The 56,091-nt window shown below is 51.4% G+C and carries 60 protein-coding genes and 2 pseudogenes (1 of these 62 cut by a window edge); 18 read left to right on the top strand and 44 right to left on the bottom strand.

All coding sequences use genetic code 11. The features are described from left to right. The 3 genes from DFR42_RS24025 to DFR42_RS24015 form a co-directional block, all read left to right on the top strand. On the top strand, positions 1-1,243 hold the 3' portion of the coding sequence (locus DFR42_RS24025; protein ID WP_110257588.1) for a xanthine dehydrogenase family protein molybdopterin-binding subunit. 1,004 nt of this gene lie to the left of the window's left edge; 1,243 of the gene's 2,247 nt are visible here — the last part of the coding sequence; the start codon falls outside the window, past its left edge; it ends in the stop codon at positions 1,241-1,243. Positions 1,244-1,401: 158 nt separating this feature from the next. After that, positions 1,402-1,860, top strand: a complete 459-nt coding sequence (locus tag DFR42_RS24020) for a cache domain-containing protein (protein WP_110257587.1) — start codon at positions 1,402-1,404, stop codon at positions 1,858-1,860. Positions 1,861-1,924: 64 nt separating this feature from the next. Then, positions 1,925-2,362, top strand: a complete 438-nt coding sequence (locus DFR42_RS24015; protein WP_110257586.1) for a DUF3052 family protein — start codon at positions 1,925-1,927, stop codon at positions 2,360-2,362. 203 nt (positions 2,363-2,565) lie between these two features. On the opposite strand, the gene DFR42_RS24010 is transcribed toward DFR42_RS24015, so the two are convergent. The 3 genes from DFR42_RS24010 to DFR42_RS24000 all read right to left on the bottom strand — a co-directional run bounded on the left by DFR42_RS24010 (position 2,566) and on the right by DFR42_RS24000 (position 5,156). Then, a complete protein-coding gene (locus DFR42_RS24010) occupies positions 2,566-3,675 on the bottom strand; it encodes a carbonic anhydrase (protein ID WP_110257585.1) in 1,110 nt (369 codons plus the stop codon). 133 nt (positions 3,676-3,808) lie between these two features. Next, positions 3,809-4,111, bottom strand: a complete 303-nt coding sequence (locus DFR42_RS24005) for a DUF1330 domain-containing protein (RefSeq protein ID WP_170133660.1) — start codon at positions 4,109-4,111, stop codon at positions 3,809-3,811. Between the two features lie 22 nt (positions 4,112-4,133). Continuing rightward, positions 4,134-5,156, bottom strand: coding sequence for an NAD(P)H-dependent flavin oxidoreductase (locus tag DFR42_RS24000; protein WP_110257583.1), 1,023 nt, complete (start codon positions 5,154-5,156; stop codon positions 4,134-4,136). Positions 5,157-5,250: 94 nt separating this feature from the next. Here DFR42_RS24000 and DFR42_RS23995 point away from each other — a divergent pair, with 94 nt between their 5' ends. Beyond that, positions 5,251-6,105 (top strand): enoyl-CoA hydratase-related protein, encoded by an 855-nt coding sequence (locus DFR42_RS23995; protein WP_110257582.1) that lies wholly within the window; start codon positions 5,251-5,253, stop codon positions 6,103-6,105. Between the two features lie 676 nt (positions 6,106-6,781). Here DFR42_RS23995 and DFR42_RS23990 read toward each other — a convergent pair. Next, on the bottom strand, positions 6,782-7,741 hold the full coding sequence (locus DFR42_RS23990) for a GlxA family transcriptional regulator (protein WP_110257581.1): 960 nt from the start codon (positions 7,739-7,741) through the stop codon (positions 6,782-6,784). Positions 7,742-7,885: 144 nt separating this feature from the next. Here DFR42_RS23990 and DFR42_RS23985 point away from each other — a divergent pair, with 144 nt between their 5' ends. The 3 genes and pseudogenes from DFR42_RS23985 to DFR42_RS23975 all read left to right on the top strand — a co-directional run bounded on the left by DFR42_RS23985 (position 7,886) and on the right by DFR42_RS23975 (position 8,996). Then, complete coding sequence (locus tag DFR42_RS23985; RefSeq protein ID WP_110257580.1) at positions 7,886-8,191, top strand: putative quinol monooxygenase; 306 nt, start codon at positions 7,886-7,888, stop codon at positions 8,189-8,191. A 27-nt stretch (positions 8,192-8,218) separates the two neighbouring features. Beyond that, complete coding sequence (locus DFR42_RS23980) at positions 8,219-8,665, top strand: thioesterase family protein (protein ID WP_110257579.1); 447 nt, start codon at positions 8,219-8,221, stop codon at positions 8,663-8,665. 10 nt (positions 8,666-8,675) lie between these two features. After that, positions 8,676-8,996, top strand: a pseudogene (locus DFR42_RS23975) (DUF488 domain-containing protein). Here the strand turns inward: DFR42_RS23975 and DFR42_RS23970 are convergent. From DFR42_RS23970 to DFR42_RS23920, 11 genes are all read right to left on the bottom strand, one after another. Next, positions 8,993-9,559: a sigma-70 family RNA polymerase sigma factor gene (locus DFR42_RS23970; RefSeq protein WP_110257578.1), complete on the bottom strand. Its 567-nt coding sequence runs from the start codon at positions 9,557-9,559 to the stop codon at positions 8,993-8,995. The pseudogene DFR42_RS23975 and the gene DFR42_RS23970 overlap by 4 nt on opposite strands. Further along, positions 9,547-10,053 (bottom strand): ArsI/CadI family heavy metal resistance metalloenzyme, encoded by a 507-nt coding sequence (locus DFR42_RS23965; protein ID WP_110257577.1) that lies wholly within the window; start codon positions 10,051-10,053, stop codon positions 9,547-9,549. Before DFR42_RS23965 ends, DFR42_RS23970 begins: the two co-directional genes overlap by 13 nt. 112 nt (positions 10,054-10,165) lie before the next feature. Next, positions 10,166-10,690 (bottom strand): GNAT family N-acetyltransferase, encoded by a 525-nt coding sequence (locus DFR42_RS23960; protein ID WP_110257576.1) that lies wholly within the window; start codon positions 10,688-10,690, stop codon positions 10,166-10,168. 3 nt (positions 10,691-10,693) lie between these two features. After that, positions 10,694-11,071 (bottom strand): VOC family protein, encoded by a 378-nt coding sequence (locus DFR42_RS23955; protein ID WP_110257575.1) that lies wholly within the window; start codon positions 11,069-11,071, stop codon positions 10,694-10,696. 204 nt (positions 11,072-11,275) lie between these two features. Further along, complete coding sequence (locus tag DFR42_RS23950) at positions 11,276-11,650, bottom strand: DUF3916 domain-containing protein (RefSeq protein WP_110257574.1); 375 nt, start codon at positions 11,648-11,650, stop codon at positions 11,276-11,278. A 9-nt stretch (positions 11,651-11,659) separates the two neighbouring features. Further along, on the bottom strand, positions 11,660-12,568 hold the full coding sequence (locus DFR42_RS23945; RefSeq protein ID WP_110257573.1) for an MBL fold metallo-hydrolase: 909 nt from the start codon (positions 12,566-12,568) through the stop codon (positions 11,660-11,662). After that, on the bottom strand, positions 12,565-13,203 hold the full coding sequence (locus tag DFR42_RS23940; protein WP_110257572.1) for a 2-hydroxychromene-2-carboxylate isomerase: 639 nt from the start codon (positions 13,201-13,203) through the stop codon (positions 12,565-12,567). Before DFR42_RS23940 ends, DFR42_RS23945 begins: the two co-directional genes overlap by 4 nt. 25 nt (positions 13,204-13,228) lie before the next feature. Next, the gene (locus DFR42_RS23935; RefSeq protein WP_245937068.1) at positions 13,229-13,444 is read right to left on the bottom strand and encodes a DUF1289 domain-containing protein; all 216 of its coding nucleotides are present in this window, start codon (positions 13,442-13,444) and stop codon (positions 13,229-13,231) included. Beyond that, positions 13,441-13,932: a YbaK/EbsC family protein gene (locus DFR42_RS23930; protein ID WP_110257571.1), complete on the bottom strand. Its 492-nt coding sequence runs from the start codon at positions 13,930-13,932 to the stop codon at positions 13,441-13,443. The genes DFR42_RS23935 and DFR42_RS23930 overlap by 4 nt, the downstream gene beginning before the upstream one ends. Positions 13,933-14,077: 145 nt before the next feature. Beyond that, positions 14,078-14,404 carry a hypothetical protein gene (locus DFR42_RS23925; protein ID WP_110257570.1) on the bottom strand — a complete coding sequence of 109 codons (327 nt, stop codon included), beginning with the start codon at positions 14,402-14,404 and terminating at the stop codon, positions 14,078-14,080. A 100-nt stretch (positions 14,405-14,504) separates the two neighbouring features. Continuing rightward, complete coding sequence (locus DFR42_RS23920; protein ID WP_110257569.1) at positions 14,505-15,767, bottom strand: TIGR03862 family flavoprotein; 1,263 nt, start codon at positions 15,765-15,767, stop codon at positions 14,505-14,507. Between the two features lie 108 nt (positions 15,768-15,875). Here DFR42_RS23920 and DFR42_RS23915 point away from each other — a divergent pair, with 108 nt between their 5' ends. Then, positions 15,876-17,045 carry a GGDEF domain-containing protein gene (locus tag DFR42_RS23915; RefSeq protein ID WP_110257568.1) on the top strand — a complete coding sequence of 390 codons (1,170 nt, stop codon included), beginning with the start codon at positions 15,876-15,878 and terminating at the stop codon, positions 17,043-17,045. A gap of 287 nt (positions 17,046-17,332) precedes the next feature. On the opposite strand, the gene DFR42_RS23910 is transcribed toward DFR42_RS23915, so the two are convergent. The 6 genes from DFR42_RS23910 to DFR42_RS23885 all read right to left on the bottom strand — a co-directional run bounded on the left by DFR42_RS23910 (position 17,333) and on the right by DFR42_RS23885 (position 24,140). Next, a complete protein-coding gene (locus DFR42_RS23910) occupies positions 17,333-18,439 on the bottom strand; it encodes a substrate-binding domain-containing protein (RefSeq protein WP_110257567.1) in 1,107 nt (368 codons plus the stop codon). A gap of 329 nt (positions 18,440-18,768) precedes the next feature. Then, positions 18,769-19,572 carry a head GIN domain-containing protein gene (locus tag DFR42_RS23905; protein WP_110257566.1) on the bottom strand — a complete coding sequence of 268 codons (804 nt, stop codon included), beginning with the start codon at positions 19,570-19,572 and terminating at the stop codon, positions 18,769-18,771. A gap of 52 nt (positions 19,573-19,624) precedes the next feature. Beyond that, positions 19,625-20,491, bottom strand: coding sequence for a DUF1700 domain-containing protein (locus tag DFR42_RS23900; RefSeq protein WP_170133659.1), 867 nt, complete (start codon positions 20,489-20,491; stop codon positions 19,625-19,627). Positions 20,492-20,691: 200 nt separating this feature from the next. Continuing rightward, positions 20,692-22,248 carry a glycerol-3-phosphate dehydrogenase gene (gene glpD / locus DFR42_RS23895; RefSeq protein WP_110257564.1) on the bottom strand — a complete coding sequence of 519 codons (1,557 nt, stop codon included), beginning with the start codon at positions 22,246-22,248 and terminating at the stop codon, positions 20,692-20,694. After that, positions 22,245-23,378 (bottom strand): SMP-30/gluconolactonase/LRE family protein, encoded by a 1,134-nt coding sequence (locus DFR42_RS23890; RefSeq protein ID WP_110257563.1) that lies wholly within the window; start codon positions 23,376-23,378, stop codon positions 22,245-22,247. Before DFR42_RS23890 ends, glpD begins: the two co-directional genes overlap by 4 nt. A 144-nt stretch (positions 23,379-23,522) precedes the next feature. After that, positions 23,523-24,140, bottom strand: a complete 618-nt coding sequence (locus DFR42_RS23885; RefSeq protein WP_245937067.1) for a hypothetical protein — start codon at positions 24,138-24,140, stop codon at positions 23,523-23,525. A gap of 286 nt (positions 24,141-24,426) precedes the next feature. Between DFR42_RS23885 and DFR42_RS23875 the strand changes: the two genes are divergently transcribed. Beyond that, positions 24,427-25,083, top strand: a complete 657-nt coding sequence (locus DFR42_RS23875; RefSeq protein ID WP_110257561.1) for a thiol:disulfide interchange protein DsbA/DsbL — start codon at positions 24,427-24,429, stop codon at positions 25,081-25,083. Between the two features lie 98 nt (positions 25,084-25,181). Here DFR42_RS23875 and DFR42_RS23870 read toward each other — a convergent pair whose 3' ends face one another. From DFR42_RS23870 to DFR42_RS23840, 7 genes are all read right to left on the bottom strand, one after another. Next, positions 25,182-25,580 carry a YccF domain-containing protein gene (locus tag DFR42_RS23870; protein ID WP_110257560.1) on the bottom strand — a complete coding sequence of 133 codons (399 nt, stop codon included), beginning with the start codon at positions 25,578-25,580 and terminating at the stop codon, positions 25,182-25,184. Between the two features lie 95 nt (positions 25,581-25,675). Continuing rightward, entirely contained in the window at positions 25,676-26,899 is a 1,224-nt protein-coding gene (locus DFR42_RS23865; protein WP_245937066.1) for an ABC transporter permease, read from the bottom strand. Beyond that, the gene (locus DFR42_RS23860; protein ID WP_110257559.1) at positions 26,896-27,651 is read right to left on the bottom strand and encodes an ABC transporter ATP-binding protein; all 756 of its coding nucleotides are present in this window, start codon (positions 27,649-27,651) and stop codon (positions 26,896-26,898) included. The genes DFR42_RS23865 and DFR42_RS23860 overlap by 4 nt, the downstream gene beginning before the upstream one ends. Next, positions 27,651-28,889: an efflux RND transporter periplasmic adaptor subunit gene (locus DFR42_RS23855; RefSeq protein WP_110257558.1), complete on the bottom strand. Its 1,239-nt coding sequence runs from the start codon at positions 28,887-28,889 to the stop codon at positions 27,651-27,653. Before DFR42_RS23855 ends, DFR42_RS23860 begins: the two co-directional genes overlap by 1 nt. A 43-nt stretch (positions 28,890-28,932) precedes the next feature. Further along, positions 28,933-30,486, bottom strand: coding sequence for a hypothetical protein (locus DFR42_RS23850; protein WP_110257557.1), 1,554 nt, complete (start codon positions 30,484-30,486; stop codon positions 28,933-28,935). Next, complete coding sequence (locus DFR42_RS23845; RefSeq protein ID WP_110257556.1) at positions 30,486-31,220, bottom strand: ABC transporter ATP-binding protein; 735 nt, start codon at positions 31,218-31,220, stop codon at positions 30,486-30,488. Before DFR42_RS23845 ends, DFR42_RS23850 begins: the two co-directional genes overlap by 1 nt. A gap of 128 nt (positions 31,221-31,348) precedes the next feature. Then, positions 31,349-31,861, bottom strand: a complete 513-nt coding sequence (locus tag DFR42_RS23840; RefSeq protein ID WP_245937065.1) for a DUF1269 domain-containing protein — start codon at positions 31,859-31,861, stop codon at positions 31,349-31,351. 348 nt (positions 31,862-32,209) lie between these two features. Here DFR42_RS23840 and DFR42_RS23835 point away from each other — a divergent pair, with 348 nt between their 5' ends. Further along, entirely contained in the window at positions 32,210-32,962 is a 753-nt protein-coding gene (locus tag DFR42_RS23835) for a substrate-binding periplasmic protein (protein WP_170133658.1), read from the top strand. A gap of 53 nt (positions 32,963-33,015) precedes the next feature. Here DFR42_RS23835 and DFR42_RS23830 read toward each other — a convergent pair. Beyond that, positions 33,016-33,407, bottom strand: a pseudogene (locus DFR42_RS23830) (VOC family protein). 98 nt (positions 33,408-33,505) lie between these two features. After that, positions 33,506-35,656 (bottom strand): S9 family peptidase, encoded by a 2,151-nt coding sequence (locus DFR42_RS23825; RefSeq protein ID WP_245937064.1) that lies wholly within the window; start codon positions 35,654-35,656, stop codon positions 33,506-33,508. A gap of 297 nt (positions 35,657-35,953) precedes the next feature. On the opposite strand from DFR42_RS23825, the gene gshA reads away from it, so the two are divergent. The 3 genes from gshA (at position 35,954) to DFR42_RS23810 (ending at position 41,572) form a co-directional block, all read left to right on the top strand. Continuing rightward, positions 35,954-37,582 carry a glutamate--cysteine ligase gene (gshA, locus tag DFR42_RS23820; protein WP_110257639.1) on the top strand — a complete coding sequence of 543 codons (1,629 nt, stop codon included), beginning with the start codon at positions 35,954-35,956 and terminating at the stop codon, positions 37,580-37,582. Between the two features lie 333 nt (positions 37,583-37,915). Next, complete coding sequence (locus DFR42_RS23815; RefSeq protein WP_110257554.1) at positions 37,916-40,903, top strand: tetratricopeptide repeat protein; 2,988 nt, start codon at positions 37,916-37,918, stop codon at positions 40,901-40,903. A gap of 60 nt (positions 40,904-40,963) precedes the next feature. Further along, positions 40,964-41,572 (top strand): TMEM175 family protein, encoded by a 609-nt coding sequence (locus tag DFR42_RS23810; protein WP_110257553.1) that lies wholly within the window; start codon positions 40,964-40,966, stop codon positions 41,570-41,572. 24 nt (positions 41,573-41,596) lie between these two features. Here the strand turns inward: DFR42_RS23810 and DFR42_RS23805 are convergent, their stop codons facing one another. The 13 genes from DFR42_RS23805 to DFR42_RS23750 form a co-directional block, all read right to left on the bottom strand. After that, positions 41,597-41,821, bottom strand: coding sequence for a hypothetical protein (locus tag DFR42_RS23805; protein ID WP_110257552.1), 225 nt, complete (start codon positions 41,819-41,821; stop codon positions 41,597-41,599). A gap of 170 nt (positions 41,822-41,991) precedes the next feature. Beyond that, complete coding sequence (locus DFR42_RS23800) at positions 41,992-42,783, bottom strand: TIGR00266 family protein (RefSeq protein WP_110257551.1); 792 nt, start codon at positions 42,781-42,783, stop codon at positions 41,992-41,994. Between the two features lie 140 nt (positions 42,784-42,923). Continuing rightward, entirely contained in the window at positions 42,924-43,472 is a 549-nt protein-coding gene (locus DFR42_RS23795) for a cysteine hydrolase family protein (RefSeq protein WP_110257550.1), read from the bottom strand. Between the two features lie 2 nt (positions 43,473-43,474). Then, the gene (locus DFR42_RS23790; protein WP_110257549.1) at positions 43,475-44,203 is read right to left on the bottom strand and encodes a metallophosphoesterase family protein; all 729 of its coding nucleotides are present in this window, start codon (positions 44,201-44,203) and stop codon (positions 43,475-43,477) included. A gap of 32 nt (positions 44,204-44,235) precedes the next feature. Continuing rightward, positions 44,236-44,763 carry a GNAT family N-acetyltransferase gene (locus DFR42_RS23785; protein ID WP_110257548.1) on the bottom strand — a complete coding sequence of 176 codons (528 nt, stop codon included), beginning with the start codon at positions 44,761-44,763 and terminating at the stop codon, positions 44,236-44,238. 35 nt (positions 44,764-44,798) lie between these two features. Next, positions 44,799-45,356 carry a helix-turn-helix domain-containing protein gene (locus tag DFR42_RS23780; RefSeq protein ID WP_110257547.1) on the bottom strand — a complete coding sequence of 186 codons (558 nt, stop codon included), beginning with the start codon at positions 45,354-45,356 and terminating at the stop codon, positions 44,799-44,801. An 80-nt stretch (positions 45,357-45,436) separates the two neighbouring features. Further along, the gene (locus tag DFR42_RS23775; protein WP_170133657.1) at positions 45,437-46,612 is read right to left on the bottom strand and encodes an aminotransferase class V-fold PLP-dependent enzyme; all 1,176 of its coding nucleotides are present in this window, start codon (positions 46,610-46,612) and stop codon (positions 45,437-45,439) included. Positions 46,613-46,722: 110 nt separating this feature from the next. Further along, complete coding sequence (locus DFR42_RS23770) at positions 46,723-47,886, bottom strand: hypothetical protein (RefSeq protein ID WP_146218954.1); 1,164 nt, start codon at positions 47,884-47,886, stop codon at positions 46,723-46,725. Between the two features lie 57 nt (positions 47,887-47,943). Next, positions 47,944-48,522 (bottom strand): DUF6151 family protein, encoded by a 579-nt coding sequence (locus tag DFR42_RS23765; RefSeq protein ID WP_211324405.1) that lies wholly within the window; start codon positions 48,520-48,522, stop codon positions 47,944-47,946. Between the two features lie 2 nt (positions 48,523-48,524). Further along, the gene (locus DFR42_RS29330) at positions 48,525-49,004 is read right to left on the bottom strand and encodes a group II truncated hemoglobin (RefSeq protein ID WP_170133656.1); all 480 of its coding nucleotides are present in this window, start codon (positions 49,002-49,004) and stop codon (positions 48,525-48,527) included. After that, positions 49,001-49,366, bottom strand: coding sequence for an antibiotic biosynthesis monooxygenase family protein (locus tag DFR42_RS29325; protein ID WP_170133655.1), 366 nt, complete (start codon positions 49,364-49,366; stop codon positions 49,001-49,003). Before DFR42_RS29325 ends, DFR42_RS29330 begins: the two co-directional genes overlap by 4 nt. Before the next feature lie 43 nt (positions 49,367-49,409). Further along, complete coding sequence (locus DFR42_RS23755) at positions 49,410-49,886, bottom strand: anthrone oxygenase family protein (RefSeq protein ID WP_211324404.1); 477 nt, start codon at positions 49,884-49,886, stop codon at positions 49,410-49,412. A 24-nt stretch (positions 49,887-49,910) separates the two neighbouring features. Next, positions 49,911-50,747: an NAD(P)H-binding protein gene (locus DFR42_RS23750; RefSeq protein ID WP_110257637.1), complete on the bottom strand. Its 837-nt coding sequence runs from the start codon at positions 50,745-50,747 to the stop codon at positions 49,911-49,913. Positions 50,748-50,900: 153 nt separating this feature from the next. Here DFR42_RS23750 and DFR42_RS23745 point away from each other — a divergent pair, with 153 nt between their 5' ends. The 3 genes from DFR42_RS23745 to DFR42_RS23735 all read left to right on the top strand — a co-directional run bounded on the left by DFR42_RS23745 (position 50,901) and on the right by DFR42_RS23735 (position 53,741). Continuing rightward, a complete protein-coding gene (locus tag DFR42_RS23745) occupies positions 50,901-51,869 on the top strand; it encodes an AraC family transcriptional regulator (RefSeq protein WP_110257543.1) in 969 nt (322 codons plus the stop codon). A gap of 100 nt (positions 51,870-51,969) precedes the next feature. Then, the gene (locus DFR42_RS23740; RefSeq protein WP_245937063.1) at positions 51,970-53,004 is read left to right on the top strand and encodes a M14 family zinc carboxypeptidase; all 1,035 of its coding nucleotides are present in this window, start codon (positions 51,970-51,972) and stop codon (positions 53,002-53,004) included. Then, complete coding sequence (locus DFR42_RS23735; protein WP_110257542.1) at positions 53,001-53,741, top strand: alpha/beta fold hydrolase; 741 nt, start codon at positions 53,001-53,003, stop codon at positions 53,739-53,741. Before DFR42_RS23740 ends, DFR42_RS23735 begins: the two co-directional genes overlap by 4 nt. A 3-nt stretch (positions 53,742-53,744) precedes the next feature. Here the strand turns inward: DFR42_RS23735 and DFR42_RS23730 are convergent, their stop codons facing one another. After that, on the bottom strand, positions 53,745-54,659 hold the full coding sequence (locus DFR42_RS23730; protein WP_110257541.1) for a LysR family transcriptional regulator: 915 nt from the start codon (positions 54,657-54,659) through the stop codon (positions 53,745-53,747). 128 nt (positions 54,660-54,787) lie between these two features. On the opposite strand from DFR42_RS23730, the gene gstA reads away from it, so the two are divergent. Next, the gene (gene gstA, locus DFR42_RS23725) at positions 54,788-55,393 is read left to right on the top strand and encodes a glutathione transferase GstA (RefSeq protein WP_110257540.1); all 606 of its coding nucleotides are present in this window, start codon (positions 54,788-54,790) and stop codon (positions 55,391-55,393) included. An 85-nt stretch (positions 55,394-55,478) separates the two neighbouring features. Further along, positions 55,479-55,856 (top strand): nuclear transport factor 2 family protein, encoded by a 378-nt coding sequence (locus DFR42_RS23720; RefSeq protein ID WP_110257539.1) that lies wholly within the window; start codon positions 55,479-55,481, stop codon positions 55,854-55,856. Positions 55,857-56,091: the final 235 nt, after the last annotated feature.

The raw sequence follows: 56,091 nt of genomic DNA, 5'->3' as shown, positions 1-56,091 counted from the left end.
GAAGCAGGGAGCGTTGAAGTTCAATGATGATGTCTCGAAAATAGCGACAGCACCACATAAGCTGAATGCCGAATTTGTCTTCCCCTATCTTGCCCATACCCCTATGGAACCGCTGAATTGCACGGTTGCCATCAAAGGCGACAAGGCAGAATTGTGGATGGGCACGCAAATGCCAGGACTCGATGGTTTCGCCGCTGCCAAGACCCTGGGCCTGAAGCCGGAAAATATCGCCGTGCATACCCAGTATGCAGGTGGCGGTTTCGGTCGCCGCGCGATTGCTACCAGTGATTATGTGGTGGAAGCCTGCAATGTTGCCAAGGCAGCACAAACAGCGGGGCTGGATGCACCGGTACGCACGCTGTGGAGCCGTGAGGATGATGTCAAGGGTGGTTACTACCGCCCCATGCATTTGCACAAGGCAGAGATAGGGTTTGATGCCCAGGGCAATATCCTGGGCTGGGATCATGTCATCGTCGGCCAGTCCATCGTTGGTGGCACGCCGTTTGAATCCATGATGGTCAAAGATGGTGTGGATATCACGGCAGTTGAAGGCATGAAAGAACCGTATGAAATGCCTATGCGCCTGTCTGTCCATCATCCCAAGATCAATGTGCCGGTCTTGTGGTGGCGCAGCGTGGGTTCTACCCACACCGCCTTTGTCATGGAAACCCTGATCGATGAAATTGCCCAGACCACCAAGCAAGACCCGGTGGCTTACCGCCTGAAACTCATGGGTGACAAACATCCACGGCATAAAGCGGCATTGCAACTGGCAGTGGAAAAATCTGGCTATGGCAAAAAGAAATTGCCAGCAGGACGTGCCTATGGTGTAGCTGTGCATGAATCATTTTCGTCTGTCGTTGCTTACGTGGTTGAGGCATCCATGAAAAATGGCCAGCCCAAACTGCATAAGGTGACTGCGGGTGTGCATTGCAACCTGGCTGTCAACCCAAAAAGCGTGGAGGCCCAGGTACAGGGGGCGGCATTGATGGGTCTGTCGATGTGCCTGCCGGGTGCAGCGATCACACTCAAGGATGGTGTGGTTGAGCAAAGCAATTTCGGTGACTTTGTCGTGCCACGTATTACCGATATGCCACAAGTAGCAGTGCACATCGTCCCCAGTGCAGATGCACCTACTGGCATGGGTGAGCCCGGCTTGCCAGCGCTGGCACCCGCTTTTGCGAATGCCATCGCCAGGGTCAGTGGCAAGCGTTGGCGTGAACTGCCTTATAAGAACGCATAAGCCCGCATAAGCCCGCATAAGCAAAGCTAATTTTTGTTACTTGTATGCAAGTTTGATAGTAATGAAGCGCAGATAGTTGTATGTTGAGGGATATCAGATTCCTGGAGTTTGATGAACTACCGGAATTTGGTATCCCACAACAATAAAGGAGACTTATCATGCGTAGTTTCATTAAATTCCTGGCACTGATGTTCTTCAGTGTTTTTGTCAGTCACAGCGTATTGGCAGCAGATCATGGTACAACTCAGGAAGCTGAAGCCATGGTGAAAAAAGCCATCCCCTATATCAAAACCAAGGGCAATGAAGCTGCCTATAGTGAATTCAATAATGCCACTGGCAGCTTCATAGACCGTGACATGTATATTTTTGTGCTGGATTTGAATGGCAAAGTATTGGCACATGGTGCCAATGCCAAATTGATAGGCAAAAATCTCAGCACACTGAAAGATGTAGACGAGAAGCCTTTTATTGAAGAATTGCTGGCCATCGCCAAGAGCAAGGGTAAGGGCTGGATAGACTACAAATGGCCTAATCCGACTACCAAAGTAATAGAACTGAAATCCACTTATTTTGAAAAAAATGGGGATGTCATCGTGGCATGCGGCATCTATAAATAAATCAGATTGATTGAGGTCCCGGCAGCATCTGCCAGCCAGATGCTGTTCTTAATTCTCTTTTACGATGAACTCTGTTTCCACCGGATACTCAGGCACGCCGTTGCCCAAAAAACTGGGCATACAGACTGGCAGCCATGTCTGTGTCAGAAAAGCGCCGGACAATTATCTGGATTTGCTCAAGGATTTGCCGGCAGATGTCGTCTTTGAAAAAAAACTGAGCACTGCAACAGATATCGTCCATCTGTTCACTGACAAAAAAACTATCCTCGTCAAGGAATTGCTGGCTTATAAAAGCAGCTTGAGGAGTGATGCGGCAATCTGGGTATCCTGGCCCAAGAAAGCCTCGAAGCGACCTACCGATATCACTGAAGACACGATCAGGGAAGTTGCCCTGCCCATGGGTTATGTCGACATCAAGGTCTGCGCCGTCAGCGAAATATGGTCAGGTTTGAAACTGGTGGTGCGTAAAGAACTGAGGCCGGACTGGCCGGCCTCAAGATAGGACTTCCGAAAAATCGCCCCAGCTGCGTTGCAGCCTCAGCATTTAACAAGATTCGGTACTAAAGTACTGTCTTCTCGCTGCGGTGAAGTCGGAGATTGCAGACAACATGTTGTCTGCCGACGAAACGAACCACCCTTGCAAGGGTGGTTTCCTGAAGCGATAGCCTTGCTGGGACAATTTTGCGTAAGTCCTACTATTGCCGTTTAATTCGATTCCTTGATCAGACGTCCGGAATTTTTTTGTATGGGTCGTGCATTCATGGGATACAGGCGGCTGAATATCGCTAACTGATCTGGTGAAATTTCTACCGGCTCCTTCATAACCAGCCATAGCACGCCTTCGCTGCAAGGTGGTGTCGTCAGTGAACCCATATAGGTATAGTAATCACGTTTGACTGGCAGTATGTCGGTTATGTCCATAGTGGTCAGGGCCTGTACCGGATCATTCTTTTCCAGCGGCAGATTATTCCAGACATGCTGCACCAGGCTATGCGACTTGCCGCGCTCTATCAACACGGCCACCACGGCCAGTTTGCCATCCGCATCCTTGTGGACCAGATGGGCTACCATTTCAAAGCTCTTGCCATTGACCCGTTCTTCAGATGGTTTATGGAAATGGAATTGCAACAGCTCATAATTGTGACCGAGCACATTGATATAGTTACCCGCCCCCATATTCACCTGTATGGTATGGCCATTGTCGATGACGGAGAAGCGGCTGGGCTTGTAATCAAAAACTATCGGGTCAAGGTCTACCTTGATGCCATCACGGATATCGATAGGGGACTGTCTTTCGCCTATATCGCATTTGGCATTGGCTACATTGAGTTTGCCCCAGTTCAAAGGGCCGCCTTCGCCTTTATAGCTCCAGTGGATGTCGGCATGGCTGACGGCCAGCCCGCCTGCAGCTGCAGCACTATTGGTGCCATGATCATTTTTGGGTTTGGCTACTTCTGGCCTGCGCACGGGCGGGGCATAGGATGGCCTCACTACTGGCCTGGGCGCACTGCGCGCTGCGGCGTCCTCCTTGTCCTTGCGAATGACGCTGAGGCGCTCGGCGATGCGCGCTGCCAGCTCATCGGCCGCCAGTGCCTCCTTGGCACGGATAGCGGCTTCTTTGGCAGACTCCTTGTTTTCCTTGCTCTCCTTGGAAGAGGACTTGCGTTCTTCCTTGGCTGATGCTGAGGCTGAAGCAGAACTGGAGGCTTCTTCCTTGGCGGATGCCGGTTTGATGGGTTTGGACGGCGGTGGGTCGTTCGCCTGAGCGGACAGGGCCAACAGCATGGGTAGCAGCAAGGCGAGAGAGCGGCGCATAGTGGAATGAATTTAGGATACAGTTTGCAGAGAGATACCTTAGTTACACCTTAGTTACGGCAAGTCTCTTTGCAAACTTGAATCCTGAAAGCAATTTGTGGTTTTTTCGCCCTCAGCTTGATGCTATCCGGGCTTACACGCCTTCAACGATGAACAAGCGGCCTATGGAATTGGCATGGCGGATTTCCATGGCCTTCGCATATTCGACCGAGTCATACCATTGCTGCGCCTGCTGCAGGCTGGGAAATTCAACCAGCACTGAACGCCAGCCTTCATTATGGGCATCATCCCTGCCCTCTTTTTGCACGCGTGTACCACCGCGTACCAGGAATTGCCCGCCATACTGGGCTACGCTGGCTGTCGCCAGTGGCCGGTATTCGGCATAAGCATCAGCATTGGTGACCTGGATTTCTGCAACGACATAAGCTTTACTCATGATAGTCCTGACAATTAATTGATCATAAAGATAATACGCGTGCTTTAGCGGCAGCATATTCCGATTTAAGACGCGCCACCACTTCTGCCACGGTCAGCACATCATCCATCAGGCCCACACCCTGGCCAGCACCCCAGATATCACGCCAGGCCTTGGCCTTGCTGCCGCCACCAGAGCCAAAATTCATCGCGCTCTTGTCAGCCACAGGCAGATTGTCCGGGTCCAGCCCGGCAGCGATGATGGATTTCTTGAGGTAATTGCCATGCACGCCTGTGAACAGATTGGTGTAGACAATATCCGCCGCTGCAGAATCAAGGATGGCCTGGCGATAGGCTTCATCGACATTCGATTCAACGGTAGCCAGCCAGCGTGAGCCTATATAGGCAAAGTCAGCTCCCATAGCCTGTGCCGCCAGTACGGCGTCACCCGTTGCAATGGAACCTGACAGGGCAATCGGTCCATCAAAGAAACGCCTTACTTCACCGACCAGAGCAAATGGTGACAAACCGCCTGCATGGCCGCCAGCACCTGCTGCCACCAGTATCAAACCATCGACTCCGGCTTCCAGTGCTTTTTGTGCATGGCGTATGGAAATCACATCATGCATGACGATGCCGCCATAACTGTGTATCGCATCCAGCATTTCTGGCGGAGGTGCACGCAGCGAAGAAATAATGATGGGTATCTGATGCTTGACGCAGACCTCGACATCATGCGCCAGCCTGTCATTCGATTGATGGACGATCTGGTTGACGGCAATCGGGCCAATTACAGCGTCGGGATGGGCTTCCTGGTGCGCTGCCAGCTCGGCCTGCAATTCTGTCAGCCAGACATCCAGCAATTCAGCAGGCCTGGCATTCAGGGCAGGGAAAGAGCCTACTATGCCCGCCTTGCATTGCGCTGCCACCAGTTTGGGGCCACTGGCAATGAACAGGGGTGAACCTATGACGGGCAGGCTAAGATGTTGCAAAGCGGATGGCAGGCGGGAAATAGCTTGTGAAGCAGAATGTGATGCAGAATGCAGTACAGGTGAATCTTGAGTCATAGTTGATATCCTCTAAGCTGAAGCACAGACAACAGATTTCTTGCATATATCCAGTATGATTTTACCGTGCAAATAAAAATCCTGTGGAGACACCATGACTTATCAATGCTTTGACTTCAGCATCAGCAATAAAATCGCCCACCTGCGCCTGAACCGCCCTGCGACGCTGAACACCATGCAGCCCGTGTTTTTCCGCGAGCTGACAGAGATTTTGCAAAACCTGCAAAACCAGGCAAATGCCCGCGTGCTCATCATCTCTTCTACCGGTAAACATTTCACCGCTGGCATGGCGCTTGATGTCTTTGCCGGTGGCGGCATCACGCTGGACGATGCCAGCGCCGTTGGCCGCGCCAATATCGCCTTGGCGCTAAAAGACATGCATCACGCATTCAATCTTATCGAGTCTCTGCGCATGCCTGTCATCACTGCCATCCACGGCGGCTGCATAGGTGGCGGCGTCGATATGATCTGCGCCAGCGACATACGCCTGGCCAGCAGCGATGCTTTTTTCTGCATACAGGAAATCAACATAGGCATGACCGCCGACCTGGGCACTTTGCAGCGCCTGCCCAAACTCATCCCCGAAGGCATAGTCCACGAGATGGCCTACACCGGCCGCCGCCTGCCTGCACAACGCGCACTGGCAGTTGGCCTGCTCAACGAGGTATTCGATACCCAGGAAGCCATGCTGGCAGCCGCACTGCAAATGGCCACAGAAATCGCCGAAAAACCCCCGGTCGCGATCTGGGGCAGCAAACAAGCCATCCACTACGCCCGCGACCACAGCACCCACGACGCCCTGCAACAAATGGGCTGGTTGCAATCCGGCATCTGGCAAAGCAGTAATTTGATGGAGGCTTTCATGGCGAAGCAGCAAGGCAGGACTACCGAGTATGCGGATCTGGCGCCTGTTAGTTCGTTTTCTGAGGCGGATTATCGTTTGAAGTAGGGGTGTAGTTTGAAATACACTCAAACCACGTCAATCATTTCAAAAAAATTTTGAAATGATTGAAACAAAGCACAATAAGTATTTACGTTAATTCCAGGTTCAATGTTGGGCTGATGAAGCGTAGCCCAACCTACGCAAACAGACACGTGTGTTGCTTTTGACGTTGGTGTTGGTGTTGGTGTTGCTTTTGACTTTTGCTGTTCCCATGTGTAGCCGCCGTTTGTGCTGTACAGAAAATGGATTAAGAAGAGCCGCTGTCTGAGGTGTAGCAGGGGTTTCGTGGTGCATGCACCACGCCTGCGTAACGGCAATCGCTTGCAAGCGATTGTGCGCCCTGCAAGGGAAGCGAGTTTCGGATCTTCCCATTTTTTGTACTGCACAAACGGGAACCCCTTTAGGGGCGGCTACGCCTGGGTCGCCTTTCTTTGAATTCTTTCTTTGGCGACGCAAAGAAAGAATTTCGGCTGCCGGGCCGAGACCCGGCTTGTGTCCACGAAGGGTAATTTATTTGGTCAAAGTACGACATGTAACAAACGACGCGGCAGACTACGAACGCCGCTGGAGCGCCAGCCCGGTGGATTCCAGCCAAAAGCAAGCTGGAATGACGTAGCGAGGATAGTCCGTAAATCAAAGAACTGTTAGCTCGGCTGCGTGTCGCCGACAAGCCAGCAAGTCCTCACCCTACCCTAATCTCCCGTACCCCCTTCCCCAACCTCCGCCTCAACAAAGTCCGCAAAGTCACCCCATCCGCATACCCCACCAACCCCGCAATCTGCTCCACACTATGGTTGGAAGTCTTCAACAAATGCACAGCTTTTTCTATGCGCAAATCCTGCACATAAGACACCGGCGTCTTGCCCAATACCTCATGAATACGCCGCGCCAGCGTGCGCTTGCTGGTCGCCAGTGCATCTGCTGCATCGTCCAGATTAAAGCCCTGGTCAAGATGGCTGCGCGCCCAGCGGTCGAAGCGTTCCACCATGGGATCAGCATGCGCCAGATGGTCAGAAATGATGTAGGCCGTTTGTGAAGGCCTGCTATCAACCACCAGGTAACTGGCGACCAGATTTGCCAGTTCAGGGTTGCTCTGGCGTATCAGCCACAGCATCATGTCCATATGGCTGAAGGCTGCGCCAGCAGTCAGGAACTGGCCGGATTGTACGATCATGTGGCTGGTGTTGAGGCGTACTGAAGGATAACGCTGGCGAAACAGGGGATTGAGCCACCAGGTGGTAGTCGCATCCCGCTCGTCGAGCACACCGCTTTCTGCCAGCACGAAGGTGCCTATACAGGCCGCGGCGATGCGCACACCATCATCTGCCCAGTCACGCAAGGCAGTACTCGCGTCTTTCACATCAGGGCGAGCCAGCGCCTGCATGAGGGTATCCGGCATTTTGTAACCCAGCGCAGGGACGATGACCAGATCAGGTGCAGGCACTTCATCTGCGCGTGCCACGGTCACACTCATGCCTTGTGCAGTTTGTACTCGCCGTCGAGTGCCCACCAAAGATATTTTAAAAGGTGGCGCAGAATTGGCCTGCATACCCGACAATTCATTCGCCGTCGTCAAAGCATCAAGGACGATGGACAGGCCGGTATCAAAAACGCCATCAAGGGCGAGGATGTTGATGTTCATGGCTGGCTCATGGCAATATTCATACCAAAGATGTCAATCGCGCCAGTATCAGGCAAGCCTGTTGATCTGTAAAGTCTCTCTTCATCGCAATCCTGCGATGCAAGCATAGAAACACGCATAGATACACGCACATGGAGATAAATCATGATCAAGCACGCCCTGTTCGCCCGTTTTGAAGCCAAACCCGGCAAAGCTGCCGATGTTGCCGCCTTTCTGGAAATGGGCCTGGCCCTGGCCAATCAGGAAAGCACCACCCCCATCTGGTTTGCCCTGCAATTGTCTGAGAATGTATTTGGAGTATTTGATGCATTTGAAAATGAGGCAGGCCGTCAGGCCCATTTGCAAGGACCTATCGCTCAGGCATTGATGGCGAAGGCTGAAGAATTATTTACCGGCCCACCCAGCATAGAAAAGATAGAAGTATTGGGTTTGAAAAATCTGGCAAGATAAACATAAACTCAAGCAAGGAGAAACCGCATGTACCAAAAAACCTTGATAGCAGGCTGGGGCGATATGGACTTCAATTCCCATATGCGCAACACAGCTTATCTCGATAAATCTGCCGATGTACGCATGATGTATTTTGCTGACTGCGGTTTCCCCATGGCCGAATTCATGCGCTTGCGCATAGGCCCTGTCGTCATGAAAGATGAGATTGAATACTTTCGTGAATTTCATTTACTGGACGAAGTCACGGTCACCCTTAGTCTGGCGGGTTTGTCAGAAGATGGCAGACGGTTCAAGATACGCAATGAATTTTTTAGCAAGGGAAAACTGGCAGCGCGTGTCACTTCACTGGCAGGCTGGCTGGACTTGAATGCGCGCAAACTGATTACGCCACCGGACAAATTATTGGCAGCGATGCGGCAAACTATCCATGCTGAAGATTTTGCGGTCTTGCCTGACAGTTCACAAACCAGCTAAAGGGAATAACATGAGCATACACATAGTCCAGTTGGGAACAGAACGCGCAGTTGATGAAGGCTTGCGCATAGGCACGGTAAGGAGGCCCCCGCGTGGCGTCCCCAAAATTGAATTTGCCAGCCGTAATTACTACGACGTCTGACTCCCGAATTTGTCACCAAGTGCAGACTTGATGGCCAAAGGCAAAGCAGCCAGCAAGGTACTGGACTTGCTGGCGGCAATGTCAAAGACAACGAATTTTTCTGTGGGTTGTTATTGTGAAGATGAAAGCCACTGTCATCGTTCCATACTCCGGCAGTTATTGACTGAACGTGGCGCGGAAATAAGCTAGCCGCACTTCCCGCCGCACTTGTTGGCGGCATGGCGATGATAATCCGTTACCAGTCCATCTTGAATTTCTACATGGCAGCAATCCAGCACTTTGTCCTTCAGCATGCTACGGCCACGCGCTGCCCGGCTTTTGATGGCAGACAGGCTGAGCCCCGTCTGATCGGCAAGATCACGCAAGCTGTGGCCCTGTAAGTCAGTGGCCATCAGGGTATCACGATATTTATCCGGCAGTTGCTGGATGAAGACCTGCAAGCAGCTTGCCAAGCTGGCATGCAGTTGCAGGTCTTCGGCCTGCTGTTCAGACATATTCTCGTCGAGTTCTTCCATGCTCACGCCCTGATTGCGGTAATAATCGACCAGCGTGGTGCGGGCAGCTGCATACAACCAGCCTGTCAGGTTTTCAATCTGGCGTTTGTTCAGCAAGGCTTTGACAAAGATATCTTGCAAGATATCGTCTGCCAGGCTGGCATCGGCAATGCGCCTGCGCAGGTAGGTGCGCAAGCTGGCTTGCAGGTTACCAAATGCTTTCGCCAAATCTTCGCTATTTTGTGTCAGTTGCAGCATGATTCCTTACCGACATTTGCTGCCCTGGGGACGCAACAGACAGCAGTATCTACAGCGTTTTCATCGCTACCCTTATGCAAGGGGATGCAGCAAGCGCCGTCTTGCGTTGCAGTGTCTTCACCAAATACATGAGCGTCTGACATAGTGAGGAAATGTTCCCACGGCAAACCCTGGGGGTCAACTATCCAGTGTTTTTTACTATTTGCATAGCAACAAGTCGCTGCTTCCTGGTCCAGGGTCTGCGCGCCCGAAGCAGCATCAGCCAGAATCTTCAATTGCGCCAGCTCTTCAGCTGTATCAGCCTGCATGCCAAAATGATTCAGGCCAGGTACATGGCCGCGTGTGGAAATAGCAAAGTTGATGCGTGGATCATCAAGCATCCATTTCGCATAATCTGCCTGCTGCTTTGCTGGTACCTGTCCAAACAGTTGCGTGTAAAAAGCAATGCTGTGGTCCAGATGATCTACTGCGATATGTACATGAAAGCGTTTCATTTCTTACTCCTGTCTATAAAAACCATGTGTTAGGTGTTACACAGGTATAGACGGATTTGCAGGGAAAGGTCGCAAAGAAATTTCTGGTTTATCCTGAAAATATCTTGATGCATCAGCTTAATTGCTTACATAGCACACGATTTTCGTGTGCCTCGCCATCCATGAGAAAGCTCGTGCTGCCAACGTCTGCATATCCCTTTATGGAATAAAATTTCAATGCCCTGGCATTATGCACCCAGGGTGTCAGCCACATCACCTCAGCACCACGCTGTACTGCGCTGGTTTCAGACGCATGTAAAAGCTGGCTGCCCAGGCCCATGCGAGTAAAGGGTTCCTGCACATACAGTCGGTCTAGTTCGACAGGGTGTGTGGCAGTGACTGATTCCTGCCTGGTTCCCAAGGTGAATTGAGAAAACCCCAGCAAATGCCCATCGCGTTCGGCAACATAGATGAAAGTGCCGTGCTGATCCAGCAAGCTGGCAAAGGCAGATACTGAAAATGCATGCAGCACTTCCTTTGCTATTGCTGGACGTATACCTGTAGTCGCATAGGTATCAAGAAAAACCTGCGTCGCCAGCACACTCAGACAAAGTGCATCCTCTTGCGTGGCGGGCCTTAGCTGCACAGTTATCGTCATATTTTATGAAGTCACCTTGGTCACTGCTTCTATGTGGTGACCATCAGGGTCAACCAGAAACGCAGCATAGTAATAAGTTCCATAGTCAGGGCGCAAACCCGGTTCGCCATTGTCTTTGCCACCGACTGCAAGTGCTGCTGCATGAAACTGCCCAACTGCGGCGCGTGTCTCTGCAGGAAAAGCCAGGTGAAAACCGGGGCCTGGTGGCGTCGCATCCGGCCTTAATTTCAGGCACAGGATATCTTGATCGTCATACAGGCCATAGCCTATGGCGGTGTCATCTTCAAACACGCGGCGAAAACCCAATGCACCAAGAGCAGCATCGTAAAATGCGCCAGCCAATGCCAGATCGCGCACGCCCAGAGAAATGTGGTGCAACATAAAATTTATTCCTGTTTCAAATGATATTAAAAAACGTATCGACAAGCTGTCGTCTTCAACTCAGTTCGCCAAACATCCAATGCTGGCTGACATCAACAAAGTCATCTTCAGTATGACAGAACTGCATGCCGACTTCTTTCATTTTTTCGGAAAGTGGTAATTGCCATGCCTGGCTGAGGCTGGCATCGTGGATGCGTTTTGCGCTTATGCATCAGACTCTGAAATTTTGCTCTGAAAGTAAGCTTCATCCAGGTAGATACAAATTTCGCTGGCAAACATCTGTGGCAGGCAGATCAGGCAAGTCACCCTGTAAGAACTGGCCCAGGCTGGTTTGGCTCTGATCAAGTGTTCGCAGGCCTGCCATAGCAGGAGGGCGATTTCACGCTTCATTGACTGCGTGCTTTGCCTGCCTTCCAGCATGGCCCAATCAGTGGGGATTTTCCAGTTCCAGTAGCGTGGATTTTCTGCCAGTTCTTTGGCTGCAGGAAAATTATCCTGGAAAGAGTCTGACCATTTATGCAGGGCGCGCAAGCGGCGCGGTATGCCCCTGAGTTTCTTTTCTGCTGCATGTACAGGCATGACTTGCGCTTAACGGCTACTGGTCAGCACATCTGCATCCAGGGTAGCGGCACCGGCTGCCACCAGCTCTGCAGCGATTTGTGGTATCAGGACTTCCGCACTCAGCCCAAGCACACCAGCAGCAGAAATAAAGCAGCGGGTCTGGCCTAGCTGGCTCAGGGCCTGTGCCAGGCTGAGCTGGCGCAACTCCAGCAAGATGAAGGCCAGCATGACTTTGACGGCGTTACGGGCATTGCGTCGCGGATCGGTTTGCAGATAAGCCAGACGGGACTCTGCACGCGCCAGGGCTGCGTCTACATTACTGAACGCCGCGCCATGACCAGGAATGACTATGCGTGGCTGCAGCTCGCGTATGACTTGCAAAATGGCGGCCTGTTCGGCAAAACCGGATTCGCCTTCCAGCTCGGGGAAAATAATGCCAAAGCCATTTTCCCATAAGGCGTCAGCAGAGATCAGTATGCCTTCCTGTGCGCAATACAGGATCATGGAATGGGGATCATGGCCAGGCGCAGACAATACCTGCCAGGACATGCCGCCTAATTGCAATTCATCGCCATGCTGTATCGCGCCATCAAAACTGAAACGTTCACAACGCTGACCCGTGGCGGCATAAGTCAGGGCTTCTTCATCCCAGACTGCTACTGCAGGCGTGTCGGCAATGGGGATCAGGGTACGGCAACCAAACTGACGCTGCAAGCTGGCATTGCCACCGCAATGATCAGAATGCAGATGGGTGTTCACCAGCAAATCCAGTGTGCGGTCACCCAAAGCTTGCTGCATTAGTGCCATGGTCTGCGGCGCATGACTCAGATAGCCGCTATCGACCAGGGCGGTCTGTTGATCATCAATGAACAGAATGTTATTTGAGGACAACCAGCCCCGCTCAAAAACCTGCATGCTGGCGGGCAGTTGTATCATGCTTTACCTGCTATTTTGCGTTGCTGGCCGTAGGGCATGCTTTGTGCAGCAGCCAATTCTGCCGATGTGAAGAAAGTATCACCTTGCAGATAAGCTTGCAGCATGTCTGTACTATCCAGACCCCAGAAGCAGCGCTCATCGACTACCGCTGTTGGCACACCAAACACACGGGCAGCGATGGCCAGTTCACCATTGCGTTTCAAAGCTTCTTTAACAGTTGCATCATCCAGCATGGCAGGCGTTACCTGCAATTCGTCCAGCAGGGCTTGCCAGTGTTCTGCCTGTGCAGGTATATGTCCATCACGCCAGACGAAACGAAACAGTCTGTGCACCACGGCTTCTGTGCTGCCCAGAGCCAGGCACAGGCGCAATAAAGGCAGGGGATTGAAAGGATGCTCAGGCAACATGCGCAAAGGTATGTCATGCTTGTGCGCCAGCCAGGCACAATGCTCGAAAGTCCACTGGCGCTTGGGTGCGATTTCTGCCGGACCCTTGTTGTCCCAGTGATTAAGCAGGCCAGCGAATAACACCGGACGGTAAGTGATCTGCGACACACCTTGCAATTGATGCAGCATTTCACTCTGCAAATAAGCGAAGGGAGAAATAAAATCGAAATACCAGTCCAGTTGCTTCATTCATTATCCTTTCATCCTCAGGCACTCAAGGCAGCATTCTTTGTTGCACCAGATCCCAGATTTCCAGCTTCTTGTGATTGTCTGCCTTGCTCCAGCAAATGATTTCATCGATATTGCGATAGCAGCCTGAGCACAAACCTGTCTTGTCATCCATGCGGCAAATATTGATGCAGGGCGAAGGCACGGTCGCACCAGGTTTCATGACAAACTGGGCGGGATCAAATTCATACAGGATATTCATGCGCGCAATGCCACATCAGCAACAGGCGCACCTGTCATGGTTTTCAATTGTGCAGGTGTCAGCTTGAAGACAGCGTGAGGGTGACCGGCAGCAGCCCAGACATGCGGGTATTGCAGCAAGTCTTCATCGATCAGCATGACGGTTTTTTCCAGATGGCCGATAGGGCAGACACCGCCTATGGCATAGCCGATTTTTTCTTTGACAAAGCGGGCATCTGCCTTGCCAAGAGCACCAACCAGGGCTGCGACTTTATTTTCATCAACACGATTGATACCGCTGGCGACCACCATGACGGCGGCATCATCGATGAGGCGACGGAAAACGATGGATTTGGCAATTTCTGCAACCTGACAACCCAGACCGGCAGCAGCCTCGGCAGAAGTTTTGCCAGTCTCTGGCAACATGACGACAGTTTGATCATGTCCCAGGCTGTGCAGCAACTGGGCTACGCGCTGGGCGGTTTCGGGTAAGGCAATATCTTTAGACATGGTGCGCTGGCAAATAAGGCAAAACCTGTTTATATCACATGCAAAGTCTGTATGCTCAGCGCGCTTGTTTACCCGCCTATATGCTTATGCATGAACGAGTGTCATTAGAGTGTCATTACATAGCCAGCTTGGCTTTGTACAAGTTCTAACCATGCCATTCTGCGAGCAGGGCAGCATGTTGCGCTGGCACTTCAAAATATTTCAGGGCCGTGCGGTACTCGTTCCCGCTCAATATCGAATATATACAGGTTGCCTTGCAGACTACCTGGGTGCGTTGTGAGGCATCGCCTGGTTTGGGGACTTCCATCATCATCTGGTAAGTCTGCTTTTCCTTGAGGACGGCACTGCACTGCATTTGTATGCTGGCAGAAGTAAAGTTGATTATTTTGGCCGGGACGATCTGGCCTGGAAGCACTTGTATTGCACCACGCCAGGTAACATTGGTGCGCGTAGCACTGGAAGAATCATTCATACGGACAAATACCTGAAATGCAAATTCATGGACGGATTAAAATGATGCAACGCGGAAACTATTATTGTACCGATTTCTGTACTTGTCAGCAGAAACTATTTCATCCTTCCATATGCGTTTCCAGCCAGTTTGCCAAACCAGTGGCAGCTACCCTGGCAGTCGCGAAACAGGCTGTCAATAAATAGCCACCTGTCGGTGCCTCCCAATCCAGCATTTCGCCTGCAAAAAACAGGCCGGGATGCTGCACTGCCATGAGGTTTTTATCCAGCGCTTCAAAACGCAAGCCACCGGCACTGCTGATGGCTTCATCTATGGGACGGGTAGCATTGAGCTCTACTGGCAAAGCTTTAATGGCCTGCGCCAGTACGCTGGTTTGTGCAAAGTCTGTTTTATCCAGGCATTCATGCAGCAAACTGGTCTTGAGTGCATCCAGGCCCAGACGCGTTTTCAGATGACTGGACAAGGAACGTGATCCACGCGGATGCTCCAGTTCAGCCTGCACTTTTTCCAGTGGTGTGTCGGGTAATAAATCCAGCTCCAGCACGGCTTTACCCTGGCTTTGCAATTGCCTGCGCAAGGCCGCTGAAAGTGCATAAATCAGGCTGCCTTCCACGCCGCTTTCAGTGATGACAAACTGCCCCTTGCGCATGGGCTGGTCACTGCCACTTACCCTGGCAGCCACTGTCAGCAAGGGCTGTCCAGCAAACTTGTCTTTGAAAAAACTAGTCCAGTCCACATCAAAACCGCAATTGGCTGGCAGCAGGTCAGCCACCTCTAGACCACGCTGGCGCAACAAACCGACCCAGGCACCATCAGAACCCAGTCTGGCCCAGCTGGCACCCCCAAGAGCAAATACCTGCGCCTGCGCAGACAGGCTGACTTCACCATCCGGTGTGGCAAAGCGTAGCTGGCCTTGCTCGTCCCAGCCCAGCCAGCGATGCCGCATATGAAAGCGCACACCCTGCTGACGCAATCGATGCAACCAGGCACGCAATAAGGGGGCAGCTTTCATGTCGGTCGGGAATACCCGGCCAGAACTGCCGACATAGGTTTCTATGCCCAGGCCGCTGACCCAGGAGCGCAAGGCTGTCGCATCAAACTGCGCTATCATGGGGGCCAGCACGGCTTCGCGTTCGCCATAGCGTGTCATGAAAGAGACAGAATTTTCAGAATGTGTCAGGTTCATTCCCCCCTTGCCTGCCATCAAAAACTTGCGTCCTACCGAGGGCATGGCATCATACAAATCGACACTTATACCTCGTAAGGCCAGGGTTTCGGCCACCATCAGACCGGTGGGTCCACCACCGATAATGGCCACACTGCTGGCTTGTGTATGATGAGAATTACTCGCTTTTGTTTGCATAAGTTTGCGTCATAATATGATTTTGCATGGTCTGCTTCCCTGCACCTGCAAGCAAAGCTGATTTTTTTATCCGCCTGAATTTACCAGAAGTTACAACCAGGTCCCCCTATGGTCAATCTGGATCGTGCTACGCTAGACTTAGTGGTTGCTTGCATCAGCGTGATTTCCATGCTGGTCATGCTGGCTGTCTGGCACATCAACCGTGACATTCCCGGCACTGGCGTCTGGGCAGCAGCTGCATCCATGGTCGCACCGGCTTTCTTGCTGATACGCCTTATCCCTGTCATCGACATACCCATGTCCCTGATCGTGGCTTTCAATAATTCCCTGACCCTGACCACCACCTTGCTGATGCTGGAAGGCACCCTGCGTTTTCGCGGTTATCCATCTGAACTGCGCTGGCGCTGGGGTCTGGTACTTATCCCCATGTTTGTCTTGCTGGCCTTCCTCAACCGGGACGATATGATACGCCGTTATCTGTTTCATGATGTGATCGCTGCCAGTCTGATGCTGAGTACCGCTTTGATCCTGATCTGGAAAACCCGCGATCTGGATTTTCTGGGAGCAGCCATAGGCGCATTTTCCCTCATCATCATGGCGGTGGGTTTTCTCATGCGCTGGCATCTGGCTTTCATTTCAAACAACAATGCTGAACTGGCCAGGCATCCCCTGCTGAACTTCATCTATCTGATCGTGGTGCTGTGCTTACTGGGCTGGACTTATGGCGTCAGCGTCTGCTGCAATCTGCGCGCCCAGAAGAGCATACTGGAAATGGCACGCGAAGACGTGCTGACCGGCTTGCCCAACCGCCGCCATGTCGATGAAATGCTGGACAAGGCCATCGCCCAGAGCAGTCGCAACCAGCAAGGCTTTGGCTTTATCCTGATAGACCTGAATCATTTCAAGTCAGTCAATGACCGCTTTGGTCATCAGGCAGGAGACTTGTTGCTCAAGGAAGTGGCAAAGCGCCTCAAAAGCTTTTGCCGCCATGCCGACTTTGTGGGCCGCATAGGCGGCGATGAATTTGTCGCCCTGACCTTTGGCGTCAATCAGGAATCGCAACTCGACAGCACCCTCATGCGCCTGAAAAAAATACTCGAAGGCCCCTGCATCATACAAGGCCACAGCGTAGAAGTAGAAGCCGCCCTCGGCAGCGCCCTCTTCCCCACCGATGGCCGCAGCGCCGACAAACTCATGCAAGTCGCCGACCAGCGCATGTACATCGACAAGTCCGTCCCGGAAAACATCCTTGCAGCCGTAACCCAGGGCGCACGATAGTGCTTACACAAAACCGCCCCAGCTGCGTTGTAGCTCCTAGCCGTACTAAAGTACTGTCTTCGTCGCTACGCCTTGCTGGGACAATTTTGTGTAAGCACTACAAAAAACAAAAGCCGAAAAAATCCGGCTTTTAAACATTCAACAGTCGCCAAAGAAGCCTGAGTAAGCGTAGCGAGCGGCGCTAGTTTGACGAAGTTAAAATTCGGAAGCGCAGTCGTACTTCGGTACAACGACGAATTTACCAACTTGCAGACTCAAAATCGCGCCGCGCAGTAGCTTAATCAGGCTTACTTTGACCAGAATCTTTGATAATGCGTGCGGAAATCATTCGCCGGCTCGAACATATTCTTTTGCCCACCATCATAAGCAATATTTTGCGCTGTCACCAAATGTGGCGTGCCCACAAAGCCGCTATGTTCTGCACCTGAAAATGCGCGGTTCAATTCATCGACGATTTGCCAGGCTTGCATGGACAGAGGTTCAGGCACAGTGCCAGATTGCAGGCTGTTGGCACGTATGCGCTTGTAGGCAGTCTGGGATCCATCACCGGCAGAAACGCCTACCAGTTTATTGTTTGCTATCAGTGCGGCTGTGGCAGGCACTTCCAGCAAATCGAAATAAAAGTCATTGACGCCTATCGCATGTGTCCATTTGGCACCATGGCGCTTGACCAGGTTTTCTACCACACCCTTCATTTTGACATTGGCGTCAATCAGCGGAACGTCTTCCAGGCTCAGTAATTTACAACCTTCGCACTGGCGTATGGTTTCTACGATGGCACTGGATTTTGCCAGCAGATAAGGATTGGTGGAGTCAGTAAATACAACGATACCCGCCTTGTTGTTTGACTCTACCACTGCATACAAGGCAGCCACTTGCGCAACCTCTTTGGGGTTGGTCGCAATATTCGTGAACAAGCCATCAGTAGGGCCGCTCTTCACGGAAGCATGCCAGCCAACCACTGGCACCTTGGCCTTGGTGGCCGCCGCCAGGCCTTTGCTCTGGCTGCTGACATCAACGCCAGCCAGAACGATGCCATCGGCTTTCATGTCCAGCGCCTGGCTGATAATGGCTGCCCCCTGGTTGCAACGACCGCGACAATTGATGGGCAAGACTTCCCAGCCAGCAGAGGTACTGGCTTCACGCACGCTATTGAATACCGTATTGACACCCGCATCACTCAGATCAGAAGCGATAAAAATAATTTTCTTTTTCTTTTGCAGTTGCGGTCCGTCAGCGGGACCTTCCCAGCGATTTTTCACAGAAGCAGCCCTGGCCACCTTGGCATTGGCGCGGCTAAGAAACTGCATGGGATTTTCTTGTGCAGCGGCAGCACTGATGAAACTGAACACAACAAACAACGCGGTCAAGCACTTACTTTTAGTAGCAGTCATGATTCTTGGCTGGTCAGGTTGGTAAAAAATCTGTAGTTACGCAAACTTCAGTTCGCACAAACTTTAATTCGTGATTGAAACAAATACTTACAACTGCGCAATGATTATTGCAGAAAAAAGCATCAAGTAAATAGAGTTTCAATACCAAGCAAACAGCGTCGAACATTAAGCAGAAAATTCAACGATACAAAGAATAAAATTTTCCACAAGTAAAAATTTCCTGTGGAAAATTTCATTCTTTTTAACAACATCGACTTTCACTAACCAATTAACAACAGTTCAAGCTGCACCAAATTGGCTCAATTGCTGCAAATAGCGTGAAAACAAGCTCAATCCCAATGTACGTCAGCTGAACCCATGCGTTCTACATTGCGCTTTGCCGGATTACCTGTGACATGGACGTCGCCACTGCCTGTCACCTTCAGCTTGATTTCCTGGCTGGCAAACACTTTGCTGCTGGATGAGCCTGTGGATTGCAGATTGACTACGGCGCTCTTCAATGCACTTGCTTTCAAATCGCCAGAACCTGATATTTTGACATTCAGATTTTTAACCTGGCCTTTCAGTATGCTATCGCCAGAACCATGCGAGGTCAGCTCCAGCGTGTCTGCATTCCCCACACCCAGGTTCAGGTCACCACTGCCATTGAGACTGGCAAATATTTGCTGATATTCGCCATCAAGGTTGATATTGCCTGAGCCTTGCAGGCTTACTTCGAGTTTATTGCCTTTAAAGCCTTTGATGATGGCATCACCACTGCCGGAAGTCTGCAGTTTTTCCAGACCAGGCAGACTCAGTTCTATCCTGGTTTGCTCGGTTTTTCCAACTGATATATAGATCCCGCGTGTGCCTACATACAAGGTATTGCCCTCCAGCCTGGTGGTCACACGAGACACCAGCTTGGCATCCCCCTTGACCAGCAATTCTGGTGTGCTGGCCTGCTTCAGCGTCAGATCTATAGGGCCGCTGAGTATGACATTGACGATGGATGCCGTAACAGGACGAACCTCACTTGCTGCCGAGCCGGCCACGCTTACCGTGGCTGCATGCGCCCGGATAAAAACCACACTGGATGCTGTCAATACGATGGCCAAACCCAGCATGCCTATACCTGTACGTATAATGTTTTTCATTTTGTTCTCCTGATACTAAAAACCTAAAAAAGAATACTGCAAATCTTGCTTGTCAGACTGCATGGCCAAGATGCAATTGAGACAAGTTCCAGCGTAAATAATGTTTAAAGCCTATAAAAGTGTATTTGGTGATGAACATGCTCAGCATCATCAAGATGATGGAGCTCAACAGTAAACCAAGGCCCGTGAACAATTTTTTACCTGAAAAATGATTACCAACTTCTATACGCAGGTTTTCTGAATGATGCTCAGCCGACTGGATCACTGGTGGTGACGGTGGGGTAGCCGGGGTAGCTGGAGTAGCTGGCGATATTGGCGTCACTGGCGTTGTTGCTGTGCTTGCTGAGACTGACCTGGAAGCCGCAATTGTGGATGCAGTTTCATCACTTTCCTTCATATCTTCACCATCGATCAAAATACCAGTTTCTGTCACATCTACCCTGACATTATGATTTTTCATGCGTTTGCGCTCTTCATGGCGGTGCACTTGATGTTTGCTGGCAGGCAGCTCAAAACTGAATTGCTCGACACCGGAAATACTGGCAGCAGTCATGCCTATACCCACTACGTACATGCCCAATGCCAGTATATAGGCGGAGCACAAGAGGCTGAAATAGGTGATGGCCGGGATCAGCATGAATACATTGAAGATCATCAAGCCTATCAGGGCGACTAGCAAACCAGCGATATTGCCAAGGCTGAAATCGCTTTTCAATGCCTGATATTTGCTGCTGGCTTTCTTTTGTACTGCCACCAGTTCAGGCTTGGGCAAGCTGGCAGCTATTTCTTCTTCTGACTGGCCTGCAACCAGAGCATCGACAAACTTGCGCTCATACGTCCACATGGTTTCTTCGATAACGCTGGCTGGCAAGCCTTCCAGTGCCAGACGCAGTGCGTTCATGTATGCAGTCTTGTTCATCGCCATCTCCCAGTATTTGATTTGATGGGATCAGAATAAGCAAACGACATGAACCAGGCTACAGACATGCGACAGTGCGCAAATTTCTGGGGATAAACTGCGAAACTCAGGGACAGGCCGCAACAGAATTTTCAGCAAAAAATAGGAACGATATTAGTTTGCTACGTCTATGGCAAACCCGGTATTGCCTGCTGCGTCTGCTACATCTGCTGCATCTGCTGTGCATTGGCATCCAGCCATTCCTGCAAGCGGCTGCTGTCTTCCCTCAGCAAATGCAAACCCAGGCGGCTGCGACGCCAGAGGATGTCATTCACTTCACGTGCCCATTCATGCTTCACCAGATAAGCTGCCTCGGCAACATACAAACCGGGCAACAGCAAATCTCCCATGTCAGCGAGAGAGTATTTATCCTTCAGCAAAACATGGATACGGCTGCCATAAGCATGGGCATAGCGCTCTGTCAGGTGAGGTGGTAGCCAGGCATATTGTTGCTGGCATTGTTGTATGAACAAGGGGAATTCGCTAACGGCGCGGTTTTCCGGTACATCGCCATAGATATCGCCACCGGGCAGGCAGGCATGCTCAGTCCAGGCAGAATTGGCATTGTTGAGCAAGGGTGCCAGCAAGGACAGAGCTTCTTCTGCCAGTTTGCGGTAGGTGGTGATCTTGCCACCAAATACATTCAGCAAAGGCGCACCGGCAGTATCAAGTTCCAGACTGTAGTCACGGGTCAGGGCGGCGGCTTTTTCCTTGCCCGCTTCGACTGCCTCTTCTACCAGTGGGCGGACGCCGGAATAAGACCAGAGTACATCGGCAGGGCTGATGGACTGGGTAAAATAATGACTGGCCAGGCCACAGAGATAGCTCACTTCTTCTTCACTGATCGCTACTTCATCGAGCGAACCCTGGTAATCCAGGTCGGTCGTACCTATCAGGGTAAAGTTTTGTTCATAGGGTATGGCAAAGACGATGCGGCCATCCGGGTGCTGGAAGATATACGCATAAGGGTGATGAAACAATCGCTGTACAACGATATGACTACCCTTGATGAGGCGCAAGTGTTTTGCTGCCCCCTGATGCAAAACTTGCTGCAAGGTGTTGATGGCCCAGGGCCCGCTGGCATTCACCAGGCTGCGGCTTTGTACCACCATCATGCTGCCATCGGCTTTTTGCAATTGCGCCAGCCAGTGATCGTCTTGCCGCCTGGCCGATACGCAACGGGTGCGGGTCATGATGGTGGCCCCTTTTTCTGCCGCCTGCATGGCATTCAGGACAACCAGGCGGGCATCGTTTACCCATCCATCCGAATAGGCAAAACCGCGGCGAAAATCAGCCAGCAGGGGTTGGCCTGCAATATGTTTTTGTAAATTGACGACTTCCGCACCGGGCAGCAATTCGCGTTTTGCCAGATGATCGTAGAGGAATAAGCCTGCCCTGATCATCCATGCCGGACGCTGTCCTTTATCGTGCGGCATGACAAAACGCAAGGGACTGATGATATGCGGGGCCGAACGCATGAGCACTTCACGCTCTTGCAAGGCTTTGCGTACCAGGCCAAATTCATAATATTCAAGATAGCGCAAACCACCATGGATGAGTTTGGTTGAGGCCGATGAGGTATGCGAAGCCAGGTCATCTTTTTCACACAGCAACACACTCAGGCCGCGCCCGGCAGCATCACGGGCGATGCCAGCACCATTGATACCACCGCCGATGACGAGTACATCGACTTCGAGCATGGCCGGCTTGCTCTTCATTTTTTGACCAGATGATTCGGTAGCCAGCCTATGCCATGGGCATGCAGGCTCTGGATATACAGGCGGTCTTCCGTCTCGGTGACGCCCGTGGTTTCAGGGTATTGCCCGGTAGGGTCCTGCAAGTCAGCCAGGATCTTGCCAGCCTCATTGAATGCCAGCACATGACCATAGGCAGGTGGCACTGGCCACAATACGCGCGGCAGACGCAGGGTAATGCTGCGCAGCCAGGGTTTCTCCGCCATATTGTCTATTGCTGAACCACGTGGCTTGGCCAGACCCAGCCAGATACGGCCATCAAGGCCACGCATGAGATTGTCGGGATAACCGGGCAAATCACGCAGCAAAATGCTGGCCAGTTTTTTATCCGGCTTGTTTTTCAGGTGCAGTTCTTGCGCGGCGATCGCTATTTTCCAGAGTCGGTATTCACCGGTTTCAGCCACGATGAGGCTTTGTTCATCAGCACTGAGTACCAGGCCATTGGCAAAACACAGACCATCAGCGATCAGGCGTGTCTGCTTGCTGGCCGGGTCATATTCAAGAACCCGTCCGGTAGAAGAATGTTCAAGAATGTCGAGTACGCTGGCATGGAAGGTACCGCCAGATTCTTTCGCACCAAAGCGTTGCGATGCATCGGTGAAATAAATCTTGCCGGTTTTTGCGACTACCACAGCGTCTGCATACAAAATCGGGCTATCACCGATCTTGTCGGTCAGCACAGTGATTTGCTTGTCTGGTGCAATCGAAAGTATGCCGCGAAAGGCATCGGCTGCAATCATATTGCCCGCAGCATCAAACATGAAACCCAGTACCCGGCCACCGGTATTTACCCAGACTTCACGCTGGCTGCCGTCGGCTTGCATGCGCAAAATTGCACCTGAGGTAACGGCGGCATACAGCTTCCCATCCGGACCTATGGCGATATGTTCGGGGCCGGTTTCTTCGCCTATTTCTATGGTTTTCAGCGCAGCCAGTTTTTCATTGCGTGCATGTGGAGGTGAATAACCGGCGAAAGGAGTGGCCTGCCAGGCAACCGGGTTGATAGGTACTGGCGCCAGCAAAAGATAGGTAAAGACAATAGCCAGCAAGGCCAGCACCAGGATTAACAGACGTATTATCCATTTCTTCAACACTCATCTCCTCGCATTTCAAGGCAAAGCCAGCGGGATACCCAAGGGAGTATCCAGGCAATTCTGTATTTTGCACTGTCCGGATAATATTTTGATATTTATTTTACGAGATGTTGCAATGAAGCAGAAAAAGACCTCACCTGCAATTTAACCAAGGCAGCGTACTGCATCATAGGTACGCAACCAGGTCATTTGCAAAACACGGGCATCATTGCTGGCGCGGTGGCGGGAAATATTCAAGTCTTCCTGCACCTGGTGCTTGGTTGCATGCCACAAACTCTCTTGCTGGGGGCTGATGATTTCGCGCATATCTGCCAGACGGAAATTTGGCACCCTGTCGACGGCATCATACAGGCGCGCCATCCAGACATAGTCCTGGGTCCAGCCATCGGTATATACCGTCAGCCCGGCCAGCAGGGTATTGAGCTGCTCTGTCACCAGGCTGGCTGACTTGCCCCGTTCGACCAGTATTTCACGCGGAATACGGTGTATGCGGGCGGCGTGGATATCCCAGTGCTGCCAGTCGGATTCAGGCCGGATGAGTGTGCACCAGCCTTCTCCATGACGACGCGAGAAGCCTACCTCGATAGGGTAGCTGCCTTTGCCAAAGCCTGAGGCTTCAAAATCAATCACGATGGGCACGGTCATCATTGCATGTACTCCACTGGGCGATACTGGCGGACGATGGGTGACGGCTGGATGATGGAACAATGCCTGCAAAATCACCGGGCACATCGATAAGCAATGGGCCAGCGCAAGAGTCATTATCCATCTTCATTTTTCTACGAATATGAGCATCATGCAAGTTTTTGCGCAAAATTCTGCGGTTTACATGGGCATTTAAAGATATTTCATGAATATGTCGCAATTTATAGCCTGGCTGTATCAGGTCACAGCTATATTCGTCAATTTTTGTCAATAATCATCGACATTCGTGAACAATTTGCCAGAAAGTCTGTCAAAAAACTGAACGCTTTCGCGCCTGCGCTGCCAGATAGCAAAATTCTGGTAAGCTCAGCAACTTGTTTTGCTCTACCTTAAAAGGAAATTCATGCGCTTCTTACGCTTACTGCTTATTACCCTGGGTTTTGTCTCTGCGACAGCACTCGCCTCGCCTGCATCTCCCAAGGAAGGTGCGGACTTCATCAGCCTGAAAAACCCGCAAGCCACGCAGGCGACAGGCAAGAAAATTGAAGTCATCGAGTTTTTCATGTACCACTGCCCAGCCTGTAATATGCTGGAACCTGTGGTCAATGAATGGGTGAAAAAACAGGGTGACAATATCGTCTTTCGTCGCATCCATTTGCCACTGACCGGTGAAAAAGATCCGGAAGCGCATCTGTTTCTGACGCTGGAAGCAATGAATCTGGAAGCCAGCCTGCATGCCAAAGTACTGGCTACCTGGCATGTGGAAAGAAACCGCCTGAGCAGTGATGACGACAATATCGCCTGGGCAGTAAAAAACGGTATCGATAAAGCCAAGTTCCTGAGTTTTTACAATTCCTTCTCTGTCATCAGCAAACTGAAGAGCCTGGGCAAGCTGGTTGCCACTTATCAGGTCGACAGTACACCAACCTTTGTGGTTGACGGCCGCTTCCTGACCAATCCTTCCATGATAGGTTCAGCCAACGCCAGTATCCCGCGTGAACAACTGGGTCAGGCAACCATGCAATTGCTGGACAGTTTATTGGTGAAAAGCAAGAAATAAGCTTGGTCACTTTGTCGTAAAGGCTCAAGCCAAACAAAAAAAGCTCAGGATGAAAACCCTGAGCTTTTTTGTTTGGCTCTGCTGCATCAAAGCCTGTATCAAGACCTGTCCACCACCGTCTTGCCTATAGGTGCCACGGCTATCGCTGCCAGTTTCAGATGCTGGAGACCAAAAGGTATGCCTATGATGGTGACAAAGCAAAACAGCGCAGATACAAGATGTGCCAGCGCCAGCCAGACACCTGCCAGGACGAACCAGATGATATTTCCTATCATGCCCAGCGGCCCTGTTCCTATATCTTCTTGTCCGCTGAGATCAGCACGGTTCACGACTTCCTTACCAAAAGGCATGAAGCTCAAGTTCCCGATGACGAAACAAGCCCTGCCCCAGGGTATGCCTATGATGCTGATGAAAGCGATCAGACCCGCCAGCCACCAGCCCAGCCCTGTTACAAAGCCACCCAAAATCAACCACAGGATATTGCCTAACAAGCTCATAAATTACTTTCTCAATGATTAAGATTCTACATTTTATGTTCAAGAAATCCGAATAAGCAGAAAATAAGCAGAAAAATTGGCAAACAAATCACCACTCACTCATAGCGCAAACAATCCACAGGCAATAAACGTGAGGCGCGGCGTGCCGGATAAAAACCAAAGAAGATGCCAACAAAACTGGCGAAGCCGCAGGCCACCACCATGGCTTGCAGACCTATGATGACTTCCAGTTTACCGGTAGAGGTAATTGCTGCAGCACCCGCCAGGGCCAGCAAGATGCCTATGATGCCGCCAACCAGACAAATCACCACGGCCTCGGTCAGAAACTGCAGTAGCACATCCCGCGGCTTGGCACCTATCGCCATGCGTATGCCTATCTCGCGGGTACGCTCAGTGACTGACACCAGCATGATATTCATGATGCCTATGCCACCCACAATGAGTGAGATGGCACCGATGGCACCCAGCATCGCTGCCAGGCCGGCACTGATCTTGGCCCCTGTCTCGGCGATTGAAGCCAGGTTGTCGATACGAAAATCATCTTCCTGCCCAGCCTTGATATGGTGGCGGTCACGCAGCATGTCCTTGATATCTTCCTCGGCATCTTTCAACTGCTTGTCGCTCTTGCCCTGCACCACCACATAATGCACATTGCGCGGGAAAGGGCTGCGCATCAGCGTGGCACGGGCCGAGGTAATTGGAATCAGCACCATCTCACCAAGGTCGCCACCATCAAACATGCGGCCTTCCCCCTGCAAGACACCGACCACCTGGAAAGGCACATTGTCTATGCGCACAAACTGGCCTATGGGATTATCCTTGTAAAAAAACTGGTCAGCCAGTTTCTTGCCTATGATGACCATGCGCGCTGCGCCACGAATATCAGAATCGCTGAATTCATTACCCTGATCTACTTTCCAGTTACGCACCTTGAACATTTCTGGCGTGACACCAAGCACGGCATTATTGGAATTGTCATTACCTACCGTGAGCTGGAAGAAACCCTGCAAGGCTGGTGCAGCACCATTGAGGCTGCTTAATTCATTGAGCGCCACTGCGTCTTCGACAGACAAAGAAGGAGCTGTACCTGTGCGCGCCCTGACACCTTGCGTGCGATTTGCACCGGGGGAAATAATCATCAGATTACTACCCAATACTTCCAGTTCCTTGGCAATGAATTTCTTGGCGCTTTCACCAACTGCCAGCATCATGACGACCGAGGTAATACCAATCACGATGCCCAGCATGGTGAGTGCTGTGCGCAAGCGATTGGCGTTCATGGAACGGAAAGCTTCTATAAAAACCTGGAGGAAATTCATTTTTTCTCCACCTGTGTTTCTGAGTATTCAGCGTGCGAAGCCGCCAGCTGGCGCAAGCCTTCTGCTGCCGGGCCATCGTACAGGACATGGCCATCCTTGAGCCGCACCAGACGTTTGCTATAGGCTGCAATATCCGGTTCATGCGTGACCAGCAGGATGGTGATGCCGCGCTCGGCATTCAATTGCTGTAACGAACGCATGATATCTTCGCTGGTCTGGGTATCGAGGTTGCCGGTAGGTTCATCTGCCAAGATCAGTGGTGGATCAGCTACCAGGGCGCGGGCAATGGCGACGCGCTGTTGCTGGCCGCCAGACAACTGGTTGGGCAGGCGTTTGGCATAGTCTTTCAGGCCCACTCTTTCCAGCTCCACCAAGGCTTTCTTGTGCGCCTTGTCACGCCCTGCACCTGCATAGATCAAGGGCAAAGCCACGTTTTCAGCCACGCTCATGCGTTTGATGAGATTGAAGCTCTGGAATACAAAGCCTATGGTGCGGTTGCGTATGGTGGCCAGTTCGGCGCGTGACAAACTCAGGGTATCGACACCATTGAGCAAATAAGAACCACTGGTGGCCTGGTCCAGGCAACCAAGGATATTCATGAGCGTAGATTTACCGGAACCGGATTGCCCCATCACGGCCAGGAAATCGCCACGCGGCACCTGCACGTCTATGCCATGCAAGACCTTGGTCTCCACGCCACCAGAGAAATAACTTTTGGTGACCTGGCGTATGGCTATCAGGGTATCGCTCATCAGCGTGCTCCGGCTTTATCCAGCGCACGGGTAATGACTTTATCACCTGGCTTCAAGTCACCGGAAATGACTTCGGTATATTTGAAATTGGATAAACCGATTTTGACATCGACAGTTTTTGCCTGGTTCTTGTCATCAAGTTTATAGAGTTTGAAAGTGCGGGTCAGGTCTTTTTTGGTACGGAAAGCCACGTCATCATCGATCTCAGGCGCGGGCAAATTGGCGCTGGCTGAAGAAGATGCTGATGATGATGCAGAATTTTTTTCCTTGTCCTTGAGTGCCTTGGCTTCTTTTGCCTGCTCTTCTTCGCTGGGTTTATAACGCAGGGCTGCGGTAGGTATGCGCACGACGTTTTCACGGCTGCCAACGACCAGGCGTACCTGTGCTGTCATGCCAGGCTTCAGCAATTCATCCTTGTTGTCGACATCCAGCACCACGTTATAAGTCACCACATTTTGCTGGACATTAGCGGCGAGGCGGAACTGGCGCAGCTTTGCTTCAAATTCACGGTCAGGATAGGCATCAACAACGAAGCGTGCAGGCAGGCCATCTTTCAGGGAGCCGACATCGGCTTCCGAAACGCTGGTGTCTATCTGCATCTTGGTCAGGTCACGCGCAATCTGAAACAAGTTGGGCGTCTGGAAAGAGGCTGCCACGGTTTGCCCCATGTCTATGGTGCGCTTGATGATGACGCCATCTATCGGTGAACGGATGACGCTGTTATTCAAGTCAGCCCTGACACGGTCAAGTTGCGCACGCGCCAGTTTGATATTCGCGTCCGCGACTTCCACTTCACGCCTGGCCTGGTCCATGGCTGTGCCAGATATATAGTTTTGCGTCACCAGTTTCTGGTTACGGTCAAGGTTGGCCTGTGCCAGACGTTTCGATGCCTCGGCCGATGCCAGGCTGGCTTCGCTTTGCTTGATCTGGGCATTGAAGATGGTGGGGTCAAGCTTGAGCAAGACCTGACCTTGCTTGACGCGGTCATTGAAGTCGGCTTTCAACTCCACCACCGTGCCGGATACCTGCGAGCCTACATTGATCAATGCCACCGGATTGAGTGTGCCACTGGCAGTGACCGTCTGGGTGATATTGCCCTTGTCAGCGACGGCGGTCTTGTATTTGGGCTCTTCTTCCCTGGGCTTACCAGTTTCTTTTTGATAGTAGATGGTGCCAGCAATACCTGCAAGCACTACGGCAATAGCGACAAAAACACGTTTCTTCGTGAATACAGGCATGGAAGCATCCCAAATTGTTAGGTAAGCAATAGACCGGATATTATCAATTTCGTTCAATACGGGAAAGCCAGGCGATACCTACCAGCAGCAAGGCTATCGACAGGGGCACCAGGGCCCAGACACCAAATAACATGCCAGCCACAATACAGGCGGCCCAGAAAAAACTGGATGCAGTCTCAAGCAAACCCGCGATCAGATGCGTTTGTCCACGCTTGTTGAACTGGCTACGGCTGGCCGCTTTGGATTGCCACAAATGGATCAAGGCGGCACTCAGCATGGCCGCCAGGGTGCAGGCTATGACTGCCAGGCCCAGCACAAATTGTTTTATTAACAGCCATAACAAGACTGGCGAGATCAGTAACATGACCGGCAATATAGCTGCCAGCAATTTGCTGGTGAGAATAAATCGGGCTTTGACAGGCGCGGCTAACAACAAGTCAGGTGCATCTTCTGCTGAGACGATAATCCAGGTCAGCGAACCAGTCATCAATGCAGCCATGAAAACCAGACCCGATGCCATACTGGGCAATAAAGAAGTGGACTTGAACATGGCAAAAATCAAGGGAGTCACATACAGTACATGCAACAAGACTTTGGAAATCAGATTGGAGTCGCGAGCAATCAAACGCCATTCCTTGAGGATGATGGCAGCACGCAAACTACGACCAAAATTGGCCGCTTTATCACGCGACTTACCTGCGTCAGATACCGTTAGCTTGCGTGGCCGTCCGACAGCCTGCTGTACCCCTCGTATGAAAAAGCGATGCGTGGATTGCGTAGTCAGCACAAAAACCATGGCACTGAATAACAGTAGTCCGCCTATCGCAGTTGGCGAACCAAACAAAGCCCTGGAGGGCAGCCAGATCACGCTATCGGCATCCAACAAGCCACCTGGCTGAAACCAAGGCAGGATATGCTGCATGAGTCGCGCGCGAACATCATTCCCCAAATTGCCAAATAACTGTATGACGAGAAACATGCTGGCTCCTGTAAGAGCCGCAAGAATTTGTGCCACGGTTTTGGTCTTGCGTATACCAAGGCTTTTTACCAGAGTCAGAGTCAGCGACATGGCCAATGCTGCCGCCAGTATAGACATGGCCAGCAAGACTGGATAAATCCCCAGCCAGCGCCATTGCCCAAGAAACAAGCCTGTATTCGCCACTGGCGTCAGCAAGGCAAAAAACCAGATGCCGACAGAAAAAACAATACCAGTCAGTTTAACCTTGAAAATAGTGACTGATGACAGCGGCGAAGAGAGTAATAAATCCAGATCGCCACGCTCAAACAAGGCCTTGACACTATCTGTCAAGCCCATGGACAGCATGAAACTGAATACCGCCAGCATGGCGACACCCGCCCCCATCAATAAAGAAGTTGGTAAATCTGCTTGCAAGGGTGGTAACTTGCGCATGAAGAACCAGACGCCAGCGTGGGCAAAGACATACATCAGGCCTATGACCCACATGCCAAACACCGACATGCCACGCACTGCTGCCTGACCAGGCTTGCTATCGCCCTTGTCATAAAAAGCCAGACGGCATTCATGCGCCAGCAACCAGAGAGCATTCCCTGGTTTGAACCACGGCTTGCGCGACATTATGCGGGCTCCGTCAATTGCAGGAAAACTTCTTCCAGCGTCCCCGCAGTCTGGCTGGTTTGCTGACGTAACTCTTCCAGAGTACCTTCGGCGATAAGCTTGCCGTTTTGTATGATGCCTATGCGTTCAGCCAGGCGCTCTGCCACATCGAGTATGTGGGTAGTCAGAATGACCGTACCGCCTTGTCTGACATGGGTCAGCAAGACATCCTTGACTTGCCGGGCAGCGGCGGCATCCAGACCAGTAAGGGGTTCATCGAGGATGATGAGTTCAGGCTGGTGTATCAAGGCCCCGGCCAGTGCCAGTTTTTGCTTCATGCCACGCGAGAAACCCTCGGTCAGTTCATCTGCATGTTTGAGCAAATCCAGCCATTCCAGCAATTCGCGTGCCTTGGGTTCGGCGACTTCGGCAGCCACGCCCCACAGACCAGCAACAAACTCCAGATACTCCATCGGTTTGAGCTTGTCATACAGCATGGGGTCATCAGGCAGATAGGCCAGCTTGGATTTGGCCAGAGCAGGATCGGCAGCCAGTTCCTGCCCCAGTATGCGCACGCTGCCACTATCCGGAGAAATCAGGCCAGCCACCATACGCAAGGTCGTGGTCTTACCCGCACCATTTGGCCCCAGCAAGGCATACAACTCACCACGGCGTACGGTGAGATTGAGGTTCTCTACGGCGGGGCGGCCAAAGTTCTTGCAAAGCGCGTGCAACTCCAGGGCAGTAGCTGTCATATCCGGCAATATTGTTTAAAAAACAGCCATTGTATGCCGAATTCGCGCTATGCAATCAGGTCGTTTCAGGACTCACAAGAATACCCCACTCCCCTGACCGGGGAGTGGATGCATGGATCATATCCAGGCTAGCTGAACACTGGCACCTGCGGATCAACACCACCAAAGCAGATTTCCGGATGGCGATTACTGACGAGTTGCTGGATCTCAGTGATGCGTTTAAAAGGCACATCCACCATCAGCAAGACTTTGCCGCTTTCTATATCTTCCAGAAAAGGCTTCAGGCTGGAACGCGGGATGGACTTGGCTGCCTTGGCCGATGCCCATGAGCCAAACAGGGCGCCACCAATGGCAGATACCAGCACTGCAAGTATGCGCATCTCCATGCTTTCAGGCGGGAAGATCAGCCACAGGCAACCTGCCAGCAAACCTGCGATGCCACCGATGAGCATGCCAACTTCTGCACCATGTACCAGGTCGGTTTTTTGAAAAGAGTTCGCTTCCGGCATATCGGCAGGCAGCATGCCTTCCCGCGCACAAAAATGCATATGTCGCTCGTCGATACGGGCAAGTAAAAGCTCATCCATCATAGCCCTTGCACTGCCCAGGTCAGGCAACATGAAATACAGTCTGCGTTTCATGACTATCTCCATAGATTAAGAAAGCACCGGGGCTTTGCAGAGATATCGCGGTGACCAGGATGGTCAGGGGACAAGACAGCAGGCATCGTTTTTTCTTATGCAGGGAAACGACAGCATGTGCAAAGCCTCAAATTCGTTATAGACAATCCGCAGCAAAATACAAATGGCAAATTGCTCTCTATTTTTCACTCATTCATAAGCAAAAATCACGACAATTGCTCAGAATTCACTTGACCGGTTTAAACATAGTCTGAATACTAGAATTTCTCTGCGCACATGATTTTTTCTCAGCCTTACTGGCTTAGTAAAATGACCAAAAAATGCCTACATTTGCAGTTTGGGACTGAGATGAAAAAATTCATTTTCCTGCTTGCTATTGTGCTCAGCCTGCTCTGTCAGGCACAGCTTCCTGCGGATGCGCAAATCAAATGGGTGACGGCAGAGTTACCGCCCTATCTCTGGTTGCAGCACAATGCCCCACAAGGCTATGTCTATGAACTGATAGTAGCCATGTCTGCGCAAATCGGGCGCAAACCCGATCTGAGTATTTACCCCTGGGCCAGAGCAGTCAAGATGACCAAGGAAGGCCGTAACTATGGGGTCTTTCCTTTGGAAAGAACTGCAGAACGCGAAACCAGCTACAAATGGCTGATACATCTGGGTACCGCGCCAAACCGCTTTTTTGGCAAGCGGTCTAACGCCGCCGGAGTCGTGAATATAGAAGGCGCCTCGCTGGAACAATTGCGCGGTTTGCGCGTAGGCATAGTACGCGGCTCTTCGCTGGAAAAAGAATTGCACGCCCAAAATTTCAGAAATATCCAGTATGAAAAAGATTATCAAAGCTTGCTGAAGCTTTTGCAGCTGGGTGGCCTGGATGCGATTTATTCAGGTTATTCCATCATGACATCGGCGATAGAAGAATATGGCTTCCGCCTTGAAGATTTTACTACTGGGCTGATGATGGGCAGTGGCGAACTTTACATGGCCACTTCGCTCAATGTCAGCGATGAAGAAGAACGTGTCTGGCGCAAAGCATATGAAGCCTTGCAAAAAGATGGCACGGTACAAAAGCTGCGCAAAAAATATTTTTCCTGGGAATAAGCCCCGCTTTTTTTACAAAGCGAGGTTTGTCAGGGTGAAAACAAAGATGGCTATTATCCTCCCATGGGCGTACACAATTCCACCAGGCTGCCATCAGGGCAACGCAGGTAGGAAACCACCTGGCCCCAGGGTTTTTCAGCAGGAGCAGACAGTTCCTGCGCGCCAGCAGCAATAGCCTGCGCATGTGCAGCGACCACATCTGTCGTGGTAAACGCGACTTCCATCCCCAGCGGTTTTTCTGAACTATGCGCCGCCACATGGCCACAGGAATAATTCATGTCACCCATGGCATGTGCTGCAAATGCCAGCGTCGTGGCGCCTGTATCAAGTTCGCCATACATGCCGGACTCGTGCAAGAAACGCGTAGAAAATCCAAAGGCTTTTCAAAGAATGCCAGCGATGCAGCAACATCGGGGACATAGATAATGGTGTAGGCAAAGTTCATGATGCTTTCCTTAATTTTGCAGCATTGTGAACTGCCTTCATCATGAGATGAAGGCAGCATATCCCAGATCAATTTACCAGATCAATTTACCAGATCAATTATTCCTTGATATCCCATTGCGAGAACATCCAGGCCATATTGAAAGCACCTTCACGCAAGGCATCATAACGACCGGAAGCACCGCCATGGCCCGCTGCCATATTGGTTTTCAGCAGTAGCTGGTTTTTATCTGTTTTGTAGTCACGCAGTTTGGCAACGTATTTGGCAGGTTCCCAGTACATGACCTGGCTGTCATTCAAGCCCGTGGTCACCAGCATCGCCGGATAGGCCTTGCGGCTGATATTGTCGTAGGGTGAATAGCTGCGCATATAATCGTATGCCGGTTTTTCATTCGGGTTACCCCATTCCAGATATTCGCCTGTCGTCAAAGGCAGGCTGGCATCCATCATGGTGTTCATGACATCCACAAAAGGTACGGCCGCATGGACAGCGCGGAACAGATCAGGACGCATATTTACGACTGCACCCATCAGCAAACCACCGGCACTGCCACCCTGGATAATCAGTTTGTCAGGGCTGGTCCATTTTTGCTTGATGAGGTAGTCAGCACTGTCGATGAAATCATAAAAAGTATTTTTCTTTTTCATCAGCATGCCATCTTCATGCCAGTGCTCACCCATGTCACGGCCACCACGTATATGCGCCTGCACATAGATGACGCCACGGTCCAGCATGCTCAGGCGGCTGGAAGCAAATGTCGCTTCGGTTGAATAACCATAGCTACCATACGAGTACAACAGCAAGGGCGCAGAGCCATCCAGCTTCACGCCTTTTTTATACACGGCCCACAGTGGTACTTTGACACCATCGCGCGCTGTCATCCACAGGCGACGGCTTTCATATTTGCTGGCATCATAACCACCCACCACTTCCTGCTGCTTGAGCACGTAACGCTGACCTGTCGCCATGTCAACATCGAGTGTAGTAGGTGGCGTCACGGGGGACTGGTAAGACATGCGGAAACGGGTAGCAGTAAATTCCGGGTTGCTGGAACCCATGGCAAGATAGACCGGGTCATCAAACTTCACCGTCTTCCATTGCTTGCTGTTGAAGTCGTAGATGCGCGCACGATTCAGGGCCTGGGTCTTTTCAGTGATGACCATATAGTCTTTGAACAGATCAGCACCAAAGACCAGCACTTCAGGATCATGTTTGACCACTTCCTGCCAGTGCTTGCTGTCTGGTGTTGCCAGCGGCGCACGCACGACGCGGAAGTTTTTGGCATCTTTGTTGGTGACGATATACAAGTCGCCATTGCGGTGTTCCAGATGGTAGCGATGACCTTTTTCACGTCCCAGTACGCTGTGGAATTGCCCTTGTGGTTTGTCTGCCGCCAGCAGCATGACTTCACTGGTATCGGTGGCATGGATACTAACGACGATGAACTGCCTGTCGCGGGTGGTGCCGACCTGCAGGTCAAACTGCTCAACGGCTTCATGCAGGATTTCTACTGGTGGCTTGCCTATTTCCATGCGGAACAGGCGGTCAGAGCGTTTGGTGGTGGCATCTTCCTGCACAAAGAACAGCGTCTTGTTGTCTGCAGCCCAGGCCATGGATGTCACGCGTGGCTGGCTGTCGCTGAGTATGTCGCCAGTACGCAGATTTTTGATCTGCAATTGATACTGGCGGTAGCCTATGGTGTCGGTGGTATACGCGAGGAATTGTTCGTCGGGGCTGATGGCGTTGCCACCAACGGCAAAGAATTTTTGTCCCTTGGCCATTTCATTCTGGTCCAGCAGGATTTCTTCGGCGATTTTTTCATCATACGCCATGTCTGCGCCTGCACGTCGGCGGCAATACAGCTGGTATTGCTTGCCTGCTTCAGTACGCGAATAATAATAGTAATTACCCCGGCGCACAGGCACGGACAGGTCAACCTCTTTCATCCTGCCCTTGATTTCTGCATACAGCTTGTCTGCCAGCGGCTTGATGTCTGCTGTCAGGGCTTCGGTATAGGCATTCTCAGCATTGAGGTAGGCAATCACCTCAGGATTTTCTTTTTTCTGCAACCAGCGATAATCATCAGTGACGACTTCGCCATGACGGGTTTCCTGCCATTTGACCTTGGCAGCCATTGGTGGCACGGCAGCAGCAGCTGAGCTGGCAGGCTCAGCTGCCAGCACCATGCCAGAGCTTGCCAGGCCAAGTACACTGGCAGACATGAGTACAGACATTTTTTTGATCGACACTACAACTCCCTTGAATAAGAAAAATTGAGCAAATTGAGCAAATTAAAAAAAATTGGTAAAGCATTCTAAATGCGATGCCAACAAAACAAGAAATATTTTATGCATTGCTGCAATGCGGTACTTATTGAAGTTCATTGGCCTTGAAATTGCCTCGTCATAAGACTGTTATAAACTAAAAAAGTTTTCATATATGAAATTTGAGCAGGCTCGTATGCCATTTTCATTTTTCGGCTATGCTTGCTCGATATTTTTTGCAAATCTGATTGCAAAGACAACAAAATCCTGAAGGAAGACACCGTGAGCACTCTGTTAAACCAACGCCTGGCGCTACTCGATAGTGATGCAAACCGTCCTTTGCTGGCCCGTGGTTTACGTGGCATAGAGCGCGAGACCCTGCGCGTGCATGCCGATGGCAAGCTGGCTTTGACACCGCATCCAGCAGCGCTGGGTTCAGCCCTGACCAATCCACAGATCACGACTGATTACTCCGAATCCCTGCTGGAATTCATCACGCCAGCAGAGCCGGACATCGCCACGGCACTGGAAGAACTCGACAATATCCATCGCTTTGCCTATACCGTCATGGGCAATGAAATGTTGTGGCATCAGTCCATGCCCTGCAGCCTGCCGGAAGAAAAAGATATTCCTATTGCCTGGTATGGCAATTCACACATAGGCATGATCAAGCATGTCTATCGCCGTGGGCTGGCCCTGCGTTATGGCAAGAGCATGCAATGCATCGCCGGCATTCATTACAACTATTCGCTATCCGAAGATTTATGGAAAGTTTTGCAGCAGGCAGAACATACCAGCGACAGTGCCATGCATGTGCAGTCAGAAAATTATATTTCCCTGATACGCAATTTCCATCGCTATAGCTGGTTGCTGATGTATCTGTTCGGTGCCTCACCGGCCTTGTCCACGCCGTTCTTGCGTGGTCGCCCACATCAATTGGAAACCTTGTCGGAAGACACTCTGTATCTGCCTTATGCGACCAGCCTGCGCATGAGTGACCTGGGTTACCAGAACAATGCCCAGTCTGGCCTGGTGCCACCGTATAACACCCTGCTGGAATACATGCGCAGCCTGTCGCTGGCGGTGCGTCAGCCCTATCCTGATTATGAAAAAATAGGCACGCAGCAAAATGGCGAATGGGTACAGATCAATACCAATGTACTGCAGATAGAAAACGAGTTTTATGCCACGATACGACCCAAGCGCGTCATCAAGACAGGTGAGCGCCCGGTAGAGGCACTGTGCGCACGTGGCGTGCAATACATAGAAGTGCGCTGCATGGATGTCAATCCTTTCGACCCGCTGGGCATCAGCCTGGAGACTTCACGTTTTCTCGACGCCTTCCTGCTGTTTTGCGCCCTCGAAGAAAGTGCGCCAACCAACCAGGCTGAAGGCGATGAAAATGCCGAAAATTTTGCATTGACGGTCAAGCAGGGCCGCCGTCCCGGCCTGATGTTGTCGCGCCAGGGACAAGCGATATCGCTGCAAGACTGGGGCAAGGAATTACTCGAAAGAATCGCACCGGTAGCAGCCTTGCTGGATACCCAGCGCGGTGACACCTGCCACGCGCAGGCCATGCAGGTACAGACTGAGAAATTGCATCATCCTGAACTGACACCATCAGCCAAAGTGCTGGATGCGATACGCGCAGCTAACAATTCTTTCACCCAGTTTGCCTTGCAGCAAAGCACGCGCCTTGCAGAAGAATTCCGCGCCCGCCCACCAGCACCTGAGCAACTGGCCCTGTACACTAAAATGGCAGAAAAATCGCTGGCAGAACAGACTGAAATGGAAAGCGCACAAAGCGGCAGCTTTGATGAATTTATCGCACATTACGGCTCGCGTACTTCCAGCGAAATCTGTTGCGATGTGTTTGCCAGTAATATGCTAAAACAAACCATAGCCGTATAAGAACTTGTTGACGATCTGTAGCGAGCAGGCATCCAGATCACGCATATGCAATAAGATCGCAAGCAAGTTCCAGAGTCAGCTAAAAAGTAGTACATTAACAACAGGGGCAATTTATTGCCCCTGTTGTCTTTCTGCTGCAAACAATAATTTTCCGTAAAATTCATCAAAATTACTCATAGACGTAGCATGGTATTTTTTCCTTAGCCGAACCGGGAATAAAAGAGATATCAAGTAGTTTTATAGGCAAGATGTAAAATACCTGTATCAGCGCCAATGCAATGTTCTTAAGTTGCAATTGACGTACTGACATTTACTCAAATTTGGATATTATTCATGCTGAATTGGCTTAAAAAACAGTTTTCTTCCGCATCACAAGAAGAAACTACACCAGCAATCGACACCAGGCCAACGGAATCAGAACAATCGGAACAGGCAGCGGAACTGAAAATACAGGGAGATGCGTTTTTAAAACAAGGCAAACCATTCGAAGCACAGCAATGCTACGAGCAAGCGTTAGCCATAGCGCCAAAAGATGCAAGTCTCCATAATCAACTCGGTGACTTGTATTATGAACGTCGCGACCTGAAAGGAGCCGAATCGCATTATCGCCAGGCAGTTCATCTTCAGCCTGATTTTGTTAGCGCGCTCTTAAATCTTGGACTGACACTTGACGAATCAGGACAATTTCTTGAAGCCGAGTCTTTTTATCGCCAGATTATTTCCATCAAGCCGGACGAGGTATTGGCGCACTATAATTTGAGTGTGACCCTCGCATCACAAGGAAGGACAGAGGATGCGATTGCATCTTGCCGCCAGGCGCTTTCCATCCGGCCAAAATTTAGCCAGGCATATTTTCAACTAGCCAGCCTGCTGGGAATGCAGGGAGACGCCAACAATGCTGAAGAAGCACTTCGCCAGGCAATAGAATGTGATCCACAATTTGTTCAGGCACATTGGACCCTGGCCAACTTTCTTCAGCAACAAAACCGAATTCCAGAAGCGATACAAAAATACAGGGAAGTTTTGGAGCTTGCACCGCAATTTGATCAAGCGAGAGACTCCTTATTAGCCATTCTTTTTTCAACTCAACAATATTCTGAAGCAGAATCCATCTATAGAAAATTATGCCTGAGCACGCCTGAAGATGCAGGCATACAAAATAATCTGGGAGTCACTCTGAAAGCACAAGACAAGCTTGCAGATGCAGAAATATGCTTTAAGCTTGCCATACAACTTCGTCCTGATTTTGTTGAGGCTTATTCCAATCTTGGGGCGACGCAACTACAAAAAAATCAATTACAGGAGGCGGTCATCAGCTATCAGAAAGCTATTGACTACAAGCCGGCTTCACTAGAGTTCTACCCTGTACTTGCCAGAATATTGAGGCAACTCACGCGCATTGAGGAAGCCAGAAATTTGCTTTTGCATGCGATTAAACTGGATGGTAATTTTGCCCATGCTCATTTTGAACTGGGCCTGCTATATGAAGAGCAAGGTGAGCTGAGCAAAGCAGAAACAGAATTTCGCAAAACGATAGAATTGATGCCCGCGCACTCTGTCGCACATGGTTACTATGGTGTATTGCTGATGAATCAGGAGCGATACCAGGAAGCTGAAGCCAGTTTGCGACGCTGCATCCAGGAGCAGCCAAACGAAGCTGCCGCTCATGACAACCTGGGAATGGTTTTTTATTTGCAAAATAAATATTCCGAAGCTATTCCTCACTTCAAGAAAGCTCTGGAACTTAATCCGGTATTGGAAAATGCTTGGAATAATCTGGGTAGCACATACGTCAGAATGGAGCAGTGGAGTGACGCCGAGACCAATTACTGCAAGTCACTTCATATCAATCCCGACTCTCCGCTGACACACATTAACCTGGCCAGAATCTACCTGAACCAAAAAAAATTCTCCAAGGCAGAGGCCAGCTTCAAAGCAGCGCTCAAAGACAAGCCCGATGGTTTTGGAGATGCCTATACAATTCTGGGTACCATCTTGCAATACACCGGGCGACACATGGAAGCAATTGCTTGTTTTCGTAATGCGATTGCAAAAGATCCCGGTTTCATGGAAGCGCACAGCCATTTGCTATTTCAACTCGGTCTTGGCAATGCAGATTCCCCAGAAGAGTACCGTACAGAGGTGCTTGCCTATCAGAGCAAACTCGCTGCGGACAGCACACCGTACACAACATGGAAAGTATCACCTCAAATTAATCGCAGACTTCGTATTGGAGTGGTTTCTGCAGATATGGGAAATCACCCAGTGGGGTACTTCCTGGAAAATGTGACGAAGGAGTTTGATCTCCAGAAAATAGAACTGGTGGCATTTTCGAATAAAACCCGTAACGACAACGTCAATGCACGGCTGAGACAATATTTCAGCTCCTGGCATTCCATCGAGAACATCAGTGACCCAGTCGCAGCGGAAATGATACATGAACAGGGCATCGATATCCTGATCGATCTGGCGGGGCACACTGCTGAAAACCGTCTGCCAGTATTTGCCTGGAAGCCTGCGCCAGTACAATGTAGCTGGCTCGGCTATTTTGGAACCACTGGCGTGCCTGGCATGGATTATGTATTGGCAGACCACATCTCTGTGCCAGAACAGCACGAGGAATATTTTTCCGAAAAAATCTGGTATTTGCCGGAAACGCGTTTGTGTTTCACTCCCCCTGCCATACAGCCCAGCCTGGAGGTAGCAGCAAACCCATTACCCGCATTACTCAATAACTATATTACTTTCGCTTGCTTCCAGAGCACTGGCAAGTTGACTGACTTTACTCTTGCACTGTGGGCTCAGGTAATGCAAAGCCTGCCAGAAGCGCGTCTGAGATTGCAATGCAGAGAACTGGAAAATGCCGAAATACGTTTGCATACACAAGAACGTCTGCGTCAATTTGGCATAGCGCCTGAGCGTACTGAATTACATGGCCCTAGCTCACGCGAAGCCTATCTTGCCGCCCACAAGCAAGTGGATATGATACTTGATACCTTTCCTTATGCAGGCGGAACTACTACCTGCGAAGCTTTGTGGATGGGGATACCTACGCTGACATTGACAGGCACCACCATGGCGTCCAGGCAGGGCGCAAGCCTGCTCACTTATGCTGGTCTGAGTGACTGGATAGCCAAAGACAAAAATGAATTTGTCAGGCTTGCCATTTCACACTCCAGCGATCTTAATAAATTGTCGCAATTGCGTTCAACTTTAAGAAATCAGGTACTGGCCAGTCCTCTTTTTGATGCCACACGCTTTGCCCACAATCTGCAAGATGCCCTGATCGGAATATGGTCTGAATTTGCCAAAAAATTGTAAGACAGCTTTTTATAGAGTTAACAGTAAGGCAGTATTTTCGACGACTAATGGAGATAGCAAATGAATATGCAATTCGGTATCCACAAGCACAGGATGGAAGCATTGGTCGATGGCGTATTTGCGATTGCCATGACCATACTGGTACTGGAAGTTAAAGTACCTGAGCTGGAAAATCCACGCGATGGCGCTGCCTTATTGCATGCATTGCAGCATCATTTGTATATCATCATCGCGTATTTCATCAGCTTTGCCATGCTGGGTCTGTTCTGGGTCTGGCATCACAGGCTGGCAAGCAAGGTCAAGGAAATCGATGGCAGCCTGGTACTGTGCAGCCTGGCATTTTTATCGCTGATCTGCTTCTTTCCTTTTGCTGCAGCCTTGTTCGGGCGCTATGTGTTTTATACACCGACCGTCCTGATCGTGTATCTGCCTGTAGTGGGGCTGATACTACTGTCACAGGCCCTGTATTTCTACCTCGCTATCAAACGCAAACTCATCCATGAAGATGTCAGTGCTGACGCCGTGCGTTCAGCCCACAAGCATAATCTGTATGCCTGTGGCATTTTCAGCCTGACTGCGATACCGGCAGCACTGGTGGCAGGTATCGCCACCGCAGCAGTCTGTGCCGTACTTGGTGGCTTGCTGATCTGGCGTGCCATCAAGGCTTGACAGAGTTTGAAGGGGCATTAGAGTTTATTTCTTTTCCGTGCCCTTGGTGCGCAAGTCTTCACGCTGTTTTTCATATTGTTCGTAAGTGGTCTTGTTTTGTTGCAGGCAAGTCTTGCGCTCATTCCAGTCCTGGATTTTTTCGCATTGGCGCTGGTTGGAATCCTGCCCTATGTCATAGACGACGGCACAACCAGTCATGAGCAGCTGGCTGCCCAAAATCAGGCTCAGGAGGAATGTTTTTTTAAACATGAAAGACTCACAAAATAAGGAAAATAAAAGAAGTAGCTGAATATAGCGCTCACGATAGACAGGTGTAAACCACTTTTAGTTCCAGACAGCTGAAATTTTGCGGCATTAAAAAGTACAGAGGGCTGTCCATGTCTGACATGGACAGCCCTCTGTTTTTAAGAAATATCCGTTTATTTTTCTTCGAACAAATTACCCAGGCTACCCAGTACCGAGCCTTGCTCGCCGCCTTTATTACCACCCATGGTCGATGCGCCAACAATGCGGTTGGCCAGACGTGCCAGAGGCAGAGATTGCAGCCAGACTTTACCCGGCCCGCGCAGATGCGCGAAGAACATGCCTTCTCCACCAAACAGGGCGGTTTTGACGCCACCAACAAACTTGATGTCAAAATCCACTTCCTGCGTGAAAGCCACCACGCAGCCACTATCGACACGCAGGGTTTGGCCGGGATTCAAAGTCTTCTCTATGATAGCGCCACCGGCATGGACAAACGCCAGGCCATCACCTTCGAGTTTTTGCAGGATAAAACCTTCGCCACCAAAGAAACCCGCACCCAGACGTTTTTGAAAGGCAATCCCCAGAGACACGCCCTTGGCCGCACAAAGAAAAGCGTCTTTCTGGCACAGTAACGTGCCACCCAGCTGGTCCAGATGCATGGGGATGATTTTGCCAGGATAGGCCGCACCAAAGGCGACTTTTCTCTTACCCGAGCCTTCATTCATGAAGACGGTAGTGAACAGGGATTCACCAGTCACCAGACGTTTGCCTGCGCCCAGCAATTTACCGAGGATGCCACTTTGGCTGGCCGAGCCATCACCAAAAATGGTTTCCATCTGAATATTATCTTCCATGTAAAACATGGTGCCGGCTTCACCTATGGCAGCCTCACCAGGGTCGAGTTCCACTTCGACGAATTGCATGTCGTCGCCAAAAATTTTATAGTCTATGACATCCATGGCCATGATGATTTCCCATTGAATAAAAATGAATCCGCAAACCCGCGCGGCTTGATGGGCATTCTATGAAATTTTTGGCGTTCAGGGTAGGTCTTTGATGCGGTAATCTTTTGATGAAATTACCGCCATGTGGCGGGAAAAAATCTTTAGTTCAGCAAACTCGCAGTATCAACTATCGTCGCATATTCACCCCGTAAATTGCTGAGTGCGTTGATATGCACCTCTTCTGCCGTCTGTGCTTTGCCATGCAAATCCAGCCTGTCAAAACTGAAGCAGGCGTCTGCTACCACTGTGGTAGCAAAGCCGAGATTGCCCGCGCTACGGGCTGTGGCTTCGACCGACATATTGGTGCTGACACCGACGATTACCAGATCTTTGATACCACGCACATGCAGCCAGCGTTCCAGACCCGTATTGACAAAGGCATCAGTCACATTTTTTTCGACCACATGCTCACTGGCCAATGGCAGCAAATTCTCTTGAAATTCATTGCCTGCCTGCCCTGGCCAGAATACCGATGTTGGTGAGCGCGACATGTGGCGCACATGGACAATTGGCCTGCCTGCCGCACGCCATGCCAGCAACAACTGGTGTATGTTTGCTTCTGCAGCCGGATTATTCCTGCGACCAGATTTGGGATCAGCCATGCCACGCTGCATGTCGATGATGATCAGGGCTGTATCTTGCTTAGTCATATTTATCCGTTCATGTATCCACTACTTAAGGCACTGACCCAGTCTGCACGTCCACGCAAGGCCGCCAGTTCTGCCATGTGTTGCCAGGCATAGGGGACATTGATCAGGCTGGCTGTCCAGCCATGCTGCATCTTTTCCAGGATGGCATAACGCGCATCCGGTGAGCCAGATTCTATCTTGTGCTGGTAAGGGTAATCATATTCATAGGCCGGGTGGCCGACACTGCCGGGATTAAGGATAAGCTGCCCTGCCGCGGTCCGCACACTGCGTGCCACATGGCTATGACCGCAAGCGATTACACTGGCAGTTTGCTGTCCCAGTCTTTCCTGTATTTCCTGCGTCGTGGCATTTCTGTCTGCCACCTGCAGCAAGGTAGTGGTGTCACTGGCTGGTGTGCCATGGCAGAGCAAAACTTCTGCATTCAATTGCAGCACGGGCATCAGGCTGGCTATCCATGTTTTTTGTTCTGCCGTGATTTGCTGGTGTGCATACGCATCGCCAGCACCCGAGCGTTCATTCAATTCCAGAATCTGACGTTCATGATTGCCTGCCAGATGTACCCAGCCCGCTTGCGCCATCAGGAAATCTGCTGTCTCCTTTGGCAGCAAGGGGCCAGACAGACTGTCGCCCAGATTGACTACCTGATCAACACCACGCAAAACCAGATCGGCAGCTACTGCTTCCAGTGCGGCCAGATTACCGTGTATATCTGAAATCACTGCAATGCGCATGGCTACCTGCTCCGTTATATTTGCTATATCTGTTATAGCTGCTTATGAAAGAAAGTTGTCCCGCAAAATTCGCCGTCAGGCATGAGAGCGTAATTAGGTACTACACCCACTTTCTGCCAGCCTGCGCGTTCATACAGGCCTTCGGCAGCGCCGCCAGTGACCGTATCCAGCACCAGTACCGTCTTGCCCTCAGCTATGGCAGCTTGTTCAACCGCAGCCATCAGGGCTTGTGCAATACCGCGACGCCTGGCCTTCCTGTGTACCAGCATCTTGGCAATATCAGCCCGGTGTGGCTGGTTGTCTGGCATGGCCGTGATCAATTGTACCGTGCCTATAATATCGCTGCTGTCATCCCTGGCGACCAGCAAGATACGCTCCTTGCGCGCTATGCCATCAGCTACGCCCTGCCAGAATTGCAGGGCGCGCTCACGAGGCAATGGCCACATGAAGCTGACAGATGCACCACCAGCGACGCAATCGATCAATACATCAGCCAGTGCTGCTACGCTGGCCTGCGCTTCTGCTGCATCGAGAATCTGGATGTGGACTTGCTCAGACATGATTTACTCCGTGAATTGAAAACAGAATGAAGTCGCTACTTGCATAGCGCAACCAGATAGCGTGCCGCGACTTTTCCAGGATTATGGAAAGTTATCGGCTTATCCAGCGCCATGGCAAGACAATCGCCGGCACCCAAATCCCAGGTTTGCTCGCCGACATGCAGGCGCATCTCGCCCTCCAGTATCCAGACTTGCTGCTGTATATCCACATCGCGGTGAAAGCTGTCATAGCGCACCGTCTGGCCAGCCGGAAATGTCACTTCCACCAGTTGCAGGGCTGAAGGCAAGGCAGGTGAAAGATTGCGGCGCATATAGCCGGAGGCAGGATCGGTCCAGCACACCTGCTCAGCTTGGCGCGATACGGGCGAGGCCACGGCAGCAGGTGTGCTGTCTTCAAACAGGGAAGCCAGCGTCACACCCAGGCCCACGGCCAGCTTGTCTAGCGCTGCCGCCGTGGGGCTGCTCTCACCCCGCTCTATGAGGGAAATATTGGAACGGCTGACACCACTGCGCTTGGCCAGCGCATCGAGCGACAGCTTTTGTTGATCGCGCAATTCGCGCACCCTGCGGGCAATAATCGTATTGATATCCATAATTTCCATTATATAGGATATTGAAGTCCTGTAAACTGGAAATTATTTCTATTACTCCTTGCGACCACGTCCCGCCGAGATCAGGCTTGTGTCAGTTGCCTGATCGCGGCTACCAGCTTGTCGAGGTCATCCAGACTGGTATACAGATGCGGCGTTACCCTGACGATGTCCTGGCCATCCAGTTCCCGGGTGACGGTGAATATCTTATGCTCGCGCATGAGATAGTCAACGATGGCATGGCCAGAATTGCCCGCGATGCCAAAACCAGCAATCGCGCAAGAGCGTTGCGGGTCAGTCGGAGTAAAAATGCGCACATCTGGTAAATCACGCACCTGGTTTACCCAGTATTGCGTCAGGTAACGCAGACGTGCTTCCTTGTTGGCAGAGCCTATGGATTCATGGAATTTGAGCGCATCCAGCACGGTCAGCACATTCGCTGGCGGCACTGTGCCGACTTGCGTGAATTTGAAAATCTCATTGTCGGCAAACCTGGCATTGCCAAACAGAGGGGCGATATCAACCACCCGACTCTTGCGTATATACAGCAGGCCCACACCCAGCGGCACACCCAGCCATTTGTGCAAGTTCACTGCGACAAAATCTGCCCCCAGTTCAGTCATGCGATAGTTGAGGTGGGCAAAGGAATGCGCAGCGTCCACCATGACATCCACCCCATGCCTTTTGGCCATGGCCGTAATTTTGGCGACCGGCATGATCTGCCCTGTCCTGTGCACGATGTGAGTGACCAGTATCAGTTTGGTTTTAGGTGTAATCGCCTGTTCATACGTGGCTACAATATCTTCATCACTGACTGGGTCCAGTGGCAATTGCAGATGCCGCAGTTGTATCTGCTTGCGCTGCTCCAGCATGAGCAGGGTATCAATCACGATATCGTAATCATGCGTGGCGAGCACGACTTCATCACCCGCCTGCAAAGGATATCCCTGCAGCAGGATATTCATGCCCTCAATGAGATTGCGCGTCAGTACCAGCTCACCTTCATCCACACCACAAAAATCCTTGAGCGCCTGCATGACTTGTACAAACAGCGGTGCATAGCGCACACGCAAAAAATACGAAGTCTCAGCATTCACCTGAGCCTGATAGCGCTGGAATGCCTCAAACACAGGTCGTGCCTGCACGCCGAAATAGCCATTTTCCAGGTTGATAAATTCTGTTGAGACGGTGTACTGGTCACGGATATCTGACCAATAGACCTCATCATCTTCTGCAATGGGATGCAAATTATTAGACAAAACAAAACTCCTATTGATCAGTGCACAGTAAGTATATGAATGATATACCTTCATTCACATGCGGGCTCTATGTAAAGATATGCGCAAAGATCAAAAGTTCCCGAAACAGCTCAGCAACCCGTGTTGTATTTGTCAGTAATGCCGGTGCTATTGTCCGGCAGCAGGAACTTGTTGGCATGCTCACCATCGCTCCAGCGGTTATCTGACCAGCAGTTGCCGTTCTTGCGGTAATTCGCAAATTTGGGGCCGCGGTAGATGGCTGGAGTATAGTCGGGATCGTATCCATCTACCCATGCCCATCGATTGCCGGAAACCTTCATGTTCATGGTTGGCACGTTCATGGGCGCGTGCAAGCCTATCCCTCCCCCTTTGCCTATCACAATGTAGTTGTTCTCGATCACGATCTTGTTATAGCCAGTAGAAGCATTCTGCGCACCGTCGGAATACATGGCGATCAGGCCAGACTGCGTACCATTCTGCTCGCCATTCCATTGCAGGCGATTGCGGGAAATGTTGAGCCCGGATTGTCCGCCCCAGGTCTGGATGCCATCTACGTGGTCACCTGTATTGCCCGGGTCAACCGCAATCCAGGATTCGCTGATGATGACATTGTTGCTGTAGATATTTTCCAGGCCACTGTGCGGAAAGTAACAACGATGGCAGATACTCAATGCGGGCTGCCGTCCATCCTTGGCACCGACGGTATTAAAAGCACTGAGTTCGCTGTACAGTGCTGCGCCGCCATCCTTGCTGCCTTTGGGATGGTTCAGCAGCAGGCTGCCCTTGCTGCCGCGCAGCACCAGCCAGCCGGAATTAACTACCACCTCGCTACTCAGGTTCACGCCCTGCAGCACCACCGTACCGGCTGGAAAACTATAACCATCAATGACTTCAACACCGGGACCAACGACGCGGGCATGATCACTCCAGCCATTAAGTGGTGTACCAGAAAAAGTACCGCCGGGAACATCTGCGAAACTGCTGATGGCAATCCCGGCAGGCCCTACCATCTCCGGTGTCAACTGCATGCCGTGAGTGATCGTGCCACTGGCTGGCAGGACCACCAGGCTGTGGGGTGCCGGGGGCACAGTGATAGTGGCTGGTGCGACTGGTGTGATTGGTGCGGCTGATGCAAGCGGTGCCGCCGCCGGAACTCTGCTTTCATCTCCACCACCACAAGCAGTCAGAGTGAGGGAGGCTATCAAAGTCATCGCAAGGACAATATTGCTTGATATACCGGAATGCATGGATGAAGTCTCGAAATAATTATTCATGATATTGAGATTTTTTTACCAGTAGTGAATCGGCGACGTTGTGCTTAATGTTGCGGCTTATTGCTGTGGCCTATTGCTGTCATCAAGTACCAAGGGGATGACGCGTGGCTCACCTGTCGTACTGAACAGCTCAGAATTTTTGTAGCGACCGCTGATGCGTGTCGTCGCAAGTATCCACATAAATCGCGCAATGACACCTGGCAGGCCACGCTGCACTGGCTTTGGGTCACCCAGTGCTGAGTCAGTACTCACCAGGGCGATGTTTGTTCCAAAATCCTGATCCATCCTGCTTCGATCCAGCGCCACATGAATCAGTCCTATGAATGACACTTTATGATCAGCCACCGTGTTACCTATGGGACTGTTGCAGCATGCTGCATACCAGCGAAGCATGCCTGTTTCACTGAGACGCACGGCGGCGAGTTGATCCTCACCTTGCGAGAAATGCAGGCGTGGCTGTGCCACTTGTACAATCTCAGTGCCACCTTGCTTATCAAGAATTTCATCAGCTTTACCAAGAAAATGCGCAAAGGCGCGACAATCCTTGCAATAGCAAATGAGTCTGTTGTGGACTCCCCGTCCTTCAAGCTGGCCGCGCAAAGTACCGCATTTGCATTGTATTGCGTGCTTCTTCATCATTACTCCTTGGGTATTATGTATGGGCCTTTCACTTCACCCCAGCCCCACTTTGGCATGGATGCATTTTCATCCACCGAAGCACCCGCTTGTGAATTGATGACTGCCAGCCGTGAGCCCCATTCCAGATAGCCAACCAGCGCGGAGCGAAATTCTGGATCGTCAGGCATGCCCAGTTCATCAGCCGTCTCCAGTAACAAGCCTACCCAGCGTCTACGCTGTTCTTGTGTCAGGTGACGATTGAGATGTTGCTTGACCATATGCGGATGGCCGCCGTATTGCTCTGAGTAAGCCGCTGGTCCACCGAGCACTTCACCAAGAAATACGGCAACGTGCGCCGGATGATCTGCCCCCATATGCGCGAAGACAGGGCCTAGCAATGCATCAGCCTTGACGTGCAAATAGAAACGAGTGGTCAGCCGGTTCAACGTCTCAATGCCACCGACCCAGTCGTATAAGCTGGGAACATTTTGAATTGTCATAACATACCTCGCTTGTCCTTTGATAAGACGACTGAGGTCAGCGCATAGTGCTGCATTTCCTCAATTTGATTGATATAAGGCTTGATGGCAGCAAGAAAACTGGCAAACTCCGGCCCGCGCCGGAAACCTGTCAGGTGACCGTCTATCGAATCCCACTCTATGCGCAGGATGTAGCGGTCTTGCTCTTCGACACAGCGGGAGAGTTCATAGCCCAGGCAGTTTGGTGAAGCCTTGAGTGATGAGGCGGCAGTTTGATAGGCGGCTTCGAAAGCAACCGCAGCAACCGCAGCAGCAGCTGCAATATTTCCCCCGGATTGTGCCGGGCTTCCAGTGAGTTTGTAGCGTATGTATTCAACGATCATGTGTTCTCCAAATGCGTGTTCTGGATCTTGCATAATTCAAATATCAGCATCTCTTCAGCAAGGCTATCGTCAGGGCAACGGAGCTGGCCAGCGCCGCGATGGTGCGCACGTGATTCCAGCGCGTCCATTCGGTCAGATAACCGGCCCACAGCCTGGCAGCTTCTGTGCTGTCTGGCACAACTGCAGCCAGTGCCTCGTTGCGTGGCACGTTAAAGGCTATGGTCACGCCCAGCGTACCCAGCAAATACAATAGTCCTCCGGCAAAGACATAAGCGGAGTTAGTTTCTTGCCAACGAAAGATTACCATGGTGATCAAAACCCCGCTTAACACTGCCATGCCCAGAAAGGGCGTCATGAACCAGGGATTGATGACAACGATATTGATCGATTGCATGGCCGAAATACCCTGGGCTGGCGACAAGGCACTTAGTGCTTTCATCACCAGTACAGAGAAGGCAAAAAAGAAGCCTGCCATCAGCCCGCCGCCAAGGGCGGAGACGAATACGAGGGAATTAATCATGCTGTTCATTTTTATGATTGTGGTTCATGCTTGCGATCTGTCGTTCCAGATGCCGCTCTGCGCCGTGGTGCGCACATAGTCAGCAAATTCACGCGCTGGCCGCCCCAATGCCCGGCTCACACCATCAGCCAGCGATGTATTGCGGCCATCAAGTACCTCGGAGAAAAGGTAGTTGATGAGTTTTATCGTATCCCTATCCAGCTGCGCCTGTTCCAGCGCACTGGTGTAGTCGGCACTAGAAACTGATATGAAATCTATCTTCCGCCCGGTAGCATGAGCAATCTCGCTAATTGCTTGTCTGAAGGTCCACAAGCGTGGCCCGGTTAATTCATAAAGCTGATCTATATGACGGTCTTCAGTCAATGCCGCAGCGGCGACATCGGCAATATCATCAACATCAAGAAATGGTTCAGCAACATCAGTAACAGGTAAAGCTACTACACCAGCAAGTACAGGTTCCAGAAAATGCCCTTCACTGAAATTCTGTGCGAACCAGCTGGCGCGTAATATTGTCCATTCGAGACCAGAATGACGCACTATATCTTCGCACTGTTGTGCTTCTGGCTCACCCCGGCCAGACAGCAAGACCAGGCGGCGTACACCAAGACTGGCTGCCAGATCAGTGAATGCCTGTATCGCTTCTGGCGCACCCGGAACAGCCAGATCGGGATAAAAGCTGACATATGCCGCCCTGACACCCTGAAGTGCCGCACTCCAGGTGCTGCGATCAGACCAGTCGAATGGCGTAGCGCCGGACCGCGACCCCAGGCGCAGCGGCAGATTGCGTTCAGCCAGACGCGCTGCTACCCGCTGTCCTGTTTTCCCGGTACTACCAATGACAAGTATGGCTTGCGTGGACATCAAGTGCTCCTCCAGGTTGGTGTCACACTGGCTGGTGACGATGATGCTATTATCCGGCGGGCATGCAATACAGACTATGTCTGAACGTCTCGCTTTCATGCTCATTCGTCCAGCTGAATGAGTGAATGTCCTCGTTTGCCATATACTGGAACCATGATAAATCTCCCAGTCAAAGATGACCCTGTCGGTGAAGCCCTGCATTTTTTGCGCATGAGTGGAAGCTTTTACTGTCGTTCTGAACTTACAGCCCCCTGGGCAATGGAACTGCCTGCCTTCAAGGATTGCCTGATGTTCCACGCCGTTACGGCAGGTGAGTGTTTGCTGGAAGTAGACGGTAATCATTCTTGCCTGCTCAAGCCAGGTGACCTGGCACTGGTGCCGCATGGTGCCGGGCATGTACTGGCGAGTGCACCGGGTGTGCCAGCCATCAGGCTGTTCGACATGCCACGCCGATCCATCAGTAACTCTTATGAAACCATCAGTCATGGTGAAGGTGGTGCTAGCACCAGCATGATTTGCGCCCTGGTGCATTTTGATCATCCGGCAGCGCAGCAACTGATACGCTTGCTGCCCAAACTTATCCACATCGATAGCTGGAAATCTTCAGAGATGGAATGGATACAAAGCACGCTGCGTTTCATTGCTGCCGAAGCACAGCAATTGAATGCGGGCGGGGAAACAGTGATCACGCGGCTGGCAGACATCCTCGTCATACAAACCATACGCGCCTGGATTGCACGTGATCCGGCAGCACAGACCGGCTGGCTGGGTGCATTACGCGACAAGCAAATTGGCCGGGCGATTGCCATGATACATCGCGAACCCGGACGCAGCTGGACGGTGGCGGACCTGGCCAGTGCCGTGGCGATGTCACGTTCGGCCTTTTCTGCACGCTTCACCCAACTGGTTGGTGAACCTGTCATGCAGTACGCCATGCACTGGAAAATGCAGACAGCACTGACACAATTGCGTGAATCCAGAGTCCCGGTCGCCGTGCTGGCAAGCCAGCTGGGCTATGATTCCGAGGCGGCATTCAGCCGGGCATTCAAACGTGTGCTTGGTATTTCTCCAGGGGCTGCAAGAAAAAATACGGTGAGCCATGCTCCGATGCTGGAAGCTTGAGGATTGCCAGCAAAATCTGTCATCTGTTGGTCATAATTGGGCAATTCACGCCAAAGGCTGCGTGCTTCTTGCATTCTGCCTATAGCTCCTCTAGCATGGCATGGTTAACTTTTACGCACGCGCCATGTCTGCCCTGCCTGAACTGAATGAACTCGAACGCATCATTGCCCTTGGCCGCGGACAGCTGGAGGTGGATGTCTTGTGCGAAGTCAGCACCAAAAACAGACAATTCCCGGTGTATAAACTGGCGCTCGGCAATCCCGATACCAGCCTGCCAGCGATAGGTTTTTTTGGTGGCATACATGGGCTGGAACGCATAGGCACACAAGTCTTGCTGACTTTCATGCGCGGCCTGCTGACACGACTATCCTGGGACAAGAGCCTGCAACACATGCTGCAGGATGTGCGGCTGGTCTTCATGCCCTTGATTAATCCGGGTGGCATGTGGCAGGCAACGCGCTGCAATCCCAGCGGTGTTGACCTGATGCGCAATGCACCCGTGGAAGCCAATGATAAAGTACCTTTTCTGCTTGGTGGTCATCGTTATAGCCCGCGCCTGCCCTGGTATCGCGGCCCGGCTGGTGTAGAGATGGAAGCAGAAAATCTGGCCTTGTGCCGCACTGTACAACAGGAATTATTGTCACGTCCCTTCAGCATGGCGATAGATTGCCATTCCGGTTTTGGCTTGCGTGACCGCGTCTGGTTTCCGCATGCGCATAGTGTGCACCCCATCGATCATCTGGCCGACATACTTGCGCTGGAAGAATTGTTCCAGCAAACCCATCCCAATCATTCTTATCTGTTTGAGCCGCAAAGCCTGCAATACCGCACCCATGGTGATGTCTGGGATTATCTGTATTTGCAGGCTCAGCAGGACAGCAGCAAAACCTTTTTACCGTTGACACTGGAAATGGGTTCGTGGCTATGGGTCAAGAAAAACCCACGCCAGTTATTCTCACGTCATGGCATGTTCAACCCGGTGGCAGAACACCGACTGCACCGTGTCTTGCGCAGGCATAATTCCTGGCTGGACTTTCTGATGCGGGCAACTTGTGGCCATGCGCAATGGCTGGCACAAGGCCCTACCCGTCTGCGTTTGCAGGAACGTGCCGTAGCCCGCTGGTACCGGCCATGACGACCTGGGTATTATTGCGCGGCCTCATGCGCGAGAGTCGGCACTGGGGAGATTTTCCTGCACGCTTCCAGCAGGCAACCGGGGCTGACCGTGTGCTGTGCCTGGATTTTCCCGGCAACGGGCAATTGCATGCTGAGCATAGCCTGACTACAGTAGCGGCGATGGCAGAGCATTGCCACCGGCAATTGCAGGCGCATGGGGTAGCAGAATCTGTGCAGGTGCTGGCGGTATCACTAGGAGCGATGGTGGCACTGGCCTGGGCCAATCAATACCCCGATGATATGCAGCGCATGGTGCTGATCAATACCAGTGTGGCACCACATAATCCATTTTTTCACAGGCTAAGGCCGGTAAATTATCCCGCCCTGGTTACCACCATGCTATTTGGCTCAGGCATGCAGCGCGAGCGACTCATCCTGCGCATCACCAGCAATTTGCAAACTACAGAGCAAGCCAAGGAAATCATCACGCGCTGGACTGCGTATGCGCAGGAAAGCCCTATCAGCCTTGGCAATATCCTGCGGCAACTGCTGGCCGCCATGCGCTTTCGTGCACCGCCTTATTCAGGCAAAGTGCCGCTGCTTTTGCTGGCGGGTGAGCATGACAAACTGGTCAATGCAGACTGTTCACGCAAACTGGCACAGCTATGGCATTGCCCGTTACAACTGCATCCCACGGCAGGTCATGATTTGCCGCTGGATGATGCAGGCTGGATCATCCAGCAAGTGCTGAAATAAAAGCTATACCTGCGCCAGTTCCGCAATCAGAAAATCGATCAATACCCTGACCCGCAAAGCCAGGTGACGGTCACGCGGATACAGTAAGGAAAATGGCCGCGTGCGCCCTTTGAATTCCTGCAATACCTCGACCATACGACCAGAGCGCAGATCTTCCTCCACCATGAAGCGCGAAGCCTGCAGCAGGCCCGCACCGTGCCTGGCAAGGGTGATAATGCCCAGCAAATCTTCTGAACAGGTCAGGCCACCTTTGGTCGGCCAGTCTATATCTTCACCATCACGCCTGAATATCCAGACGATGTTTTGCCCGGCACTGGGTAAGACAAATTGCAGGCATTCATGCCTGTCCAGGTCTTCGAGTTTTGTTGGCACGCCAAAGCGTTGCAGGTATTCTGGCGCGGCGCAGACCACGATCTCAGTGTCTTCGAGGCGACGCGCGATCATGCCGGAATCTGGCGGGTTGCGGCCACGTATGACCAGGTCAAAACCGTCTGCGGTCAGATCAACATTGCGGTTACTGAGTTGCAAATCCAGTTTGACCAGTGGATACATCTGACGGAATTTTGCCAGCAAGGGCAATACCCGGTAATGTCCATAAGGTGTAGGCATGCTGATACGTACCAGACCCGCCGGTTGCATTTGCTGGCCAGACACCTCACGCTCAGCTTCGACAAGCTGGTTCAGTGCCTGACGGCATTGTACAAAATAGGCACGCCCGGCTTCTGTCAGACGCAATTGTCGCGTGGTACGCACAAACAGGCGCACGCCTATGCGCTCTTCCAGTCTGGCTATCGAGCGGCTGACAGCGGCTGGCGTCAGCCCCGCTGCATTTGCCGCGTCCTTGAAGCTTTCCAGCTCAGCGGCCATGCAAAACAATTCTATGCTACCCAGCAATACATCCGGAAATTGTCGATTCACATTACACCATGTAATTTATAAAGTAACTTTTACCTAGTTTATCAACTTTCTCGTTTGGCATAGTATGCCGTCACGCCCTGCTCATCATGGCAGTGCCGCCAGTCAACCTTTAACGAAAGCCCAAAATCATGAAACTCTATTTCTCCCCTGGTGCCTGCTCTTTGTCTCCACACATCATCCTGCGTGAAGCCGGGCTCAACTTCAACCTGCAAAAAGTCGATACCTATGTTCACAAAACTGCCGATGGCCTGGACTTCTACAGCATCAATCCCAAAGGTCAGGTCCCCACTGTAGAACTTGATAATGGCGAGATACTGACCGAGGGTTCCATCATTGCCCAGTACATCGCCGAAAGCGCTGAAAACCGCGATTTACTGCCAGCATCAGGCTTGCCACGTTACCGTGTGCTCGAATGGCAAAACTACATCAGTTCAGAATTGCACAAATCCTTCGCCCCGCTGTTTGATGCTGACATGCCCGCGGAAGGCAAGACGCGTGTCGCAGAACTCTTGCGCAAAAAATTCGCCTGGGTCAACAGCCGCCTCGAAGGCCGCACTTACCTGACCGGTGATACCTTCACCGTCGCCGACGCTTATCTGTTCACCGTCAGCGGCTGGAGCAAACACGTGAACCTGGATATCAGCGATTTTGCCCACCTGCAAAACTTCCTCGCCAGCGTCAAGGCCAGGCCGCATGTACAGGCCGCGCTGAAAGCAGAAGGATTGGCCGCCTGATACCATCCCCAACAAGAAATCATAAAACGGCAGACGATACGGTAGCTCACAGCCAGCTACCGTATTCACGTTTAGAAAGGCAGAAATGGACACCGCTTACCCCGACATCATCGCCATGCTGAACCAGTATTTCGATGGTATACACCATAGTGACACCAGCATACTGGCCAGGGTATTCCACCCCGAAGCCCACTATTACTGCGCCACCGAAGGTCATTTACTGCACCTCGATATGCAGCAATACTTCCCCGTCGTCGACAAACGCCCCTCCCCCGCCAGCAAAAACGAGAAGCGCCGCGACCGCATCGTCTCCCTGGAAATCGCCGGCCCGGTAACCGCCTTCGCCCGTGTCGAATGCGCGATTGCGAATAAGTTCTTTACTGATTTTTTAACACTGGTGAAACTGGATGGCAGGTGGCAGATTGTGAGCAAGGTGTTTCATTTTGAGTTGATGGATACCTGAACAAAATCAATTGGTTTTCAAAAATATGGACTCAGGTCGTATTGACGTTGCTTTTGCTTTTGATCTTGGTGTTGTTTTTGACTTTAGCAGTTCCCATGTGTCGACGCCGTTTGTGCGGTACAGAAAATGGAAAAAGAAGGACCGCTGTTTGAGCCGCAGGCGAGTTTCGGGCCTTCCCATTTTTTGTACTGCACAAACGGGCACCCCCTTCAGGGGGCGACGACGCCTGGGTCGC

It is taken from the genome of Undibacterium pigrum, from assembly GCF_003201815.1.
Taxonomy (GTDB): domain Bacteria; phylum Pseudomonadota; class Gammaproteobacteria; order Burkholderiales; family Burkholderiaceae_D; genus Undibacterium; species Undibacterium pigrum.
This window is presented reverse-complemented; position numbering and strand designations above follow the sequence as displayed.

What these genes read in the sequence shown, in the direction of transcription:
- DFR42_RS24020 (WP_110257587.1), top strand. Translation starts at nt 1,402, where the DNA reads ATGCGTAGTTTCATTAAATTCCTGGCACTGATGTTCTTCAGTGTTTTT.
- DFR42_RS24015 (WP_110257586.1), top strand. Translation starts at nt 1,925, where the DNA reads ATGAACTCTGTTTCCACCGGATACTCAGGCACGCCGTTGCCCAAAAAA.
- DFR42_RS24010 (WP_110257585.1), bottom strand. Translation starts at nt 3,675, where the DNA reads ATGCGCCGCTCTCTCGCCTTGCTGCTACCCATGCTGTTGGCCCTGTCC.
- DFR42_RS24005 (WP_170133660.1), bottom strand. Translation starts at nt 4,111, where the DNA reads ATGAGTAAAGCTTATGTCGTTGCAGAAATCCAGGTCACCAATGCTGAT.
- DFR42_RS24000 (WP_110257583.1), bottom strand. Translation starts at nt 5,156, where the DNA reads ATGACTCAAGATTCACCTGTACTGCATTCTGCATCACATTCTGCTTCA.
- DFR42_RS23995 (WP_110257582.1), top strand. Translation starts at nt 5,251, where the DNA reads ATGACTTATCAATGCTTTGACTTCAGCATCAGCAATAAAATCGCCCAC.
- DFR42_RS23990 (WP_110257581.1), bottom strand. Translation starts at nt 7,741, where the DNA reads ATGAACATCAACATCCTCGCCCTTGATGGCGTTTTTGATACCGGCCTG.
- DFR42_RS23985 (WP_110257580.1), top strand. Translation starts at nt 7,886, where the DNA reads ATGATCAAGCACGCCCTGTTCGCCCGTTTTGAAGCCAAACCCGGCAAA.
- DFR42_RS23980 (WP_110257579.1), top strand. Translation starts at nt 8,219, where the DNA reads ATGTACCAAAAAACCTTGATAGCAGGCTGGGGCGATATGGACTTCAAT.
- DFR42_RS23970 (WP_110257578.1), bottom strand. Translation starts at nt 9,559, where the DNA reads ATGCTGCAACTGACACAAAATAGCGAAGATTTGGCGAAAGCATTTGGT.
- DFR42_RS23965 (WP_110257577.1), bottom strand. Translation starts at nt 10,053, where the DNA reads ATGAAACGCTTTCATGTACATATCGCAGTAGATCATCTGGACCACAGC.
- DFR42_RS23960 (WP_110257576.1), bottom strand. Translation starts at nt 10,690, where the DNA reads ATGACGATAACTGTGCAGCTAAGGCCCGCCACGCAAGAGGATGCACTT.
- DFR42_RS23955 (WP_110257575.1), bottom strand. Translation starts at nt 11,071, where the DNA reads ATGTTGCACCACATTTCTCTGGGCGTGCGCGATCTGGCATTGGCTGGC.
- DFR42_RS23950 (WP_110257574.1), bottom strand. Translation starts at nt 11,650, where the DNA reads ATGCCTGTACATGCAGCAGAAAAGAAACTCAGGGGCATACCGCGCCGC.
- DFR42_RS23945 (WP_110257573.1), bottom strand. Translation starts at nt 12,568, where the DNA reads ATGATACAACTGCCCGCCAGCATGCAGGTTTTTGAGCGGGGCTGGTTG.
- DFR42_RS23940 (WP_110257572.1), bottom strand. Translation starts at nt 13,203, where the DNA reads ATGAAGCAACTGGACTGGTATTTCGATTTTATTTCTCCCTTCGCTTAT.
- DFR42_RS23935 (WP_245937068.1), bottom strand. Translation starts at nt 13,444, where the DNA reads ATGAATATCCTGTATGAATTTGATCCCGCCCAGTTTGTCATGAAACCT.
- DFR42_RS23930 (WP_110257571.1), bottom strand. Translation starts at nt 13,932, where the DNA reads ATGTCTAAAGATATTGCCTTACCCGAAACCGCCCAGCGCGTAGCCCAG.
- DFR42_RS23925 (WP_110257570.1), bottom strand. Translation starts at nt 14,404, where the DNA reads ATGAATGATTCTTCCAGTGCTACGCGCACCAATGTTACCTGGCGTGGT.
- DFR42_RS23920 (WP_110257569.1), bottom strand. Translation starts at nt 15,767, where the DNA reads ATGCAAACAAAAGCGAGTAATTCTCATCATACACAAGCCAGCAGTGTG.
- DFR42_RS23915 (WP_110257568.1), top strand. Translation starts at nt 15,876, where the DNA reads ATGGTCAATCTGGATCGTGCTACGCTAGACTTAGTGGTTGCTTGCATC.
- DFR42_RS23910 (WP_110257567.1), bottom strand. Translation starts at nt 18,439, where the DNA reads ATGACTGCTACTAAAAGTAAGTGCTTGACCGCGTTGTTTGTTGTGTTC.
- DFR42_RS23905 (WP_110257566.1), bottom strand. Translation starts at nt 19,572, where the DNA reads ATGAAAAACATTATACGTACAGGTATAGGCATGCTGGGTTTGGCCATC.
- DFR42_RS23900 (WP_170133659.1), bottom strand. Translation starts at nt 20,491, where the DNA reads ATGAACAAGACTGCATACATGAACGCACTGCGTCTGGCACTGGAAGGC.
- glpD (WP_110257564.1), bottom strand. Translation starts at nt 22,248, where the DNA reads ATGAAGAGCAAGCCGGCCATGCTCGAAGTCGATGTACTCGTCATCGGC.
- DFR42_RS23885 (WP_245937067.1), bottom strand. Translation starts at nt 24,140, where the DNA reads ATGACTCTTGCGCTGGCCCATTGCTTATCGATGTGCCCGGTGATTTTG.
- DFR42_RS23875 (WP_110257561.1), top strand. Translation starts at nt 24,427, where the DNA reads ATGCGCTTCTTACGCTTACTGCTTATTACCCTGGGTTTTGTCTCTGCG.
- DFR42_RS23870 (WP_110257560.1), bottom strand. Translation starts at nt 25,580, where the DNA reads ATGAGCTTGTTAGGCAATATCCTGTGGTTGATTTTGGGTGGCTTTGTA.
- DFR42_RS23865 (WP_245937066.1), bottom strand. Translation starts at nt 26,899, where the DNA reads ATGAATTTCCTCCAGGTTTTTATAGAAGCTTTCCGTTCCATGAACGCC.
- DFR42_RS23860 (WP_110257559.1), bottom strand. Translation starts at nt 27,651, where the DNA reads ATGAGCGATACCCTGATAGCCATACGCCAGGTCACCAAAAGTTATTTC.
- DFR42_RS23855 (WP_110257558.1), bottom strand. Translation starts at nt 28,889, where the DNA reads ATGCCTGTATTCACGAAGAAACGTGTTTTTGTCGCTATTGCCGTAGTG.
- DFR42_RS23850 (WP_110257557.1), bottom strand. Translation starts at nt 30,486, where the DNA reads ATGTCGCGCAAGCCGTGGTTCAAACCAGGGAATGCTCTCTGGTTGCTG.
- DFR42_RS23845 (WP_110257556.1), bottom strand. Translation starts at nt 31,220, where the DNA reads ATGACAGCTACTGCCCTGGAGTTGCACGCGCTTTGCAAGAACTTTGGC.
- DFR42_RS23840 (WP_245937065.1), bottom strand. Translation starts at nt 31,861, where the DNA reads ATGAAACGCAGACTGTATTTCATGTTGCCTGACCTGGGCAGTGCAAGG.
- DFR42_RS23835 (WP_170133658.1), top strand. Translation starts at nt 32,210, where the DNA reads ATGAAAAAATTCATTTTCCTGCTTGCTATTGTGCTCAGCCTGCTCTGT.
- DFR42_RS23815 (WP_110257554.1), top strand. Translation starts at nt 37,916, where the DNA reads ATGCTGAATTGGCTTAAAAAACAGTTTTCTTCCGCATCACAAGAAGAA.
- DFR42_RS23810 (WP_110257553.1), top strand. Translation starts at nt 40,964, where the DNA reads ATGAATATGCAATTCGGTATCCACAAGCACAGGATGGAAGCATTGGTC.
- DFR42_RS23805 (WP_110257552.1), bottom strand. Translation starts at nt 41,821, where the DNA reads ATGTTTAAAAAAACATTCCTCCTGAGCCTGATTTTGGGCAGCCAGCTG.
- DFR42_RS23800 (WP_110257551.1), bottom strand. Translation starts at nt 42,783, where the DNA reads ATGGCCATGGATGTCATAGACTATAAAATTTTTGGCGACGACATGCAA.
- DFR42_RS23795 (WP_110257550.1), bottom strand. Translation starts at nt 43,472, where the DNA reads ATGACTAAGCAAGATACAGCCCTGATCATCATCGACATGCAGCGTGGC.
- DFR42_RS23790 (WP_110257549.1), bottom strand. Translation starts at nt 44,203, where the DNA reads ATGCGCATTGCAGTGATTTCAGATATACACGGTAATCTGGCCGCACTG.
- DFR42_RS23785 (WP_110257548.1), bottom strand. Translation starts at nt 44,763, where the DNA reads ATGTCTGAGCAAGTCCACATCCAGATTCTCGATGCAGCAGAAGCGCAG.
- DFR42_RS23780 (WP_110257547.1), bottom strand. Translation starts at nt 45,356, where the DNA reads ATGGATATCAATACGATTATTGCCCGCAGGGTGCGCGAATTGCGCGAT.
- DFR42_RS23770 (WP_146218954.1), bottom strand. Translation starts at nt 47,886, where the DNA reads ATGAATAATTATTTCGAGACTTCATCCATGCATTCCGGTATATCAAGC.
- DFR42_RS23765 (WP_211324405.1), bottom strand. Translation starts at nt 48,522, where the DNA reads ATGAAGAAGCACGCAATACAATGCAAATGCGGTACTTTGCGCGGCCAG.
- DFR42_RS29330 (WP_170133656.1), bottom strand. Translation starts at nt 49,004, where the DNA reads ATGACAATTCAAAATGTTCCCAGCTTATACGACTGGGTCGGTGGCATT.
- DFR42_RS29325 (WP_170133655.1), bottom strand. Translation starts at nt 49,366, where the DNA reads ATGATCGTTGAATACATACGCTACAAACTCACTGGAAGCCCGGCACAA.
- DFR42_RS23755 (WP_211324404.1), bottom strand. Translation starts at nt 49,886, where the DNA reads ATGATTAATTCCCTCGTATTCGTCTCCGCCCTTGGCGGCGGGCTGATG.
- DFR42_RS23750 (WP_110257637.1), bottom strand. Translation starts at nt 50,747, where the DNA reads ATGTCCACGCAAGCCATACTTGTCATTGGTAGTACCGGGAAAACAGGA.
- DFR42_RS23745 (WP_110257543.1), top strand. Translation starts at nt 50,901, where the DNA reads ATGATAAATCTCCCAGTCAAAGATGACCCTGTCGGTGAAGCCCTGCAT.
- DFR42_RS23740 (WP_245937063.1), top strand. Translation starts at nt 51,970, where the DNA reads ATGGTTAACTTTTACGCACGCGCCATGTCTGCCCTGCCTGAACTGAAT.
- DFR42_RS23735 (WP_110257542.1), top strand. Translation starts at nt 53,001, where the DNA reads ATGACGACCTGGGTATTATTGCGCGGCCTCATGCGCGAGAGTCGGCAC.
- gstA (WP_110257540.1), top strand. Translation starts at nt 54,788, where the DNA reads ATGAAACTCTATTTCTCCCCTGGTGCCTGCTCTTTGTCTCCACACATC.
- DFR42_RS23720 (WP_110257539.1), top strand. Translation starts at nt 55,479, where the DNA reads ATGGACACCGCTTACCCCGACATCATCGCCATGCTGAACCAGTATTTC.